This window comes from Rhodoluna sp. (assembly GCF_024641065.1).
Taxonomy (GTDB): domain Bacteria; phylum Actinomycetota; class Actinomycetes; order Actinomycetales; family Microbacteriaceae; genus Rhodoluna.
On sequence record NZ_JAHEDV010000004.1, the window covers coordinates 57108 to 110580 of the forward strand.

Consider the following 53473-nt stretch of genomic DNA (forward strand, 5'->3'; position numbering starts at 1 on the left):
GCTTCATTTGAAAAACTCGCCAGACGTTTCTTGGGCCCTGAAGTGGCTCAGGTTGAACTTTTAAAGTAACCAAAACTAAGGAGCACCATGACCGTTCGCGCCGATGGCAGAACCCCAGATCAACTGCGCAAAGTAACCATTGAGCGCGGCTGGAGCGAACATGCCGAGGGCTCAGTCTTGGTTTCTTTCGGCGGAACCAAAGTGCTTTGCACCGCGTCTTTCACCTCGGGTGTTCCGCGCTGGAAAGTAGGCAAGGGTGAAGGTTGGGTAACTGCCGAGTACGCAATGCTTCCGCGTGCAACTCACACCAGAAACGACCGAGAAGCAGTCAAGGGCAAAATCGGTGGTCGCACCCACGAGATTTCGCGTCTAATTGGCCGCAGCCTTCGCGCCATCGTTGACGTTCGCGAACTTGGCGAAAACACCATTGTTATCGACTGTGATGTTCTGCAGGCTGATGGCGGCACTCGCACCGCTGCAATTACCGGTGCTTATGTTGCATTGGCCGATGCCATCACTTGGGCACGCGAGCACAAACTCATCAGTGCCAAAGCTAAGCCGCTAACCGACAGCGTTGCCGCTATCTCGGTGGGCATTATCGACGGCGAGCCATTCCTTGACCTGGCATATACCGAGGATGTTCGCGCACACACCGACATGAATGTTGTGGTTACCGGCTCTGGCAAGTTTGTTGAGGTTCAGGGCACCGCTGAAGGTGTTCCCTTTGATCGCGATGAACTAAACGCGCTTCTTGACATTGCACTCAAGGGAACCACCGAGTTGACCCAAATCCAGTCGCAGGTTCTGGCAGAGGCCCTCAACTAATGCAGTTGGTTTTGGCGACCCACAATCAGCACAAAGTCGCTGAGGTCGGGGCTATCCTGGCCAGCTCTGTTGAAGAGCTCGAGCTTATTGGATATGACGGCCCAGAGCCAGTTGAAGACGGCACGAGTTTTCTAGAAAACGCAATGATCAAGGCTCGAGCAGCCTTCGAATTTACTGGTCAGCCATCAATCGCCGACGATTCAGGTCTGGCTGTAGAAATTCTCGGGGGAGCACCTGGAATCTTCAGTGCTCGCTGGTCGGGCACTCGTGACAACGTCACCAATCGTCAATTGGTCTTGGCCCAACTTCAAGATGTGAAGCCTGAACATCGTGCCGCTTCGTTCGTTTGCACGATCGCCTATGTTGACGCCGAGAACGAGATCAGTTTCACCGGAATCTGGCCAGGTCGCATTGCTCCAACCGAGCAAGGTGAACACGGTTTCGGTTACGACCCGATATTTATCCCAGATGGTTTTGAAGTTACAGCTGCCGAACTCGAACCAGAAGTTAAAAACTCGATGAGCCACCGAGCACTGGCATTAGAACAATTGGCCAGCTACCTGCAGGCAATTAGCTAATAATCGATTCGGCCTTGTGCTCGCGTCTTGCGCGAATTACCTCGAGTGCAATCGGAATTGTCGAAACGATGACAAAACCGATGGTGAAATACTCAACGTGCTGGGCAACAAATGGAATCTTTCCTAAGAAATAGCCAAGTAGCGTTACGCCAGTACCCCAGCCAATAACTCCAAATACGTTGTATTTCAAAAAGCGACGGTAAGGCATTTGCCCGATGCCAGCAGCTACCGGCACAAAGGTGCGCATTACTGGCACAAAATGAGCAAGGATGATTGCCCTCGCCCCATAGCGCTCAAAGAAAGAGTTGGTGCGGTCTACGTTTTTTTGGCTAAACAACTTCGACTCTTGCTTGTTGAAGATGGCAGGCCCTGCTTTTCGGCCAATAAAGTAGCCAGTTTGGTCGCCCAGCCAAGCGGCTAGCGAAATCATCGCGCATGCCAACCAAATTGGCACTGGCCAAGGGTCTCCGCCGGTCGGAAAAACCACGTCTCCGGTCGAAACCATCAAGCCGGTTACAAATAGCAGTGAATCGCCAGGCAAGAAGAAGCCGACCAGCAATCCGGTCTCGATAAACACGATCGCGCAGACGCCAATCATGGCGAACGCGCCAAACGACTGGATTAGGGTTTCAGGCTGTAGCCATTCGATTCCAAACATGTGCCCCTAGCAGGATTCGAACCTGCGCTTTCGCCTCCGGAGAGCGACGCTCTATCCCCTGAGCTATAGGGGCCAGGGTGCGTTCTAAGCCTACCTTGGCTATGCCATAGGCTTTTTGCTTGTCCGTCGCTATTTACTGGGAGTTTGCATGGCACTTCGTTTACCTGGCCAATGGGTCTGGGATTCATGGTTTGTTTTCGATGGCGAAAAGCACCACGCCTTTTACCTTCAGGCAAGTCGTGCCCTGGGCGACCAAAATCGCAGACACCGCAACGTCACTGTTGGCCACGCCATTTCTGATGACCTAACCAACTGGACTGTCGTTGCGGATGCCCTTGCTCCAAGCGAGTCACCGGCACCAGATAGCTGGACAACCTGGACCGGCTCAGTGGTCCGTGGCGATGATGGCCTCTGGTGGATGTTCTATACCGGCACCAGCCGTGAAGACGCGGGGGAGCGCCAAACCGTTTGCGCTGCAACTTCGACCGACCTAATGGTTTGGACCAAAATCGATGACCTCCCAATCGTCGCTGCCGATTCACGCTGGTACAAAACCCTCGCCGCGGGGTTCGACAACGAGCCTTTCCGCGATCCGTGGGTATTTAAACTGCCAGGCCAGGATGTATGGACCATGTTTACCACCGCTGGCTCACCGGCCGCAAATAGTCGCCGCGAAGAGGCAATCATGGGAGTGGCTAAGTCGACCGATCTCAAGAATTGGTCTTTACAGCCGCCATTAGGTGCGCCAGGCCAAGGATTCGGCGAAACCGAGGTATTCCAGTTTGAAGTGGTTGACGGCGTGCCAGTGCTGCTGTTCTGTTGCGGCCCACTGTGGCTGTCAGACGAGCGCAAAGCAAATGGCGAGATCGGCGGCGTTTATAGCCTTGCGGTTGCTCCAGACCTGAGCGATGTAGATTTCAACCGAGCTGTGTTATTCCCAGATGTGAGCTTGTATGCGTCGAGGTTAGTGCAAGACAAAAATGGCGCCTGGAACCTAATCGCGTTCCTAAATAACGTGGATGGTGAGTTCGTCGGCGAACTTTGCGACCCGATTCCAGTAACTGCCCACGCCGAGTTAGGCGTGATTCCGCGGAAGTAATAAATCCGTGTTCTAAGCGTTTACAAAACGTTATCAAAATCGGCCACTTTTTCACCCACGACCCCTTTTTAGCGCAATAGAGTCATAGAGCACATTGATTGCAACCGCTTTCAGTGTTTTTCGAAAGGACATACAAGGATGAAACTAGGAACTCGTTTCCTCGCTGTTGCAGCTGTTTCAGCTCTAGCAACTGTGTCACTAACTGGCTGTGCTGCTTCAGGCGCTCCAGAGGGTGACGGCAAAGTAACCATTTTCGGTGGCTACGGTGAAGCCGACGCAAAGGCATTCCAGGAGAGCCTGACTGAGTTCGGTGACGCTAACGGCATCGAAATCACTTTCACCTCTCTTGCATCATTCGACAAGGACATCAAGGTCAAGATCGAAGCTGGCCAGGAGCCAGACATCGCTCTATGGCCACAGCCAGGTGGTTTGAAGGACCTTGCAGCTGACAACCTAGTTCCTCTAAAGGACGTAGTTGACCTACCTGCAATCCAGAAGACTCTTGTTCCAGGTTGGGACACCCTTGCAGTTGTTGACGGCGACATCTACGGTTTGCCAGTATCAGCAAACGTAAAGTCAATGGTTTTCTACAACCCAGCAGCATTCGCAGCTAACGGTTACACCGTTCCTACCACTGCAGCTGAGCTAGAGGCACTTGAGGCCAAGATCGTCGCTGACGGTTCAGGTTACCCATGGTGTGCAGGTATCGAGTCTGGTGGCGCAACCGGTTGGGCATTCACCGACTGGATGGAGCAGTACGTTCTTGACCTTTACGGTTCAGAGAAGTACGCACAGTGGGTTTCAGGTGAGCTTGACTTCGCTTCACCAGAGATCACCGCAGCTGCTGACGTAGTTTCAAAGCGTCTTCTTGCTGAGGGCCAGGTTAACGGTGGCGGCGCTTCAATGGCTACCGACGGCTTCGGTAACACCGCTCCTCTATTCGAGACCGGTGGCAAGGCTAAGGGCCAGTGCTTCATGCTTCGCCAGGGTTCATTCATCACCGGATTCTTCCCAGAGGACATCCAGGCACAGCTAAAGGCTGAGGACTACACCAACGCTGACGCTTTCCCGCTACCTGCTCCTGCAAACGAGGGTGCTACCGCTGGCATCCTTGGTGGTGGCGACCTAGCTGCTATATTCCAGGGCCACAACGACGCTGACGTGCAGAAGGTTGCTGAGTTCATCTTCAGCGCTGACGCTGCAAACAAGCTAGTTGGCAACGGAACCATCTCTCCACACAACAACTTCGACGCAGCTCTATACCCATCAGAGCTAACCAAGAAGATTGGTGAGGCTATGGCTTCAGCTCCAGTATTCGGTTTCGACGGTTCAGACCAGATGCCTTCAGAGGTAAACGCTGAGTTCTGGCTAGCAGGCACTGACTTCGTAGCTGGTAAGGCTACTTGGGCAGAGGCTGCAGCACGCATCGACGCTAAGTACTAAAAACTGATCAAATTAGGTCTCTAGCAATAGAAACCTGATGAGAACAAAAGCTTTGGCGGGGGAGCAATCCCCCGCCAAAGTGTTTTCACCAAAACTTGTATTATCGATTCAAACAAACATCGGAGTAACACTATGAACGACATACTCTTCGGAATCGGCGCCATCATCCTTGGCATCGCTGCCAGCTGGGGCCTGTACTGGGTTCTAGACTTCTTAGTTCGCTTACTCCCGGCTAAGACCCAAGAGCGCCTTCGCGCTTTCTCGTTCTTGCTTCCAGCCCTCGTGCTGTTGATTCTTATCTCGGTTATTCCCTTCTTTCAGACAATCGTTTGGTCATTCTTTGACAAAAAGGGCAAAGAGTTCATCGGCGTAGAGAACTACGTGACTCTTTTCACCGACAACAACTTTCTAGGAATTCTCCTAAACAACTTCTTGTGGGTGGCCTTTGTGCCAGTCATCACCGTTGGTTTCGGTTTGATCGCAGCCAACCTTTCAAACAACGTCGGCCCACGACGCGAGAAGATCATGAAGTCTTTGATTTTCATGCCGATGTCGATCAGCTTCGTTTCGGCAGCAACCATCTGGGCTTACTTCTATGAGTCACCACCACCGGGGCGACCTCAAATTGGTCTGCTAAACGCAATTGTTGAAGCTTTCGGTGGCGAGGCGCAGTCTTGGCTTCTAATGGATGCCGGTCGCCTCAACAGCTTTTTCTTGATGATTGTTGTGGTCTGGCTAAACGCAGGTTTCTCGATGGTTATGCTCTCTTCAGCTATCAAGGCTGTTCCAGAAGAGACCATCGAAGCCGCTCGCATCGACGGTGCAGGGCCTTTCAAGATTTTCACCGGCGTAATCATCCCGCAGATTCGCGGAACCATCATGTCGGTATTCATCACCACCGTTATCGGTGTCATGAAGATTTTCGACATCGTCTTGGCTATGACCGGCGGTAACTTCAACACCAGCGTTCTTGGTTACGAGTACTACCGACTCTTCTTCGTTGAATCAAACATCGGTGGATCAGCTGCGGTTGTTTCTATCCTTTGTATCTTGATTGCCCCACTCATGTGGCTTCAGATTCGCACCGCTAAGTTCCAGGAGGAAATCCGATGAGCACATTCCTAAACAAACTTCGCGCAGCGAAGCTCGGATCAACCCTTACCCTGTTGGCTTTGGTCCTGGTTTGGTCAACCCCAACTGTTGGTCTGCTAATCACCTCACTCCGTGAGCGCGACGAAGCAGCAGCTTCAGGTTGGTGGACAGCCCTATTCGACCCGTTCAACCAGGTCTGGAGCTGGGAGTCTTACCAGAAGGCGATTGACGGCGGCATGCTTGAGGCATTGCTGAACACCATCGTTATTTCGGTGCCGGCAACCATCCTTCCGTTGATCATCGCCGCTAACGCAGCGTTTGCCTTTACCTTCATCGAGTTCAAGGGTCGCGAAGTAATGTTCGCCGCTCTGGTCGCTTTGATGGTTCTTCCATTGCAGTCAGCGCTTATCCCAGTTCTAAAGGGAATGGTGTGGCTTAAGAAGAACGTTGGTATCGACATCGTCGGTAACTTTGCGGCGGCCTGGATCATGCACGCGGCCTTTGCGTTACCACTGGCAATTTATATCTTGCGAAACTTCATGATGACCTTGCCAACCTCATTGATTGAGGCAGCACGCATCGACGGTGCAAGCTACTACCAGATCTTCTGGAAGCTAATCTTGCCAATGTCTATGCCATCAATCGCGTCATTCGCTATCTTCCAGTTCCTTTGGGTATGGAACGACTACTTGATTGCCTTCATCTTCGTGGGCGAGCAAAAGTCTGTTATGACCTACAAGTTGCTTCGTTTGATTGGCCAGTATGGCGACGGATGGCAGACAGTTGCTGCCGGTTCGTTCATCGCACTGATTGTTCCGCTGATGGTTTTCTTCGGCCTGCAGCGTTACTTCGTTCGTGGTCTAACCGCGGGTGCAGTGAAATAAACCCAAGTTTTATCGAGGGCGGTTGTCTGGGTCTAAAAGCCCCGGCAACCGCTTTTTCGTTATGATTTAGGGGTACGTTCAACAACGAGGCCAATCATTTGGCCTCATTTTTATAAGGATCCATTTTGACTCCAGCAGACCTTTCTGCCGCCATCGTTCGCATCCTTGCAGAATTGCAAGCTGACGGTCGACTAGGTGAGGGCGCATTGCCTGCTGAGGTAGTTGTTGAACGCCCAAAGAACCGAGACCACGGAGACTGGGCAACCAACGTTGCTATGCAGTTAGCCGGAAAATTTGGCATGAAGCCGCGAGCGTTTGCTGAACTACTCTCTACCGAGCTCTCGAAAGTTGCCGGTGTCGAAAAGGTAGACATTGCTGGGCCAGGTTTTATCAACCTCACACTTAGCGCTGCCGCCGCCGGCGAACTCGCCAAAGCCATTGTTGAAGCAGGCGATGCGTTCGGTCTCGGAACCGACCTTGCTGGCGTAAAACTAAACCTTGAGTTTGTTTCAGCCAACCCAACCGGCCCGATCCACATGGGTGGAACTCGCTGGGCCGCGGTTGGTGACTCTCTAGCGAGAATTTTTGAGGCCCAGGGAGCCGACGTTACTCGCGAGTATTACTTCAACGACCACGGTGCTCAAATCGACCGTTTTGCCAGATCTCTCTTGGCCCGCGCCAAGGGGCAAGACGCACCCGAAGACGGATACGGCGGCGCATACATCCAAGAAATTGCAGACCGGGTGCTAGCTGAAACAGCGATCGATGTCCTCAACCTCCCTGAGGCTGAAGCTCAAGAGTTTTTCCGTTCCAACGGTGTCGAGCTGATGTTCCAAGAGATTCGTGAGTCTCTTCACGACTTTGGCGTAGATTTCGATGTTTATTTTCACGAGAATTCGCTTTACGAGTCAAAGGCAGTCGAACGAGCCATCGAGAGACTTCGCGAGCTTGGCCACATCTTCGAAGCTGAGGGCGCAATCTGGTTGCGTTCAACCACCTTTGGCGATGACCGTGACCGCGTAATTATCAAGAGTGACGGCGACGCTGCCTACATCGCCGGTGACATCGCCTATTACCTCGACAAGCGTGAACGTGGTTTCGACCAGTGCATCTACATGCTTGGTGCCGACCACCACGGATACGTTCCGAGAATGCTTGCGCTTTGTGCAGCGTTTGGCGACGAGCCGGGCAAGAATCTTGAAATCTTGATTGGTCAGATGGTGAACCTGGTTCGCGACGGTGAACCTGTTCGCATGTCAAAGCGCGCCGGAACAGTTGTGACCATGGAAGACCTGGTTTCTGTTGTTGGTGTCGATGCTGCTCGCTATGCGCTTGCTCGTTCATCAATTGACTCTCAGCTGAACATCGATCTTGAGCAGCTGCAAAAGAAGACCAACGACAACCCGGTTTTCTACGTGCAGTATGCCTTTGCCCGCACCAAGCAGGTTGCCAAGAACGCAGCCAGCCTCGGTGTTGACCACAGCGAATTCGATCCAAGCTTGTTGTCGCACGAGACCGAATCAGAGCTGTTGGCAAAGCTGACCGAGTTCCCGCGAGTTATTGCACAGGCTGCCGAGTTCCGTGAGCCTCACCGCGTTGCCCGCTACATCGAAGAGGTCGCTGGTACCTATCACCGCTGGTATGACCAGTGTCGCGTGACTCCACTTTCTGGCGCAGCAGTTGAGTCGGTTCACCGCACTCGACTTTGGTTGAACGATGCCGCCGGAGTGGTCTTGAACAATGGGCTTCGCCTTTTGGGCGTAAGTGCGCCAGAAAGAATGTAACTATGGGCAATCCATTAGCGCCGACCTGGCTTGACCAACCGGCACACATCAATGCCTTGGATGCAAAGGTCTGGCCCCGCCATGCCAGTCGCAGAGCTACCGGCGAGGTTGAAATTGCTTCAGTTGGTGTGAGCGAACTTGCCACTCAATTTGGTACCCCGCTTTATGTAATCGACGAGGATGATTTCAGAGCTCGCGCCACCGCAGCCAAGCACGCTCTCGAGTCTGCTGCTAAGAAAATCGGAACCTCGGCAAAGGTTTATTACGCCAGCAAGGCGTTCCTTTCAACCGAAATTGTTGGCTGGATCAACGAGCTTGGCTTAAACATCGACGTTGCCAGCGGCGGAGAACTCGCCGCAGCTCTTGCCGGTGGAATTCCGGCCGAGCGCATTGGTCTTCACGGAAACAACAAATCTTTGCGTGAGATCGGTCGCGCAGTAACCGCAGGTGTTGGCGCAATTGTGATCGATTCAGAAATTGAGATCGAGCGAATTGCCTCTGCTGCCGGTGCTCAAGACACCATCCAAGGTGTGCGCCTGCGCGTCAACACTGGTGTGCATGCAAACACCCACGACTTTCTAGCCACTGCTCGCGAAGACCAAAAATTTGGCATCGCACTGGCTGATGTGCCGAATCTGGTTGCCAAAATTCGTTCACACTCGCACCTGAAGTTTCTTGGTTTTCACCAACATGTCGGCTCGCAAATTTTTGCGGTCGAGGGTTTCGTTGAATCAACAAAACGACTACTAGCGCTGCACGCAGAGATGCTGGCTGGGGGAGACATCCCAGAAATAAATCTAGGTGGCGGCTTCGGTGTGAACTACAAGCCGGCCGATGATGCCCCAAACATCGGCTACTTCGCAGACGCAATCAGTGCGGTAGTCGAAGAGCAATGTGCCAAACTTGGTATCTCGGTTCCAAAACTAGCTTTCGAGCCTGGTCGCTACATTGCTGGACCAGCTGGAATTACGCTTTATAACGTTGGCACAATCAAAGATGTCAAGGTCACCGACGTAGCAGCCCCGGCTGTGCGCAAGTACATTTCGGTCGATGGCGGCATGAGCGACAACGCGCGAACCGCACTTTATGAAGCCGAATATCACGTGACTTTGGCATCAAGATCTTCAACCGCAATGCCTGAGTTAGCGCGTGTGGTTGGCAAACACTGTGAGAGTGGCGATATCGTTGTACGTAACGACTATTTGCCAGCAGATATTCAGCCAAACGACTTGCTCGCTGTAGCAGTCACCGGCGCTTACTGCTACTCACTGTCGAGCAACTACAACTTCATGACCCGTCCTGCAGTTGTTGCAGTTCGAAATGGTGAAGCGCGATTGATTATCCGCGGCGAGACCGAGGCTGATCTGTTCGCAAGAGATTTGAACTACCAGGCGACCCACGCCAACAAGAATGAGAAGAGCTAAACCGTGATCGAATACCGACCATTGCGCATTGCGCTACTTGGAGCCGGCTCTGTCGGTTCTCAAGTGGCACGCCTGTTGACTGAGAATAAGGCCGAATTGGCCGCCCGTGTTGGCGCCGAGCTTGAACTTGTTGGCATCGCAGTTCGCGACCTCGACTCACCACGCAACGCTGGTGTGCCTCGCGAGCTTCTAACCACGGATGCTGAGCCTCTCATCCTTGGCGCTGACATTGTGATTGAAGTGATGGGTGGCATTGAGCCAGCCCGAAGCTACATCTTGCAGGCCCTGAACTCAGGCTCAGACGTTATTACCGCTAACAAGGCCTTGCTGGCCACTCACGGTACCGAACTCTTCGACACCGCCGAGCAGGTTGGCGCCCAGTTGTATTACGAGGCTGCGGTGGCAGGTGCGATTCCAATCATTCGGCCGCTTCGCGAGTCACTTGCTGGCGACAAAGTCACCCGAATCATGGGTATTGTCAACGGCACCACAAACTACATTCTTGACCGCATGGATTCAACCGGTGCAAGCTTTGAGACTGCACTGGCTGAAGCGCAAGCTCTGGGCTACGCAGAAGCTGACCCAACTGCCGACGTTGAAGCATTCGATGCTGCTCAGAAGGCTGCCATCCTTGCATCTCTTGCCTTTCACACCGAGGTGCCTCTTGAGAAGGTTTATCGCGAGGGCATCACCAAGATCACCCCTGAGCAAATTGTTGCTGCCAAGCGCGATGGTTATGTAATCAAGATTCTGGCAATTGCTGAACGAATCGATGACACCGAGGGTGAAGCCGGAATTGCCGTTCGCGTGCACCCGGTCTTGATCGACAGAAACCACCCGCTGGGTGCAGTTCGTGGCGCATTCAATGCAGTTTTCGTTGAGGCAGAAGCCGCCGGCGAACTTATGTTCTATGGTGCAGGAGCCGGTGGAGTTCAGACCGCTTCAGCCGTTCTCGGTGACCTAGTCTCTGCTGCAAAGCGTCACGTTGCCGGTGGCCCAGGTCTAGCCGACTCAGTTCACGCCAACCTGCCGGTTCTTCCGATTGATCGCGTACAGACTCGCTACCAAATCACCCTAGAGGTGACTGACCAGCCGGGTGTGCTTGCCAAGATCGCGAACACTTTCTCGGCCAAGCAGGTTTCAATCGAAACTGTCGAGCAGTACGTCAGCCAAATTTCAGGCAAGCGCAGCAAAACCGCTACCCTCGAGGTAGGAACGCACGCAGCTACCGATGCAGCACTTAGCTCAGTCGTCAAGGCTCTCGAGGCCAGCGATTCAGTTGAATCAATTACTTCAGTAATCCGAGTAGAAGGAATCTAATGGCCCACCAATGGCGCGGAGTTATCCGCGAATACATCGATCGCCTAGACATCTCGAGCGACAACCCGGTTATTACCCTGGGTGAGGGTGGCACTCCACTTGTTGAGGCCCCTGCTTTGGCCAAATTGGTTGGTGCCGAGCGTGTACTACTCAAGGTTGAGGGTATGAACCCGACTGGCTCTTTCAAAGACCGCGGAATGACCATGGCAGTCTCAAAGGCTGTTGGTCACGGTGCTCAGGCTGTTATTGCAGCTTCTACCGGAAACACCTCTGCTTCTGCTGCAGCTTATGCGGCAGCGGCTGGCATCAAGTCAGTTGTGCTGGTTCCAGAAGGCAAGATTTCACTAGGCAAGTTGAGCCAGGCTGTGGCTCACAAGGCTCAGATTCTTCAGGTTCAGGGCAACTTCGATGACTGCCTAGATTTGGCCCGCGATTTGGCCGAGAACTACCCGGTTCACCTGGTTAACTCAGTCAACCCAGACCGCATCGAAGGTCAGAAGACTGGCGCTTTCGAAGTTGTCGACGCACTTGGCTTCGCACCAGATTTCCACGTTCTTCCAGTTGGCAACGCGGGTAACTACTCGGCTTACTTCAAGGGCTATGTTGAAGACTTCAACGAGGGTCGCATCAAGGCTGTTCCAAAGATGTGGGGCTTCCAGGCGGAAGGCTCAGCCCCTTTCACCTTCGGCAACCCGGTCAAGAACCCAGAGACCATCGCCACCGCTATTCGCATCGGTAACCCAGCTTCATACGAGTTGGCACTGAGCGCTCGTGAATGTTCATTCGGTCAGTTCGGCTTCGCCTCGGATGCTGAAATTCTTTGGATGCACCGCTTCTTGTCGCAAGAAGTTGGCGTTTTCGTTGAGCCATCTTCTGCAACCGGTGCCGCTGGTCTGTTCAAGCACTCAAAGATGGGTGAAGTTCCTGCCGGTTCAACCGTTGTGGTCACTGTCACCGGTCACGGTCTGAAAGACCCAATGTGGGCGCTAAAGGCTGAAGACGGTTCTGACATTGAGCCAACCTCAGTTCCAAACAACGCTGCACAGGTAGCTGAACAACTTGGATTGAGCAAGAACTAAGCATGACTTCACTAATCGGCAGACGAGTTAGCGTCAAGGTCCCTGCAACCTCTGCAAACCTTGGCCCTGGTTTCGACACCCTTGGCATGGCTCTTTCTTACTACGACGAACTCGAAGTAGAAGCAGTTGCCGGCGATGGTGCGTTTGTCGAGGTTCACGGCGAGGGCGAGGGCGAAGTTCCTACCGACGCCAGCAACCTGGTGGTTCAGTCAATTGCTTTCACCTTTGAAAAGTTTGGGCAAAAGTTGCCTGGCCTTCGTCTCAAAGCTCACAACATCATTCCTCACGGTCGTGGCATGGGCTCATCGGGTGCTGCCGTGGTTTCAGGAATTGTTGCGGCCAAGGGTCTCCTCGAAGGCATCGTCGAGATCAGCGAACAAGACTTGCTCGACATCGCAACAGAACTTGAAGGCCACCCAGACAACGTCGCACCAGCATTGTTCGGTGGTCTGACCATTGCCTGGGAGGACGAGTCTGGTCCACACCACAAAAAGCTGTTCGTGCACCGCGGTGTTTCACCACTCGAACTTGTGCCAAATCACAAAATGTCAACCGCTCTAGCACGTTCGCTTCAGCCTGAATCAGTGCCGCACAATGATGCTGTTTTCAACGTCTCTCGTTCAGCTCTTTTGATCGCGGCTTTGATTCAGAGCCCTGAGCTTTTGCTAGCCGCGACTGAAGACCGACTGCACCAGGATTACCGCGCTGCCGCGATGCCTGAGACTGATGCCATCGTCAAACTAATGCGCGAACACGGCCATGCAGCTGTGGTTTCAGGCGCTGGGCCATCAGTGTTGGTATTGGCCAGCGACCCAGCCGAGCGTCTAGAAGCTGCAAAGTTGGCCGCGAAACACTACCCAGACTGGAAGTCGCTAATGTTGGCTGTCGACTTCAAAGGTGCTACTGTAGTAGTGCACTAGCAAGTAGGTTTTAGGTTTTCTAAAAACCCGCTAGTGAATCCTCGCAAATCAATGCGATTTCCGCTCAGCCAAAGCTGGGCCAAGCAGCGTGAAAAATCCCAAGACTCTTTTGGGCCAAGACAGACTTGGGCGCTGAAATCTCCGAGAAAGAGAAAATCAAAACATGGATGAAATCCAGGAAACCACTCAGCCGGTGCGCAAGAGCCGCCGCGTTGTAGCAGAGGCATCAGCTCCAGCAGCCGACAACTCAGCAACCGCTGAAGCGCCAAAGAAGACCACCCGCACACGTGCCCCAAAGGCTGCGGCTCAGTCGGGCGAGGCTAACGCCGAGTCAAAGTCTCTTGCACCTAAGGCTGCATCAAACGAAGCAGCTGCAAAGGGCGAGTCGAAGTCTTCAGAAGGTTCAGAGAACTCTTCAGGCGAGGGTCAGGAGCGCGGAGAGCGTTCAAGCAACTCACGTAACCGTAACCGTAACCGTAACCGAAACCGCAACTCGGGCGAAAACTCAAACGAGGGTTCAGACCAATCAGGCGAAGGTTCAGAGAACTCTTCACGCGATAACTCATCACGCGACAACTCGACTCGCGACAACGACTCACGCAACGAGCGTGACTTCAACGACGAGCGTCGCAACAACGGCAACTCTCGCAACTCTCGCAACCGCAACCGTAACGACCGTTACCGTGACCGTAACGACCGTCGAGGCGGCCGTGGCAACGGAGGTCTTCAAGATGAGGTCGAGACTGAAATCTCTCCAGATGACGTGCTTGTTCCAGTAGCCGGCATCCTTGACGTTCTCGACAACTACGCATTCGTTCGCACCAGCGGTTACCTGCCTGGCCCGAACGACGTTTATGTTTCACTCGGTCAGGTCAAAAAGTATGGCCTGCGCAAGGGTGACGCAGTGGTCGGCTCGATTCGCCAGCCACGCGAGGGCGAAGGTCAGGGTCGTCAGAAGTTCAACGCGATTGTTCGCATTGATTCGATCAATGGTCTAACCCAAGAGCAAGCTGCAAACCGTGTTGAGTTTGGCAAGCTAACCCCGCTTTACCCACAGACTCGTTTGCGTCTAGAGACTGAACCAAACAAGCTGAGCACCCGAATCATCGACTTGGTATCGCCAATCGGTAAGGGTCAGCGCGGTTTGATCGTGTCTCCTCCAAAGGCTGGTAAGACCCTGGTCCTCCAGGCAATTGCTAACTCAATCGCCGTAAACAACCCAGAGGTTCACCTAATGGTTGTCTTGGTTGACGAGCGTCCAGAAGAAGTTACCGACATGCAGCGCACCGTCAAGGGTGAAGTTATCGCTTCAACCTTCGACCGCCCAGCCGAAGACCACACCACCGTTGCTGAGCTTGCTATCGAGCGCGCAAAGCGTTTGGTTGAGCTTGGCCACGATGTTGTAGTGCTTCTAGACTCGATCACCCGTCTAGGCCGTGCCTACAACTTGAGCGCACCTGCTTCAGGCCGAATTCTTTCTGGTGGTGTTGATTCATCAGCACTTTACCCACCAAAGCGTTTCTTCGGTGCTGCCCGCAACATTGAAGACGGCGGCTCACTAACCATCCTTGCAACCGCTCTTGTTGAGACTGGTTCAAAGATGGACGAGGTTATCTTCGAAGAGTTCAAGGGCACCGGCAACATGGAGCTTCGTTTGTCTCGCTCACTTGCAGACAAGCGCATCTTCCCAGCAGTTGACGTCAATGCTTCTGGTACCCGCCGTGAAGAAATGCTGATGAACCCAGATGAAACCAAGATCGTCTGGAAGCTTCGTCGTGCACTTGCCGGTCTTGAGCAGCAGCAGGCTCTTGAGCTTGTCTTGAACCGCTTGAAAGAGACTTCAAGCAACGTTGAGTTCTTGATGCAGGTTCAGAAGTCAATGCCAGTTCCTGCTGGTTCTGACTCGGAGTAAGAATTGCTCGAATCAGTAAAGCCGCTGATTGCGGAACATCTTGAACTTCAGGGGCGTCTGTCAGATTCTGATTTGCACAGCAACCCTGCTCTAGCCAAGAAGCTCAACCGACGCTACGCCGAATTGAGCACAATCGTCGCTGCCCACAACCAAGTTTTGTCATTGAACGAAGACTTGGCGGCAGCTAAAGAGTTGGCTAAAGAAGATGAAATGTTTGCTGAAGAGGCTACTCTCACCGAAGAGCGCCTAGTTGCAGCCAACGAGAAGCTTCGTCGCTTACTGATTCCACGTGACCCAGATGACGGCCGCGATGTAATTATGGAAATCAAGGCCGGTGAAGGTGGCGCTGAATCAGCGTTGTTTGCAGCCGACCTACTTCGTATGTACATCCAGTACGCCAACTCAAAGGGCTGGAAAACTGAAGTTCTAGACAAGAACGAATCAGACCTTGGTGGCATCAAAGACATTCAGTTGGCAATCAAGACCAACGCCACTGACCCAGCTCAGGGTGTTTATGCTCACCTGAAGTATGAGGGCGGTGTGCACCGTGTTCAGCGTGTGCCAGCAACCGAAACTCAGGGCCGCATTCACACTTCAGCTGCGGGTGTATTGGTATTCCCAGAGGTTGACGAGCCCGAAGAAGTTGAGATTAGCCAGAACGATCTTCGCATCGACGTTTATCGCTCTTCAGGCCCTGGTGGTCAGTCAGTTAACACCACCGACTCGGCCGTGCGCATCACCCACTTGCCAACCGGCATCACAGTTGCCATGCAGAACGAAAAGTCTCAGTTGCAGAACCGTGAAGCTGCGATGCGCGTTCTTCGCGCCCGCATCCTTGCAGCTCAGCAAGAGGCAATCGAGGCCGAGCAGTCGGCCGCGCGCAAGTCTCAGGTGAAGTCAGTTGACCGTTCTGAGCGCATTCGCACTTATAACTACCCTGAAAACCGCATCGCCGACCACCGCACCGGCTACAAGGCTTATAACCTGGACGCAGTCATGGATGGAGCTCTCGAGCCAGTTATCCAGTCAGCTATCTCCATGGATGAAGAGGCACGCCTGGCGGCACTTGGTTCAGCCGAATCGAAGTAACTTTGCGCCTGCGCGATCTAGTTGAGCACGCTGCCGAGCGCTTCGAAAGCGCCGGCCTGCACTCAGCCCTGGTCGATGCTGAACTCTTGGCAGGTCACATCCTTGGATTAAACCGTGGCGAAGTTCAAGCTCAGATGCTTGTGAGCGCCAGCGTGAGTGAATCGCAAGCGCAACAAATAACCACGCTTTACGGCCGCAGAATTGCCCGAGAACCTCTGCAACACATCACTGGAACCGCCTATTTTCGCAACCTTGAACTAAGCGTTGGCAGGGGAGTGTTCATTCCTCGCCCCGAGACCGAGTTTGTTGCCCAATTAGCCATTCATGCTCTGAAAAGCGCGGAGCAAAGCGAACCAATCGCTGTCGATCTCGGAACCGGTTCGGGAGCAATTGCTCTGGCAATAGCAACCGAGGTTTCAACTGCTCGCGTGTTTGCTGTCGAAAAGTCGCCAGAAGCTCTGCCATTCACTAAGCAAAATTTCGCAAAGTATGGCGCAAATGCCACTCTGATTCAAGGCGACTTGGCTGACGCGTTTGCCGAACTAAACGGCCAGGTGTCCGTTGTGGCATCTAACCCGCCGTACATCCCGGCAGCAGCTATTCCTCGCGATGTTGAGGTTCACCTTTATGACCCAGATCTCGCGCTTTATGGCGGTGATGATGGCATGGATGTAATCCACTTGGTTTCAGCAACAGCCAAGAGATTACTAGTTGAAGGTGGAGCTTTGATTATTGAGCACGCCGACTCTCAGTCTGTTCAGGTCTGTCAACTACTATTGGCTGATGGATGGCGTGAAGTTCAGGCGCATCAAGATCTGACCGGTCGCGACCGCGCAGTCACAGCAATAAAGTAAGCCAGATTTAGGAGGGGTGTGAATTGAAACGTGTTTTTGATTGTTCAATCGATACCGAACTCTTAGCTGGCATGCGTCAGGCAAAATTGGCCCTCGGCCGAAATGAACTTGTTGTGTTACCCACCGACACCGTCTACGGAATTGGTTGCGATGCATTTTCGGCGAAGGGTGTCGAGTCGTTGCTTTCGGCGAAGGGGAGAGGCCCACAGTCGCCACCGCCAGTTTTGATTGGCAACATTCAAACTCTTCACGCTCTGGCCGAGACTGTGCCCGATGTGGCTCAGCGACTAGCCGAAGCATTTTGGCCAGGCGCTCTAACCATGATTCTGCGCTCGCAGCCCTCACTTACCTGGAACCTCGGTGAAACCAAGGGCACAGTTGCACTCCGTATGCCCGACCACAAAATTGCCCTCGCGCTTCTTGAAGAAGTTGGGCCGATGGCCGTTTCAAGCGCCAACTTAACTTCAAAACCGGCCGCTCTAAACTGCCAAGAAGCTGAAGACTATTTTGGTGACAGTGTTCAGGTTTACCTTTCAGCTGGGTCTGCTCCTAAGGCTGAGGCGTCAACAATTCTTGATTTGACCGACATCGTCGACACATATGATTCTGAGGGCCGCATTTCAACCTCAGGAAAAATCCGTGTGGTTCGCCGAGGGGCGCTTTCGCTTGATTCGATTAGTACAGTTGCCGGCGAGTTGCTCGAGGTTGAGAACTAGCAAATGCGCGCTTACCTACTAATCATGTTGGCCGCCGCTGCGGTTACTTTTGTTGGCACCTACCTAGTGCTAAAACTTGCGCACAAATACAAGATTTATCCGCAGATTCGCTCGCGAGACGTGCACACCAAACCAACTCCGCGCCTCGGTGGCGTTGCAATGTTCTTCGGCTTTGCTGCAGCGGTGCTGGTTGCCGGTTCACTCGGATGGTTTGAAAGCGTATTTGCCGAGCCAGTGCACATCTTGGCAATTTTGGCTGCTGCATTCTTGATCACGGTCATTGGCTTTCTAGACGACCTTTATGACCTTGACTGGAGCCTCAAACTTGCTGGGCAATTTGTGGTTGCCGGCATTCTGGCTTGGCAGGGTGTGCAAATTGTTTCGCTACCGGTTGCCGGCCTCACCATTGGCAGTTTTGGAATCTCTTTTGTAGTGACAGTTTTCTTGACGGTCCTAGTCATGAATGCGGTGAATTTTATTGATGGCTTGGATGGCCTCGTTGCCGGTGTAGTGCTAATCGGCACTGTGGTGTTCTTTGCCTACAGCTACCTACTTGCCAAGCAAACTTCACCTACCAACTACTTCAACCTGGCTTCGCTGATTTCAGCGATTGTTATCGGCATGTGCGTTGGCTTCTTACCTTATAACTGGCATCGGGCCAAGATTTTTATGGGCGACACCGGCGCTATGCTCCTAGGTCTTCTGATGGCAACCTCAGCCCTCACCGTTACCGGCCAGATTGATCCAACCTTGGTTAGCCGTGGCGAAATTGTTCCCGCCTTCATCCCGCTGGTTTTGCCGCTAGCTATCTTGGTTCTTCCGCTCCTTGATTTCTCATGGGCTGTACTTCGACGCCTTCGAGCCGGAAAATCTCCATTCAGCGCAGACCGGCTGCACTTGCATCACCGGCTTCAAGACTTTGGTCACTCTCACCTCGGTGCCGTTGTGGTTTTCTATGTCTGGACAGCAGTGATTTCAGGTTCTTGCCTCCTGTTCTTCTTCTTGCCGGTCTGGAACGTAGTCGGTATTTTCTCCATCGGTGTTTTGATTGCTTTGATCTACACCGTTCGCCCAGTAATCAAACGAAAGTTGTCAGTCCGTGGCTAATTCCATCGCCGAGTTGTTCAAGCAAGTCTTTATCCGTGGTTCATTGCTAGTTGCTGCGATTGCTGTCATTGGCAGCGTGGTTGGTTTTCTAGTGGCTGGGATGCCTGGCCTGGTCAGTGCATTGATCGGTGCGGGCCTTACCTTGTTGTTCGTGACTCTGACCGCGGTGAGTGTTTATGTTGGAGGCAAGCTGCCCCTAGGTGGTTTCTTCGGCGTTGTGCTTGGCGGTTGGGTCTTGAAACTGGTCGGATTCATCGTCTTGATCGGGGCTCTAAAAGGCGCTGATTTCATCAGTGGGCCAGTTCTGTTTTTCACCCTGGTGGCATCAATTCTTGGAACGCTCGCAATCGACTCGGTTTTGGTTTTGAAGGCCAGAATTCCGATCGATGCCTAGAGGCAAAAAAGTACAATAAAAAACTTTGTTAATTCAAACTAAACGGCTATTTCTGGCGGTTTTCGGCTGTTAGGATTATCAAGGAATTGGGGAGAAATCCTCAATAACCAAATCGCACTGTAAATCGCCGCAAGGCCGCAATAAAACTTGCCCCGAAACAGGAGTTCACGCTGTTCACTAACGCTATGAACCTGCTCTTTGTAGCAGCGAGCACCGACGAGTCGGGCGGTGGCTTCCACGCCCCTTCAATCATGGAGTTCTACCCAGAGATTGTTGCTTTCGAGGGCACCCCATTTGCTTTGAACCGAATCATGTTGATTCGTCTTCTTGTGCTAACTCTTCTAATCGTTGTCTTCGCACTTTGGACTTCAAAGTTCAAGCAGGCCAACAAGTCGGGCAACCACATCCCAGGTCGTTTTCAGTTGATGGGTGAAATCTCACTCAACTTCGTTCGCAAGAGCATCGCTCACGAACAGCTGGGTGAAAAAGACGGCGACCGATTCTTGCCGCTACTTGCGACCATCTTCTTCCTAACTCTTGGAATGAACATCACCGGTATCATCCCTGGTTTGAACATCGCGGGTACTTCGGTTATTGGTCTTCCAATCGTTATGGCCATCGCTGCCTACGTCGTGTTTATCTACGCAGGTGTCAAAAAGCACGGTGGTCATTTCTTCACCGCATCGCTATTCCCTGCTGGTGTTCCAAAGCCGTTCTACATCTTGGTAACCCCGATTGAGCTGCTTTCAACCTTCATCCTTCGCCCGGTCACTCTTGCTCTTCGTTTGACCATGAACATGATTGCTGGCCACTTGTTGCTAGTTCTCTGTTTCTCAGCGACTCAGTTCTTCTTCTTCGACAGCGCAGTAGCCGGCTTCATGAAGCTATTCGGTGCCGGAACCCTGTTGTTCGGTTTTGCATTCACGGTCTTCGAGATCTTGGTTGCATTCCTACAGGCTTATGTTTTTACTCTGCTGACCACGGTCTACATTCAGTTGGCCTTGGCAGACGAGCACTAATCAGATCTGACAACCGTCAGGTCTAAACCACGGAAGGGAAATACAAAGTGGACGTAACTAACATCGCAGAAATCTCAGGCAACATCGCAGTAATCGGCTATGGCCTTGCAGCAGTTGGTCCTGGTATCGGTGTAGGTCTTGTTGTTTCAAAGACCATCGAGTCAATCGCACGCCAGCCAGAGCTTGCAGCAAAGCTTCAGGTCACCATGTGGCTTGGTATCGCATTCACCGAAGCGCTAGCGCTTATCGGTCTTGCAACCCCATTCATCTTCGCTTAGTCAGTCAGGACCTAAACCATGATTTCTAGGATTCTCGCGAACACTGGAGAGGCGACCCCAAACCCGCTTCTTCCAGCGTCGTACGATCTCCTGTGGTCTTCGGTTGCCTTTTTTGTCCTACTGGCCTTCTTCTGGTTCAAGGTTCTACCGAACTTCAAGAAGACACTAGACGCTCGCACCGAGGCAATCGAAGGTCGCCTCGAAGCCGCTGAAAAGGCTCAGGCTGAGGCTGCAGCTAAAACTGCAAACATCGAAGCTGAGCAGGCAGAGGCACGTGCCGAAGCATCAAAGATTCGCGAAGAAGCACGCGCAGAGGGTGCAGCTATTTTGGCTGAACTTAAAGAGCAGGCATCTAGCGAGGCAGCTCGTTTGACCGCTACCGCAAAGGCTCAGATTGAAGCCGAGCGTCAGGCAGCCCTAATTTCACTTCGTGCAGAGGTTGGCTCACTTGCCATTGACCTTGCATCAAGCGTTGTTGGCGCAAGTCTCAAGAACGACAAGATTGCTAGCTCTGTAGTCGACCAGTTCCTGGCCGAACTAGAAGCTGGCGACAAGGCAGGCAAGAAGAAGTAATGGCGAGTTCAACCAGACAGTCACTAGCCCTAGCGAAAGAGGCATTGAGCCCACTTTTGGCTAAGGCCGACCTCAAGTTCGCAGAAGAAATCTTTGCAATCGGCGCAGCCGTTGCATCGTCTTCTCAACTGCGCAGCATCCTCTCGGACCCTTCCGCCGAGGCAAAGGCAAAGTCAGGCGCTCTACAAGCCGTATTCGGCAAGAGTGCTTCAAAGACCGCGCTTGAGTTCGCCGACTGTCTGGTTGCCCTTCGCTGGTCAACCGGTCAAGACCTCGTATCTGCTTTCGAGCAGCTCGCGGTCTTTGCCGTTGCTTCAATTGCGTCGTCAAACAAGAAGATTGCGGCTGTTGAGAGCGAACTATTCGCTTTTCAGCGGGCAGTTGACTCAGATCAGGCATTGCAGTTCGCGCTGGGCGATCGTCTGGCTACAGATGAGGCAAAGCTTTCACTAGTTGCAGCGCTAACCAAGGGCAAGGTTTCTGATGAAGCCGCTGTTCTTATTCGTCGTTCAGTAACTGGTGCACGTCGTCGTCGCGTTTCAGTGGTGCTAGAGCAGTTTGGCAAGCAGGTTTCTGCAGTTGCTGAGCGTCTAGTTGCAACCGTTACCGTCGCGTCAGCAATCAGTGACAAGCAGCTTGAGCGTCTTGAGGCGGCTCTTGCTAAGGCTTATGGCCACAGCTTGAAGCTAAACGTAGAAGTAGACCAAGACATCCTTGGTGGAATCAAAGTCCAGGTAGCTGGCGAGATCATCGACGGAAGCCTCAGCTCTCGTCTAAATGCAGCAAAACTTCAGCTGGCATAAACCAGCTGTCAAAAACTTCAGCCACTTAGGTGGCTGAGCAAACGACCAACCGGGGTTCGCCCCAGAAGTAGAGGAACGAGATGGCAGATCTGAACATCAGCCCGAACGAGATTCGCGACGCTCTAAAAGACTTCGTTAAGTCTTATGAGCCAGCCAAGGCTTCAAAGACCGAGGTAGGCCATGTAATCGATGCCGGTGACGGTATCGCTCACATTGAGGGTCTTCCAAGTGCAATGGCCAACGAGCTTCTAAAGTTCGCTGACGGCACCCTGGGCCTAGCTTTGAACCTTGACGAGCGCGAAATCGGTACCGTTGTACTCGGTAACTTCGAAGGCATCGAAGAAGGCATGGAAGTTCACCGCACCGGTGAAGTACTTTCTGTACCGGTTGGTGACAACTTCTTGGGTCGCGTTGTAGACCCACTAGGTAACCCAATCGATGGTCTTGGCGAAATCAAGGCAGAGGCACGTCGTGCGCTTGAGCTTCAGGCTCCTGGCGTTATGGCACGTAAGTCTGTTCACGAACCACTTCAGACCGGTATCAAGGCAATTGACGCAATGATCCCAGTTGGTCGTGGTCAGCGTCAGTTGATTATTGGTGACCGTCAGACTGGTAAGACCGCAATTGCGATCGACACCATCATCAACCAGAAGTCAAACTGGGACTCAGGCGATGTCAACAAGCAGGTTCGCTGCATCTATGTTGCAATCGGTCAAAAGGGTTCAACCATCGCAGGTGTGAAGGCAGCTCTTGAAGAGGCCGGCGCTATGGAGTACACCACCATCGTGGCATCACCTGCATCAGACCCAGCTGGTTTCAAGTACCTAGCTCCTTACACCGGTTCTGCCATTGGTCAGCACTGGATGTACGGCGGCAAGCACGTTCTGATCATTTTCGATGACCTGTCAAAGCAGGCCGAGGCCTACCGTGCGGTATCACTTCTTCTACGTCGTCCACCAGGCCGCGAGGCTTACCCAGGTGACGTCTTCTACCTACACTCACGTCTACTTGAGCGTTGTGCCAAGCTGAACGATGAGCTTGGTGGCGGTTCGATGACTGGTCTTCCAATCATCGAGACGAAGGCAAACGACGTTTCTGCATACATTCCGACCAACGTGATTTCGATCACCGATGGTCAGATCTTCTTGCAGTCAGACCTATTCAACTCAAACCAGCGCCCTGCTATTGACGTAGGTATCTCGGTTTCACGTGTTGGTGGTGCAGCTCAGGTTAAGGGCATCAAGAAGGTTTCAGGAACCCTGAAGCTAGAGCTTGCCCAGTACCGCTCACTTGAGGCTTTCGCAATGTTTGCATCAGACTTGGATGCAGCATCTCGTCAGCAGCTTGCTCGCGGTGCCCGCCTAATGGAGCTTCTAAAGCAGCCTCAGTACTCACCGTTCCCAGTTGAAGAGCAGACCGTGTCTGTATGGGCAGGTACCACCGGCAAGCTTGACGAGGTTCCAGTTGAAGACGTTCTACGTTTTGAGAGCGAACTTCTTGACTACCTACGTCGCAACAGCAAGGTGCTAACCACCATCCGCGAGACCAACAACCTCGAGAACGACACCGTTGCCGAGCTTGAGAAGGCAGTTACCAAGTTCAAGAAGAGCTTTGCAACTTCATCAGGTGCTCCTTTGGCATCAGCTGGCGACGCAGCAGTTCTAGACGAAGCCGAAGTCGAACAAGAAAAGATTGTGAAGCAGAAGCGCAGGTAAGCACTTCTACTAAACAAATCAATTTCGACAAGAATCTAGGAGAGACATGGGAGCGCAACTTCGGGTCTATAGGCAGAAAATCAAGTCTGCCCAGACGACCAAGAAGATCACTCGTGCCATGGAGTTGATCTCTGCATCACGCATTTACAAGGCACAACAGCGTGTAGCAGCATCAAACCCATACTCACGAGCAGTGACTCGCGCGGTTTCAGCAGTGGCAACTTATTCAAATGTTGCTCACCCGCTAACCACCGAGCCAGCCCGTATTGACCGAGCTGCGGTTGTTATCTTCACCTCTGACCGTGGTCTTGCTGGTGCGTTCTCATCAAACGTTCTAAAAGAAGCAGACCAGCTAACCAACCTGCTTCACGAGCAGGGTAAAGAAGTTGTTTACTACTTGGTTGGTCGTAAGGCTGTAGCTAACTTTGGTTTCCGTCGTCGCACCGCTGTTCAACAGTGGATCGGCGGCACCGACCTTCCTCAGGTAGAAACTGCGCATGAAATTGCCCAGGCTCTGCTCGCAGCTTTCAACACCGACTACGCAGACGGCGGTGTTGACGAGATTCACCTCGTATCAAACCGTTTTGTTTCGATGATTGCCCAGATCCCAGAAGTTGTTCGTCTGCTACCTCTTGAGGTTGTCGAAGGCACCGAAGCTCCTGAGGCAAGCGAAGTATTCCCGCTTTACGAGTTCGAGCCAGATGCAGTAAAGGTTCTTGACGCGTTGCTTCCGGTTTACATCGAAAGCCGCATCTTCAACGCAATGTTGCAGTCGGCCGCTTCTGAGCATGCAGCACGCCAGAAGGCAATGAAGTCAGCAACTGACAACGCAGACAAGCTAATCAAGAACTACACCCGTTTGAGCAACGCTGCCCGTCAGTCAGAAATTACCCAACAGATTTCAGAAATTGTTGGTGGTGCAGACGCTTTGTCTACCGCCGGCAACGAAGACTAAGAGAAAGAAAGAGACATGGCCGAGACCAAGAAGAAGGTTGCAGCAGCAGCCGGCACCGGGCGCATTGCTCGCGTAACCGGTCCAGTTGTTGACATCGAGTTCCCGCACGATGCCATCCCTGCGATCTATAACGCACTCACCACTGAGATTGACCTAGATGGCGAGAAGAGCACTCTTACTCTCGAGGTCGCACAGCACCTCGGAGATGACCTAGTTCGCGCGATTGCACTGAAGCCAACCGATGGTTTGGTTCGCGGTGGAGTTGTAAGCGACACTGGCGCTCCAATCTCAGTACCTGTTGGTGACGTCACCAAGGGTCACGTATTCAACGTGACCGGTGATGTTCTAAACGGCAAGCCAGGCGAGAAGATCGAAGTGAACGAGCGTTGGTCAATCCACCGCCAGCCACCTGCGTTCGACCAGCTTGAGTCAAAGACCAACATGTTCGAAACGGGTATCAAGGTTATTGACCTTCTAACCCCTTATGTTCAGGGTGGAAAGATTGGTCTATTCGGTGGTGCTGGTGTTGGTAAGACCGTTCTTATCCAAGAAATGATCTACCGAGTAGCCGAAAACCACGATGGTGTGTCTGTATTCGCTGGTGTTGGTGAGCGTACCCGTGAAGGTAACGACCTTATCGACGAAATGACCGAGTCAGGCGTTATCGACAAGACTGCACTGGTCTTCGGTCAGATGGATGAGCCACCTGGCACCCGTCTTCGCGTAGCTCTTTCTGCTCTAACCATGGCGGAGTACTTCCGCGATGTTCAGAAGCAGGACGTTCTTCTATTCATCGACAACATCTTCCGCTTTACTCAGGCAGGTTCTGAGGTTTCGACCCTTCTAGGTCGCATGCCTTCTGCTGTGGGTTACCAGCCGAACCTTGCCGATGAGATGGGTCTCCTACAGGAGCGCATCACCTCGACCCGTGGCCACTCGATTACCTCACTTCAGGCAATTTACGTTCCTGCTGATGACTACACCGACCCAGCCCCGGCAACTACCTTTGCCCACTTGGATGCAACCACCGAGCTTTCTCGTGACATTGCTTCGCAGGGTCTATACCCTGCGGTTGACCCACTAACCTCGACCTCTCGCATCTTGGACCCTCGCTACATCAGCAAGGACCACTACGAGACTGCAACCTTGGTTAAGTCGATCCTTCAGAAGAACAAAGAGCTTCAGGAAATCATCGCGATTCTTGGTGTTGAAGAGCTTTCTGAAGAAGACAAGATCACCGTTTCACGTGCACGTCGTATCCAGCGATTCCTATCGCAGAACACCTACATGGCTACCAAGTTCACCGGTGTTGCAGGTTCGACCGTTCCGTTGAAGGACACCATCGAGGGCTTCTCAGCTATCGCACGCGGTGACTTTGACCACGTTGGTGAGCAGGCGTTCTTCAACCTTGGTGACATCAACGATGTTCTAAAGGAATGGGACCGCATCCAGAAGGAATCTAAGTAATCATGGCGACTTTGCGCGTTGAACTAGTAGCAGCTGAACAGGCCGTTTGGTCTGGTGAAGCCAAGATGGTTGTAGCTAAGACCGTCGAAGGTGAAATTGGTTTGCTACCTGGTCACGAGCCAATGCTTGCCATCCTTGCTTCAGGTGAAGTACGCATCACTCTTGAAAGCGGAGAACAGATCAAGGCATCAGCTGAAGATGGTTTTCTGTCAGTCGAGAACAATGTTGTGTCAGTTGTGGCACGACAGGCTGCACTCATCTAAATCAAACTAAAAAGAAATCCCCCGCAAATAGCGGGGGATTTCTTTTTTAGTTCAAGTTATGGCTTGGTTTTGCCGATAGGTCGGGTTCGACGGTTAGCCGCCGGAACCCACTTCACGTCGCCACCGTGCTTTACGTTTGCGTATCGGGCCAAAACGAATAGGAGGTCGCTCAAGCGGTTTAGGTACTTAGCGGCAAGAACACTCACGCCACCATTTGAGTGGCCCTTCTTGCCCGGCTCAGTGCCGTGCGCCTCAATTGCATGCCAGGTTGCTCGCTCAGCGCGACGCACTACGGTTCTGGCAAGGTGAAGACCGGCTGCTAGTCCAGAGCCTCCAGGCAAAATAAACGAATCTAGTTTGCCCAATTCTTTGTTGTAGTGGTCGATGGCGTCTTCGAGAGCATCAATCCAAATGGCGTCTACGCGAAGTGGTTCATACTCATAGTGCTCATTTAGCGGGTTCGACAGGTCGGCACCGAGGTCAAAAAGATCATTTTGAATCTGTGACAACAAGGCAAGGGTTTCGGCATCAAACTCGTTTTGAGCCAAAGCAACGGCTACACCGATAGCCGAGTTTGCCTCGTCAACATCGGCGTAGGCTTCGATTCGAGGGTCGGTCTTGCGCGTGCGCGAAAAGTTACTAAGGCCTGTCATGCCTTCGTCGCCGGTGCGGGTATAAATTTTCGTTAGATTGACCATGCCTCAAGTTTAGGCTCACCTGAAATAGGGTTGGAACATGTTGTTCTTGCTGCCGCCTTCAGAAACCAAAGCTTTGGGTGGTGAAGTGCAAACTGATTCGGTATTCAGGTTTGCTGAGTTGAATCAAGCCCGTGAGCAAATTCGAGTGGCGCTGAACGAAGTTGAAGCTTCGATTATGGTCATGCCAGCAATCGATCGCTATACCGGAACACTCTATTCAGCGGTGCATGGCCGAGGGTTGAAGGGTACGCCTACAGCCAATAACTCCCTGAATGCCGCTGAACGATCGCGTGCCGCGGAAATGATTCTTATTCAATCGGCCAGATACGGTTTGCTTTCAGCCTCGGATGAAATTCCGGTTTACAAATTGAACCCGGCAAAGTTAGTGAACGGTCTTAATCTAAAAAAAATGTGGAACCAGGCCCACTCGGATGTGTGGTCAAACCTTGATGAACACGTAATTATTGACCTTCGCTCGAAAGCCTATGCTGACCTTGCTGAATTGCCTGAAGCCTCAAATGCGTTCTCGGTGACCGTCTTTGTTGAGAAAGAGGATGGCGCTCTAGAGCAGCTGAATCACTTCAATAAAAAGGCCAAAGGGCAACTGGTGAGAGCCGCACTAATGGCAAAGAAACCTCCGACTACAGTCAAAGAATTAGCCTCAGCAGCCAGCAAGAATGGGTTGCGACTCGAAATCAACAGACAGTCGCTAACGTTAGTCACGCGCCAAGCAACCTGACCCCACCCCCCCCTACAGGGTTGAGGTTGAATCAACAAAGTCAATTTGTTCGTGATTCAGCAGCCAGCGTTTGGTTGAAAGGCCATCGCCGCCAGAAAAGCCGGTTATCTTGCGGCTAGAACCAAGCACACGGTGGCAACCAATCAACAGTGGGAGAGGGTTTGCTCCAACCGCCCCGCCAACGGCGCGAAAAGCCTGGGGTTTTCCTATTCCGGCTGCAATCTCGGCATAGGTGGTAATTTCGCCTGGTTTGACCTTGGCAATTTCTTGCCAAACTGCCTTCTGAAAATCGGTTCCAGCAAGTTCAAATGAAAAATCTGGCGTCGCTGTATTGCCGGCAAAATAGCGGCTCAGGTACTTTTCAACTTTGGCCAGAGTTTTCGATTTACCGGTTGACTCTGATGCCTCATCGCCGGTGGCAAGAATTTGAATAGCCACCAGTTTGTCTTCGAGGGCAAACAGCTCAACGATGCCAATCGGGGTGTGCAAAGCTACACTGGCATCAAATTTTTTAGGTTTCATGTGATCAAACTAATCTTTGTAATTTCATCCAAGTTGGTTGGGTGCTAATTCTGAGGATAAGTCATTCATCGAACCGCTTGTGAATCGTTGATTAGACTCGATTTGAGGTCTAAATCTTAGGAGTAGAAGTTGTCTAACCAGCTGTTGCGCAATTTCATCAACGGAAGATTCGTTGATGGAGGTTTTGGCGAAACCAGCACGGTTATCAACCCATCCAACGAGGCTTCCTATGCCACCGCTCCGATCTCTGACGAGCATGATGTGGCAAGCGCCTACCAGGCTGCCGGCGAGGCATTTGACGGCTGGTCAAACACAACTCCAGCCGAGCGCCAGCTAGCTCTGCTGAAGATTGCCGATGCGCTGGAGGCACGCGCTGAAGAATTTGCCGATGCCGAATCTTTGAACACTGGCAAACCAAGAACTCATCTTGTTGAAACTGAGATCGCACCATCGATTGATCAGATTCGCTTTTTTGCCGGTGCCGCTAGAAACCTTGAGGGGCGTTCGGCTGGCGAATATTTGCAAAACCACACCTCGTGGATTCGCCGTGAACCTATCGGCGTTATCGGTCAAGTTACTCCTTGGAACTATCCATTGAATATGGCCGTTTGGAAGTTCGCCCCAGCCCTGGCAGCAGGCAACACACTCGTGCTTAAGCCTTCAGAAACCACACCAATCACCACTTTGATGATGGCTGAGTTGGCAGCTGAATTTCTGCCGAAAGGCGTTTTCAACGTGGTTACCGGCGACCGAAAAACCGGCAGGGCAATGATTCAAAGCGCGATTCCGCAAATGGTTTCGCTTACTGGTTCAGTTGAAGCTGGCATGGATGTTGCCGCCACCGCAGCCGTTGACCTGAAACGCGTGCACTTGGAATTAGGTGGCAAGGCTCCGGTGATTGTGTTTGCCGACGCCGATCTCGTCGCGGCAGCGCGTCAAATCGTGCAAGCCGGTTATTTCAATGCTGGGCAAGACTGCACTGCAGCCACGAGAATTTTGGTTCAGGCAGGCATCCATGATGAATTTTTGGCGGTCCTGATTGCCGAAGTGAAGTCTTCGGCAATCGTTGGGGCGCCAGATCAAGCGAATGCGCTCTTCGGCCCGGTGAATAACGCCAATCAACTTGAGCGAGTTCAGGGTTTCATTGAAAACCTTCCTAGCCATGCCGAGGTTGCAGTTGGCGGCAGTCGCGTTGGCGGCCAGGGTTATTTCTTAGAAGCCACCGTACTAACCGGCCTCAAGCAAGCAGACTCTCAAATACAAAATGAAATTTTTGGCCCTGTGATCACCGTTCAGAAATTCACAGATGATGCCGAGGCTCTAAAGCTTGCCAATGATGTTCGATATGGCCTGGCTTCGTCAGTTTGGACTCAAAACCACTCGCGGGCACTTAGATTCTCTAAGGCGCTCAATTTTGGCACCGTGTGGATCAACACCCATCTGCCAATCGTTGCCGAGATGCCTCACGGTGGCTTTGGTCACTCGGGTTACGGCAAAGACTTATCGCAGTATGGATTTGACGACTACACCCGCATCAAGCACGTGATGAGTTACATCGGCGAATAGTGCCGGTTATGCACAAATATCGAGGTAGTCGCTAATTTTCTCGGATGCCTTGGCAGCCTTGATTTATGCAAGTGCTTTGGTTTCTTCCGTCGCTAATTTTTGGTTCAATCATGGCCATCACGACCGGTTCATGGATGATGGTTGCCTTCGCTTGCAGCACTTTGGCAATCATGCCGCTACTGGCATGGCAGCGCAGCCGCAAGGCAGTTGACCTAAAGGCCGACATCGAAATTTCGGAAGACGAAATTTACATTGGCAATTATCGGCTTCCCCGATCAGGAATGCTCTGGCGTCAAGAGTGGCATGACTTGTTATTTCAGAAGATATCGGCAGAGATTACCGCCAAACACCTGCAACAGCACCTCGCGAAAGGAATGCCAGAAAGTCAAAGTCGCTCTGAAGATTTCATTTTGGGGCGCGATGAATCTGGCGTGGTTGAAATGTCGCTTTCGAATGAAAACGCACATCTTTTGATAGTCGGTGCCACCGGCAGCGGAAAAAGCCAATTGCTGATCACAATGCTGAATTCTCATTTAGCTCTCGAAGGGCCGAGCGTGGATGATTTCTTTCTACTGGATTTCAAGGGCGGAGCCACACTTCGACAGTTTGCAAATAATCCTCGGGCGCGCAAATTTGCAACCGACTTAGATGAAGTCGAGTCGAAATCAATTTGGGCTGTTATTCATCGTGAACTCAAATCGCGTGAAGAGTTATTCGCCGAACATCTGGTTAGTCGAATCGAAGATTTTGCACCGGTGGCCCTCCGGCCGAATCGGTTATTTATTGTTGTTGACGAGCTAGCGGCGGCACTTGCCTCCAATTCACTTGCGCTCGGGGCGGTAAGTGCAGTTCTGAGTCGGGGGCGCTCACTTGGCATGCACTTGATTGCTACAAGCCAGTCTTCGCAGGGTTTGCCAAGGGCCGCCCTGATTAACTTTGGTGCACGCATTTATGTTGGTGGCGTAGATCAGATTGAGGCTGCCCAACTGGGAATTCGTGCTCAAAGACACTTGAAAGCTGAATCAGCACTTTCAGCAAGTCTTCATTTGCGAGACAAGCCCGCTATCAATTTTGTTTTTGCGAATGCATCAGTTAGGCCAAATGGCGCACTGCCTAATAATTAGCGGGCAAATTCGAGGTTTCGGGAGCCAAAATTACAAAAGCATCGCTGCTTTCATTGTCAATTGGTTTGTCTGAAACTGTTGCTCGGTCAGTTGGATAGATCAAAAGTTTCACTTTGATTGGTGCATCGCCAAGGTCGATGTGCAGAAATTTCGGCTCAGGCGAATTGCAACTTTGGCTACGCTCAAAGATGGTTTTCCCCGTTGCTTGGTCTTGGGCCAAAATTGTGAATTCCTGATGACTCACGGTGCGGCAATTCCAGGTCAGTTGATATTTCAAGGTTGGGTCCGATAGCAATCCAGATACAGTCTGGTGAGTGCCTGCGGCCAAAGTTTCTTCGTCGACATCCCAGGTGCCTCGCGAAAGCTCTTGAGCTAATTCAGGAGGGTAAAAACTATTGGCTGAATTGGCTTCGTAGACCGGCGATTCATCGGAGTAGCGCTCAAGCAGGATTGGGCTGGCCATCAAAAGCAAAAGTGCAATCGATGTGGCAATCATGGTCTTGCGAGCATTCAAAAATGTTGGGTAAAGAGCCCGCCCGAAGAATGCGGTGATGCCAGCAAACGGGGCGGCAATTGCAATAACGGTGAAACCATAACTGAAGTTATTGAAGTTGGTTTGTGGCCCAGAGATGATTGACCCACCCAAAACCACGACATAACCCAGCACTGTGATTGCTCCAAAAACAATTAGGTACTTCGTGCCAGCTACCCATCGATTGTGTTCGGGCTTCACCATCCAACGTTCAACCGGATACGCGAAGAGAAAAATCGAAACGAAAATAATCGCGAGACATAAGCCGACCCAGTCGAGCCCGCGACTTAGGCCTGCTAAGGGGTGCACGTCATTTCCCTGGCTAAAGCTTGAAACCACCAAGATCGCAAATCCTGGTATGAACGCAACACAGGCAGCAACAAAGGCAGTCGCTACTCGATCAATAAACTTTGGCATACCCCTCAATTCCAAGTTGTCTTGAGCCTATCAACGAGAAAATCCCCTCATCCGCAGGGGAGAAGGGGATTTTCTAGAGATTTCGTGAAATCTAAAGTGCAGCTAGACCAGCTTCTAGTACATCCAAGGCGTCGTTTAGAAGCGCATCGGTGATTGCTAGTGGTGGCAAGAATCGGATCACGTTGTAGAAGGTACCGGCATTTAGAACCAGAACGCCATTGCTGTGACAGTGCTTTACCAACTTGTCTACGGCATCTTTGTTTGGGTTCAAAGTGCCAGGCTCGATGAACTCGATTGCCATCATTGCGCCGTGGCCACGAACATCGCCGATCACCGGGTATTTAGCCTTCATTGCCTCTAGGCGAGGGCGAAGAATGGCTTCAATCGCGTTTGCACGCTCAATAACGCCGCCGGCTTCAATCTGCTTGAGCACAGCAACGGCAGCTGCTGCCGCAACTGGGTTGCCACCGAAAGTGCCACCTAGGCCACCTGGGTGAGATGCATCCATGATTTCTGCGCGACCGGTAACTGCCGAAATTGGCATACCGCCAGCAATACCCTTTGCGATGGTGAATAGGTCTGGCTCAAAGCCTTCTTCCCATTCGCTGGCAAACCACTTGCCGGTTCGGGCAACACCTGATTGAACTTCGTCGGCAACCATAACCACGCCATTTGCTCGGGCCCATTGGCTCAGTGTGCGCAAGAAACCAGGGGCTGGGATGATGAAACCACCCTCGCCCTGAATTGGCTCAATCACGATTGCTGCAAGGTCTTCAACACCCACGCGCTTCTCAATGTATGAGATGGCGCGCTGTGCAGCTTCTTCGCCGGTCATGCCCTGAGGGTCGCGGTATGGGTAAGACATTGGAACGTGCTGAATGCTAGCCGCAGTTGGACCAAAGCCGTTACCGTACGGTGCTGACTTGAAGTTCATCGAGAAGGTCAGGTTGGTGCGACCGTGATAAGCGTGGTCGAAGACAACGATGCCGTTCTTGCGGGTAGCCTTTCGGGCGATTTTTACTGCATTTTCTACAGCTTCGGCACCTGAGTTGAACAGCACTGACTTCTTTTTGAAGTTACCTGGGGTGTGCTTGTTTAGTAGTTCACAGACTTCAACGTAGTTTTCATACGGAGTCAGAGTGAAAAGTGTGTGGGTTAGCTTGGCTACCTGGGCAGAAACTGCCGCTACAACCGCGGCGTTGGTGTGGCCAATAGTGGTTACACCAATTCCTGAACCTAGATCGATGATCTGGTTGCCATCGGCGTCAACAAGAATCGCGCCATGGGCAGATTCAATGTAGACCGGTAGTGCTGCACCAGCGCCCGCAGAAACAGCATCCATGCGGCGTGCATGCAGTGCTTGAGATTTTGGGCCTGGGATGGAAGTGACAACTTTGCGCTCTTGCGCGACGGTGAACTCGCTCATAAATAAAAGTCTAAGCCCCTTGATTTGCTTGGGGAGCCCCAAACCCAAATCTGTCAGAGATGGCAAGATAAAGACATGCGTCGCGTAATCATTCTTGGGTCTACCGGTTCAATTGGCACCCAAGCCCTAGAGGTAATTTCAGCTAATCCTGAGCGTTTCGAAGTGGTTGGACTTGCAGCCGGCTCGAATGCTGAACTAATGAATGCGCAGGCAACTCAATTTGGTGTCAAACATGCCGTACTCGGCGCCGAAGCTGCAACCCGCATGGTCGAAGACTTAGAAGCCGATGTCGTGATCAATGGCATTACCGGTTCAATTGGGCTGGCTCCGACTCTCGCAACCCTAAAATCTGGCAAGACGCTTGCACTGGCAAATAAAGAGTCGTTGATTGTCGGTGGTCGCTTGGTGACATCCGCGGCTGCACCTGGTCAGATTGTGCCAGTTGACAGTGAACACTCAGCCCTCGCGCAGTGTTTGTTAGGTGGCAGCAAGGATGAAGTTCGAAAACTGATCCTCACGGCTTCTGGTGGCCCATTTCGCGGTTGGACTCGTGAAGCACTTGATGAGGTGACTCCTGAGCAGGCACTGGCTCACCCAACCTGGGTCATGGGCAAAGTGGTTACCACGAACTCGGCGACACTGGTCAATAAAGGCCTCGAGTTGATTGAGGCGCACCTGCTTTTCGATATTCCGTTTGACCGAATTGACGTGACCGTGCACCCACAATCGGTGGTGCACTCGATGGTTGAGTTCGTCGATGGTTCAGTTCTTGCCCAGTGTTCACCTCCAGACATGCGACTGCCAATTGCCCTGGGTATGTCATGGCCTGAGCGAGTGCCAAACGTGGCAAAAGCCTGCGACTGGACACAAGCTGCGACTTGGAATTTTGAGCCCTTGAATGAGTCAGTCTTCGGAGCAGTCAAGCTTGCGCGCCAAGTTGGGCAAGCAGGGTTGACCTACCCAGCTGTCTATAACGCCGCTAACGAAGAGGCTGTTGAGGCATTCCACCAGCGTCGAATTGGTTTTAATCAGATCGTCGATTTGATTCAGCGTGTGGTTGATGCCCACGAACCTGAAAAAGAACTTTCCTTGGATGGAGTGCTCGCGGCCGAGAAGTGGGCTCGCGATCGCGCACAGGCATCCATGGTTACCGCTTGTTAGTTGTCAGCCGATTGTCAGGCACCCAAGATAGGTTTTAGTTGTGACTGACATTCTTTGGTACATCGGCGGGGTCGCTTTCATTGCACTGGGCATTGGCTTTTCTATCGGCCTGCACGAGCTCGGGCACCTTTACCCAGCTAAAAAATTTGGTGTCAAAGTTCCGCACTACGCGATTGGTTTTGGTCCAACCCTCTTCAAATTCACTCGTGGCGAAACTACATATGCCCTAAAGCTCATTCCGCTCGGTGGTTACATCACCATGCTCGGAATGTATCCACCTGAAAAAGCCGGAGCTAAGCCGAGAACCGGATTCTTCGGCCGCATGATCACTTCAGCGCGCGAGGCCCATTCTGAATTCGAAACTCCGGCAGATGTCAATCGAAAGTTTTATCAACTGCCGGTTCTAAAGCGCATGGTCATCATGTTCGGCGGCCCATTCATGAACCTGGTGCTAGGCACCGCGCTGTTAGCCGCAGTGTTCAGCGGCATCGGAGTAAATCAACCTTCGACTTTGGTTCAGCAAGTTTCTGCCTGTGTGCCGGCAACACCAACCGAAGTTTGCAATGACGCGTCGCCTGCATCTCCGGCGCTCGCCGCGGGCATCAAAGCTGGTGACCGAATCCTGTCAATTAATGGTTCAGCTGCTAAAGATCTTTATGCACAGATCCAGTCCCTGCCAGCGAATAAATCGGTTGCTGTTGAGGTTCAACGCGCCGGTGCGAAATTGACCTTGAGTGTTGCTCCCACCAGCGCACTCCGTCAGGTTATCGATGAGAGCACTGGTGCAATCAAGATTGATGCAAAGGGTGAGCCAGTGTTAGAGGCCCGAACCGTTTTCGGCGTCGTCTTTGGCAACGAACGGGTGGCACAACCAATCGGAACGGCTTTTGAGCAGGCGGGTCTCAATGTTTCGCAGGTGGCCGTAATGATTACGACTCTCCCAAATCAGCTGGCAGATGCGGCTTCGGCTACCTTCGTCGGGGGAGAGCGAAACCCAAACGGGGCAATCTCGGTGGTTGGCATTGGTCAAATAGCTGGAACTGTTGCTGCAGCAGACCAGGTTGATTTAGTCGACAAGTTATCTACGGGTTTGTTGATTCTTGCTTCACTTAACTTTGCCTTGTTTACCTTCAACATGATTCCCCTTCTGCCGCTTGATGGCGGGCACATCGCCGGTGGAGTGTACGAATCGATTAAGCGCGGAATGTTCAGACTGCGTGGCAAAAAAGACCCTGGCCCAGCAGACACAGCCCTCTTGACTCCGGCTACTTGGCTAGTTTTCATGGTTCTCTTGGGCATGAGCGCCTTGCTAATACTTGCCGACCTGATAAACCCCATCGCTCTCTAAGCCTGTTTATGATTAGAGCAAACTGAAAGCGAGTTAGCTTGTGGCTGCTGTAAACCTTGGTCTACCAAAGACTCCACCACCGACGATTGCGCCGCGTCGCAAGACCCGCCAAATCATGGTGGGCAAAGTGGCCGTTGGTGGCGATGCACCGATCTCAGTGCAGTCGATGTGCACCACTCCAACCACCGATGTGAACGCTACTCTTCAGCAAATTGCTGAACTCACTGCCTCTGGTTGTGACATTGTTCGAGTGGCTGTGCCAAGCCAAGATGATGCCGAGCGACTACCGCTGATCGCCCGCAAATCCCAAATTCCAGTAATTGCCGACATTCACTTTCAGCCAAAATACGTTTTTGCAGCAATCGACGCTGGTTGTGGAGCCGTTCGAGTCAACCCGGGAAACATTCGTCAATTTGACGACAAGGTTGGCGAGATTGCTAAGGCAGCTAAAGATGCCGGCGTGTCAATTCGAATCGGTGTTAATGCTGGTTCGCTCGACCCGAGACTGCTCGAAAAATATGGCAAAGCAACCGCCGAAGCATTGGTCGAATCGGCCATCTGGGAGGCCAGCCTTTTTGAAGAGCATGACTTTCACGATTTCAAAATCTCGGTAAAGCACAATGACCCAGTAGTCATGGTTAAAGCCTACGAGATGCTTTCAGAGCGTGGCGACTGGCCGCTACACCTAGGTGTGACCGAAGCCGGCCCTGCCTTCCAGGGAACTATCAAGTCATCGGTTGCCTTTGGAGCACTGCTGTCTAGAGGAATCGGCGACACCATCCGCGTTTCTCTTTCTGCTCCGCCGGTTGAAGAAATCAAAGTCGGATCGCAGATTCTTGAATCGCTCAACTTGCGCCCACGCAAGCTAGAGATTGTTAGCTGCCCAAGTTGCGGTCGTGCTCAGGTTGATGTCTACACCTTGGCAAATGATGTTTCAAAGGGTCTCGAAAAACTTACTGTTCCGCTTCGCGTTGCAGTTATGGGTTGTGTGGTCAATGGTCCTGGTGAAGCTCGCGAAGCAGACCTCGGAGTAGCATCTGGAAACGGCAAGGGGCAAATCTTTGTCAAGGGCGAGGTAATTAAGACTGTGCCCGAGAGCGAGATTGTTGCCACGTTGATTGAAGAAGCCAACCGTTTGGCTGCCGAGATGGACCCAACCTTGGTCGGTCGACCACAGGTTGTTGTCAAGCAAGACAACTAGAGCCTGCCAATGTAACATTGAGGGATGCCTACGCGTCTATCTCAACTTTTCCTGCGCACTTTGCGTGAAGACCCATCTGAAGCCGATGTAACTGGTCACAAGCTTTTGCTTCGTGCTGGTTACATTCGTCGCGCTGGTTCTGGTCTTTACACCTGGTTGCCGCTGGGTCTTGCTGTAAAAGCCAAGATTGAGCAGGTAGTGCGTGAAGAGATGGCTACTGCTGGTGCTCAAGAAGTATTCTTCCCAGCGCTTTTGCCACGCGAACCTTTTGAAGCCACCGGTCGCTGGACCGAATACGGCGATAACTTATTCCGCCTTCAAGACCGTAAAAAGGCTGATTACCTGCTCGCGCCTACGCATGAAGAGATGTTCACCCTGTTGGTGAAAGACCTTTACTCAAGCTACAAAGATTTGCCAGTTTGCCTTTACCAGGTTCAGAACAAATACCGCGACGAAGCCCGACCTCGTGCCGGCCTCCTTCGTGGGCGTGAATTTGTGATGAAAGATGCCTACAGCTTTGACATCGATGATGAGGGCTTGAAAAAGGCATATCAGGCACAACGTGATGCATACGAACGAATTTTCACTCGCCTAGGCGTTGAATACGTGATCGTAAAGGCTGATGCCGGTGCGATGGGTGGCTCAGCATCCGAGGAGTTCTTATCGCCTAGCCCGATCGGTGAAGATACCTTTGTTCGCTCACCTGGTGGCTACGCTGCAAACGTTGAAGCTGTTGCGACTGTGGCCCCTGAGGCAATTGAAATTGCTGGCCAACCAGACTCAGTGCAGTTAGGAACCCCGGCAGCGTCGAACATCAAGCGCGTGGTTGCTTTTGCCAACGATAACGTCAAGCGTGCCGATGGCCAAGAGTGGACGGCCGCTCACACCTTGAAAAACAACGTGATGGCCTTGGTTTCACCTGAGGGCAAGCGCGAGCTTGTGATTGTTGGTTTGCCTGGCGACCGCGAGGTTGACGCCAAGCGCGCTGAAGCTGCGTTCTCACCAAACGAGGTCGAACAGGCCACGGATGAAGACTTTGCCAAACACCCAGAACTTATCAAGGGTTACATCGGCCCAGTATCTCGCAAGGCTGACGGATCATTCGAGGTTGTTCTTGGCCTTGAAGGTAAAACCAAGATTCGCTACTTGCTTGATCCTCGTGTGGTTGAAGGAAGCGCCTGGATCTCAGGTGCCAACCAGAAAGAGCAGCACCTGTTTGACCTGGTGAAAGGTCGTGACTTTAGTGCTGATGGTGTCATCGATATTGCTGAGGTGCGCGCCGGCGACCCAGCACCTGATGGCTCGGGTCCGCTCGAGCTTGCTCGTGGCATTGAAATTGGCCACGTGTTCCAACTTGGTCGCAAGTATGCCGAGGCTCTAGACCTCAAGGTTCTCGATGAGAACGGCAAGCTCGTAACCGTAACCATGGGTTCTTATGGAATCGGTATCACCCGAATGATTGCGGTTCTGGCTGAAGCCAATAATGACGAAAAAGGCCTGATCTGGCCGGCTGCTGTTTCTCCGGCTGATATCTACGTGGTCGCTGCTGGCAAGGATGAAGCGGTTTACGAAGCCGCTGAAAAGCTAGCTGCTGAGCTTGAAGCTGCTGGCAAATCAGTGATCTTGGATGACCGTCAAAAGGTAAGCCCCGGCGTAAAGTTCGGCGACGCCGAATTGGTTGGCGTTCCTCAGATTGTGATTGTCGGCAAGGGTCTTGAAAATGGCGAGGTTGACCTATGGGATCGACGATCAGGCGAGCGTCGCCCAGTCAAGGTAGAATTGGCAGTAGCCGAACTTATCTAGTCGCCTTTTTGGCGATTTAAGTTCAAGATTTAATAACTAACTAGCGGCCGGGAGGCATCTCATGGACATTGATTTGAGAGTATTGAAAACCCTCGAGCGAGAAGCTGAGATTCCTTTCGCAGAGCTAGTTGCAATCATCGAAGCCGCAATTCTTGCCGCTTATCACAAGCATATTGGCAACAGCGATAGTGCTCGTGCCGAGCTAAATCGCACCACTGGCGCTGTGCACATTTTTGCCCCAGAGCTTGACGAAGAGGGCAACTCAACCGGCGAAATTGAAGTCACCCCTGAGAACTTTGGTCGCGTAGCGGCATATGCTGCCAAGCAGGTAATTGCCAACCGTTTGCGCGACATCAACGACGAAAACCTTCTTGGCGAATTCAAGGGCAAAGAGGGTGACATCGTTGCCGGTGTGATTCAGCAGGGTCAGAAGCCATACATGGTTTACGTCGACCTGGGTAGCATCGAAGCGATCATGCCTCCTGAAGAGCAGGTTCCAGGCGAGGACTACTCTCACGGCAAGCGCATCCGTGTTTATGTCACAGCCGTGAACAAGGGCACCCGCGGTGGGCCGATGGTTACCGTTTCGCGCACTCACCCGAGCTTGGTTCGCAAGTTGTTTGCACTCGAGGTCCCTGAAATTGCCAGCGGCGTTGTCGAAATCGTTTCGCTCGCTCGCGAAGCAGGTCACCGCACAAAGATCGCTGTTCGCGCACACGAAGCCGGCGTAAATGCCAAGGGCTCTTGCATCGGTGAGCTCGGCCAGCGTGTTCGCGCAGTTCAGGCTGAACTTAACGAAGAAAAGATCGACATCGTTGACTTCAGCGATGACTTGCCAGCTTTCGTTGCCCAAGCGTTGTCACCGGCCAAGGTAACTAGCGCATACATGCTCGACTCCGCAACCAAATCAGTTCGCGTGCTTGTTCCTGACTTTCAGCTGTCACTGGCAATCGGCAAAGAAGGCCAGAATGCCCGACTTGCAGCCAAATTGACCGGCGCCAAGATCGATATTCAGCCAGATAGCATTCTCGACGGCGAGTAGACCTAGCCTGATTGCCATGCCAGGGGTTAGAATGGAACGAACCTGCGTTGGTTGTCGTCAACGTTCTTCGCGAGTAGAGCTCATCCGAGTTGTTCAAAAAGCTAAGTTTTTAGTTTTTGATTCAACCAAGAGTTTGCCTGGCAGAGGAGCATGGCTTCACCCGGTAACGAATTGTTTAGAGTTAGCAATTTCACGAAAAGCGTTTAACCGCGCATTGAAATTGACTGAACAGATCGATACATCAGGTCTGATTTTCACTACAGAACAGGCAGAAACGATGTTGGCAAACAAATGAGTAACTCGAAATGAGTACCCAACAGCTTTAACGGCCTGCCCTGTCTAGGGAAGGCCCCAGACAGGAGAAACAAAAGTGGCGCTACCACGCGTGTACGACATTGCTAAAGAACTTGGAATCGATTCCAAGGTTGCTTTGGCCAAGCTCTCAGAACTCGGCGAGTTCGTAAAGAGCGGTTCATCAACCATCACCCCACCAGTTGCTAAAAAGCTTCGTGAGGCATTCCCAGACGCAAAGCCAAAGGCAGAAGAGCCTAAGGTTGCACCAAAGCAAGCTGGACCGGCGGCTCCTGCAGCACCAGTTGCACCTGCTTCGAGCAGTGCACCTTCACCTGCAGCAGTTGCTCCGGCCCCGGCTGCTCCGGTAGCTCCTGCAGCTCCAGTTGCTGAAGCCCCAGCGGCTCCGGCTCCGGCAGCTCCGTCGGCTCCCGCTCCCGCAGCTTCGGCTAGTCCAGCTGCCGCAACCCCATCAGCCGCAGGCATTCCTCGCCCAGGCAACAATCCTTTTGCTGCCAGTCAAGGCATGGGCATTCCTCGCCCAGTAGCCCGCCCAGGCAACAACCCATTCTCACCATCTCAGGGAATGGGCCGCCCTGGCGGTCCACGCCCAGCAGGTGGCGCTGGTCGCCCAGGTGGCCCAGCTGGTGCCCGCCCTGCTGGTGGAGCACCTCGTCCTGGTGGCGCAGCTGGTGGCCCTGGTCGCCCTGGTGGTTTCTCAGGCGCTCCTCGCCCTAACGGTGTTGGTTTCCAGCGTCCTGGTGGCGCAGCCGGAGGTGCTGCTCGTCCGGGTGGCGCACCTGGCGCAGCCGGTGGTTTCAGCCGTCCAGGCGGAGGCCCAGGCGCAGGTCGTGGCCGCGGTGTCGGTGGCGGTACCGCAGGTGCTTTCGGTAAGGGCGGTGCCCGTGGCCAGAGCAAGGCTCGCAAGTCAAAGCGCGCGAAACGCGAAGAGTTCGAACAGCGCAGCAATGCACCATCACTAGGTGGAGCGATAGTTCCACGCGGTGATGGCTCAACCGTTATTCGCATCCGTCGCGGTTCATCTATCCAAGATTTCGCAGACAAGATTGAAACCACAGCGGCACAGCTGATCACCGTTTTGTTCCACCTCGGTCAAATGGCAACTGCAACCGCATCTCTAGACGAAGAGACTTTCCAGATTCTTGGCGAGGAGCTTGGCTACAAGATTGAAGTTGTTTCTCCAGAAGACGAAGAGCGCGAGCTATTCGAAGGCTTCGGTCTCGATGTATCAACCGATTACGACGACGAAGAAGAAGATCTAGTTGCTCGTCCGCCAGTAGTAACCGTTATGGGTCACGTTGACCACGGTAAGACTCGCTTGCTTGACAGCATTAGAAACTCGAACGTCATCGCTGGCGAAGCCGGTGGAATCACCCAGCACATTGGTGCCTACCAGGTTCACGTTGAGCACGAGGGTATCGACCGCGCAATCACCTTTATCGACACCCCGGGTCACGAGGCGTTTACCGCTATGCGTGCACGTGGTGCTCAGGTGACCGACCTTGCAATCCTTGTGGTTGCAGCTGACGACGGCGTAATGCCTCAGACCATTGAAGCGTTGAACCACGCGCAGTCTGCTGGTGTTCCTATCGTTGTCGCGGTAAACAAGACCGATAAAGAATCTGCCAACCCTGCCAAGATTCGTCAGCAGCTTACTGAGTTCAACTTGGTTGCCGAAGAATACGGCGGCGACGTAATGTTCGTTGACGTCTCAGCATTGACCGGTAAGGGCATTCCTGACCTTCTAGATGCAGTGCTTCTTACTGCAGACGCTGCGCTAGATATGCGAGCAAACCCGAACAAGGATGCCCGCGGTGTTGCCATCGAAGCCAACCTTGACAAGGGTCGCGGTTCAGTTGCTACCGTTCTGATTCAGTCGGGTACCTTGCGTGTTGGTGACTCAATCGTTGCCGGTGCCGCTCACGGTCGTGTTCGTGCCATGTTCGACGAGAACGGCACCGCGGTTGAGGCTGCTGAGCCGAGCCGTCCGGTTCAGGTACTTGGTCTTCAGTCTGTTCCTCGCGCAGGTGACACATTTGTTGTTACAGACGACGAGCGTCAGGCCCGCCAAATCGCTGAAAAGCGTGAGGCTGCTGACCGCAACGCTCTATTGGCCAAGACTCGCAAGCGCATAAGCCTTGAAGACTTCACCAAGGCACTCGAAGATGGCAAGGTTGAGTCACTCAACTTGGTCATCAAGGGTGACGTATCTGGTGCCGTTGAAGCGCTTGAAGACTCGCTTCTCAAAATTGAAGTTGACGACTCAGTTCAGTTGCGCATCATCCACCGTGGTGTTGGTGCAATTACCGAGTCTGACGTCAACCTTGCAACTGTTGACAACGCAATCATCATTGGTTTCAACGTCAAGCCAGACAACAAGGCAAAAGACCGCGCAGACCGCGAGGGCGTCGACATTCGTCAGTACTCAGTTATCTATGCTGTGCTTGACGACATCGAGAAGGCTCTCAAGGGCATGCTCAAGCCAGAGTACGAAGAAGCTCAGCTTGGTACCGCAGAGGTTCGCGAATTGTTCAAGTCATCGAAGGTTGGAACCATTGCTGGTTCGATCGTTCGCTCAGGCTCGATCAAGCGCAACTCTTCGGCCCGTGTTCTTCGCGACGGCAAGGTTATCGCTGACAACCTAAAGATCGAATCGCTAAAGCGCTTCAAGGATGACGCCACCGAAGTCAAGACTGACTTTGAATGTGGTATCGGCCTTCAGGGCTTCAATGACCTCGAGCTTGAAGACATCATCGAGACCTTCGAAATGCGCGAAAAGCCACGAGTTTAGGTTCAGGTAATAGCAAATGGCAGACGCCGGACGCGCTAGAAAACTAGCCGAACGAATTAAGGTATTGGTGGCCGAAGCTCTTGAGCGCGCGGTTAAAGACCCCGATTTGGGCTTCGTCACCATCACCGATGTCAAGGTAACTCCAGACCTCCAGCACTCGACCATTTTCTTCACGGTTTATGGTTCAGCTGCTGAAAAGGCCAAGAGTGCCGAAATCATTGAGAAGAACCGCGGATTGATTCGACGCGAAGTTGGTCGAAACCTATCAATTCGCCTGGTTCCTACCATCGAGTTTGTTGCTGACGAGATTCCTGAAACAGCAGCTCACATGAATGACTTGCTAGCCGAAGCTAAAGCTCGCGACGCCCAGGTGAATGCCTTGGCAGCCGATGCTAAATGGGCCGGCGAAGCAAACCCATATAAAGAACCTCGACAGATCGAAGAAGAGGACGAAGACTAAATGTCTTCGGGCCTAATCCTGATCGACAAGCCTTCGGGCTGGACCAGTCACGATGTGGTTGCTCGCTTGCGAAAGTTAGCGGGCACCCGTCGGGTTGGTCACGCAGGAACCCTGGACCCAATGGCTACCGGCCTACTGGTGATCGGCATCAACTCTGCAACCAAACTCCTCACATTCTTAGTCGGGGAGAACAAAACCTACTTCGCCACGATTCGGCTTGGTGCAACCACAATCACCGATGACAAAGAATCTGAATTTCTTGAAATCGCCAACCCCATCAGCATTGGTAATGTTACTGACGCTGAAATCGAGCAGCAATTGGTTTCTCTCCGCGGAAGAATCAGCCAGGTACCGAGTTCGGTTAGCGCAATAAAGGTTGATGGTCAGCGCGCTTATGCCAAAGTTCGTTCCGGCGATGAAGTTAAATTGGCCGCTCGTGACATTGATATTCACAAATTTGAAATTCTCGGTGCAGTCCGACGCGTGGTCGAAGCGGGGCACAGTTTCATTGACTTTGACGCCGTAATTGACTGTTCATCAGGAACCTACATCCGTGCACTAGCCCGCGATTTAGGTGTTGCTCTCGATGTTGGTGGTCACCTAACTGCACTTCGCAGAACAAAAGTTGGCTCTTACACAATTGACCAGGCGCAAGTACTTGATGGTCTTGATTCTGAGAGCCTGAAGGTGCTCGATATCAATGCCGCTGCTGCGCAGCAGTTTGAGGTTCGCGAACTTTCAGCCCAAGACGTTGCCGATCTGAGGCACGGTAAGCGACTTCCAGCAAATGGTGAAGGAGCAAGCCCTTTTGGTGGGTTTGATGCCGATGGCAAATTGATTGCCGTGCTTACCCGGTCGGGCAAAGAAATTAAGTCTCTAGTGGTTTTTCCGGAGGGTGCAAATGGCTGAGTGGCTTTATCTGGCCCAACTTTGGGTGGCTAGCGGCGTCGGGGCCGTTTCACTGATTCTTGGCTTCGCTAAGAGAAAACCCTCAGTACTCACCATTGGCGCGATTGCGTTGGTCGAGCTGGGGCTGCTCATTCAATTGGCTTATTCAATCAGCGTGGTTTTTCTGGGGGAGAGAGCCAAAAGCGACACCGTCGAGTATTTTGCCTACCTAATCGTTGCCATGATTGTGCCGGTTGCGGCTGCACTCTGGGCTTTGGTCGAGCGTACACGTTTCTCGACAATTATTTTGGCGATCGGTGCATTCACGGTAGCTGTGATGTTGGTGCGCATGTACCAACTTTGGTTCGGCTTGAACTAGCAAATTCACTCTCCGTTTACCTAAAAAACAGGTGGCGGATACTTGCCATAGAAACAATGTCTCTATGGAATCAGAATTGGCCAATCCGAAGGCGAATCAAGCCCGTCGAAAGCTGAACGTAGGCCCTCGTTCTCGTGGTGATCGAGTTTTCTTCGGCATCACCAGCTTGGCCGCTAACTTTGCCTTCGTCCTTGTGGCGCTCATCCTTGTATTTTTGATGGTTTCTGCCTGGCCGGCGCTTCAGTCGCAGGGGCTTGCATTTATCTATGGCAGCACCTGGGTCGCCGATGAAGGCGCCGAACCGATAATGCAGCTTGGTCCGATGATCTGGGGTTCGATTCAGATTGCATTTATCGGAATCCTTTTGGGCACTCCGATGGCAGTCGCTACCGCCTACTTGATTGTTTTCATGCTTCCGAGCCGCGCGGCTAAAGTTGCGACCACCGTGGTTGACCTAATGGCTGCGTTGCCATCGGTAGTAATTGGACTATGGGGCCTGATTGTTTTCACTCCGGTTGCTGCACACTGGGCACAAATTTTGAACCAAACCCTCGGATGGTTCCCAGTATTTGCCATCGAGGGTGAGCAGCCAACCTACGTTGATTCACCTTTCATTGCCGGTTGGATCGTGGCCGTCATGATCGTGCCAATCATCACTTCGGTGACTCGAGAAATTTTCAGCCAGATGGATTCAGGTCTAATCAACGGTGCGCTGGCACTTGGTGCCGGCCGCTGGGCAGTGCTGAGTCGCGTAATTCTGCCTACATCACGCGGAGGAATCCTGGGTGGAGTTCTTCTTGGGCTGGGTCGCGCTATCGGTGAAACCGTTGCGATTCTCTATGTTTTGCAGCTTTCATTCGACATCAACTGGTACCAAATTCTTGAACCTCGCGGTGGCGCAGTAGCTTCGTTCATCCTTGCTCGCTTTGGTGAGGCCACGCCTCTTGAGTTCCAAGGTTTGATGGCTGCAGGTCTAGTCATCTTCGTTGTGACACTGATCGTCAATACCATCGCCAGCCTGATTGTTAACCGTTCAACTAGGAGAGTTAAGTGAGTCAAACCCTGTCTCGTCCTAAGGTTCAGCCTTGGTCTCAGAGTTCGGTGGCGAGTGTGCGACCGCTAATTCTTGCTTCGGTCTTGCCCGCTGTGTTCGCAGCTTTGGTAGGTCTGCTAGCCAACCTTGATTTCTCGGTGGCACTGCTAGTCATCTTTGTTCCGTTGCAGGCACTGGCTGCCGGTTTCGTCGGATTCAAAACCTATGGCAAGCGCGGCCTCAAAGACGCCGTGCTAATTTTTGTGACCATCTTCTTTTCAATGATGGTGATGGTCTTGCTCACCTCGGTTTTGGTTTCAGTGGCGGTTGCCGGCTTCAGTGCAATGAGTCCTCAGTTCTTGAGTCAGAACAACGTGTATGTTTCGCCAACCACTTCGCTGGAATATGGTGGCGTTGGTCACGCGATTCTTGGAACCTTGCTGATTGTTATTTTGACCACGATTGCCGCGGTGCCTCTAGGTATTGCAATGGCAGTGTTCTTGACTCAGTCGAATGCCAAGCACAAGGGAATTGTTCGAACTGTCACCCAGGCGCTTAGTGGATTGCCATCTGTGGTTTCTGGTTTGTTCATCCTTGCGATCATGGGTTTTGTCGGTATCGAGCGCTCGGGTCTTACCGGTGCGCTGGCCCTGTTCCCTCTGATGTTGCCGACGGTTGCCCGTGTAGCTGAAGAATCTCTACGCCTTGTTCCCTCAGACTTGCGCCTTGCAGCGCTGGCGTTGGGTGCACCAAACTACAAGGCTTTCTTCCAGGTGATTTTGCCTGCTGCCAAGAGCGGAATCATCACTGCGCTTTTGCTAGGCCTTGCTCGAATCATCGGTGAAACAGCGCCACTGATTCTGACCATCAATGCGAACAACAGCACCAACCTGAACCCATTCGCCGAGGGAATTGCAACCCTTCCGACTTACATCTATGGCTTCTTGAGCTCAGGCTACTCAACCTCTCAGGCACGAGCCTGGGGTGCGGCGCTTGTGTTGCTGCTATTGGTTGCACTACTTTTCGGTGCTGCCCGAATTATGACCCGTCAGAAGTCACTAAAGACCAAATCAACAAAGAAGGCTAAATAATGACTAATTCAACTCCTTCAGCCTCAACTCTTAGCGCCGAAGACATCAGTGTTTGGTTTGGCGAACGTCAAGTTCTAAGCAATGTGAACTTAGTCTTTCCGGCTAACCAGGTGACAGCACTGATCGGCCCTTCTGGTTGCGGAAAGTCAACCTTCTTGCGCACGTTGAACCGCATGCACGAGCTAATTCCAGGTGCTGGTCTTGCCGGCTCAGTTCTTCTAGATGGCGTAGATATTTATGCACCCGAGGTAAGCCCGGTTGATGTGCGAATCAACATCGGAATGGTTTTTCAGAAGCCAAACCCGTTCCCGACCATGTCGATTCGCGAGAACATTTTGAGTGGTCTGAAGCTAAGTGGCCGCAAAACCGCAAATGCTGATGAACTGGTTGAAACCTCACTCCGCCGTGCCTCAATCTGGAACGAAGTTAAAGATCGACTAAACGACCAGGCGCTTTCGCTATCTGGTGGGCAGCAACAGCGTCTGTGTATCGCACGCTCTCTGGCGATGGATCCAAAAGTTCTACTCATGGATGAGCCTTGTTCAGCGCTTGACCCAGGCTCAACCCGTCGAATTGAAGAGACCATCGAAGAGCTTTCAGAGTCGATGACCGTGGTCATCGTGACTCACAACATGCAGCAGGCTCAGCGAGTTTCGCACCAAACCGCTTTCTTCCTGGCAGACGAAAACACTCCGGGTGGAGTTGTTGAATTTGGATCAACCGAGCAGGTTTTCAACACCCCGGTTGACCCACGTACCAACGACTATGTGAATGGTCACTTCGGCTAAAGCTCGGTAACCAAACGTTCACTTTAACTTCGGTTGGATGCCATGAAAACACCACCTCGAGTTCTTTGAGTGAAGTTTTACTGAAACTGTCGAACACGACCAAACACTAAAGAAAGATAAAAATGCAGAAAAAGATTCTGGCATCAGTTGCCGCTCTAGCTGTTCTAGCTGGCGTTGCACTAGTTGGCCCTTCAGCCAGCGCAGTAACCGCTACCGCAATCGCTGGTAAGGGTTCATCATTCGCAAACGGTGCACTTCAGTACTGCCTATCTCACTACGACCCAACTTCAGGTGACACCGTTACCTACACCTCAACCGGTTCTGGTACCGGCCGCACCGAGTTCGCAGCCGGCAGCATTGCCTGGGCAGCAACCGACGCACCTTACTCAAGCGGCGCTCCAAGCTTCGCTTACAAGACCATCCCACTAGTTGGTGGCCCAGTTGTCTTTGCATACAACAAGAACTCAGGTCTTCCTGCTGGTCTCAAGCTTGACGCTCCGACCATCTCAAAGATCTACAAGGGAACCATCACCCGTTGGAACGACGCAGCAATCAAGGCGCTGAACCCAGGCAAGACCCTGCCATCAGCAATCATCCTTGCTTACTACCGCGCAACTGGTTCAGGCACCACCGCTAACCTAACCAAGTACCTGGCTTCAAACTCAGGTTCAGCATGGACTTCAGGTAGCAACGACCTTCGTGCAGCAGCCGGCGGTACCTTGAACGCACACGCGTACTCAAAGTCAACATCATCAGTTATTGCTGACAAGGTAGAGGCAACTAAGTACGCATTCGGTTACTTCGACCTTTCAGACGCAGCTTCAGCAAACGTATACAAGGCATCGCTGAAGAACAAGGCTGGTCAGTTCATCGCTCCAAGCGCAAGCACCGGTGCCTTGTTCCTAAACGGTCAGACCACCATCCGCGACACCACCAGCCCTATGACTGATGGAACCCTAAACATCGACTTCGCAAAGCGCATCTCAGGCGCCTACCAGCTAACCGTGGTTACCTACGGTCTTGCTCCGGTTGGCAGCACCGAGAAGAGCCGCGCGGTTGAAGGTTGGTTCAAGTACGTAGTAAACACCTGTATGCCAGCTCGCGCAGCCGGCCTTGGCTATGTGCCACTGTCAGGTGCGCTAAAGACCTCAGCTCTAGCTCAGATCAACGCGATTTACTAAACAAAACGGTTAGATCGATGGCGCGGATGTGGGCAACCACCTCCGCGCCTTTGGTCGTAATTTCAACAAACACTAACCAGTAAGAGGAAACATGTTTTCAAAGAAAATCAGAAATGGCCTAAGCGTAGTTTTGGCTGCCTCACTTGCTCTTTCTCTTACTGCTTGTGACCCTCCAATGCCGCCAGATGTTGAGGCTCAGATTCTTGAGCAGACCTACACCTGCGTTGAAGGTAACACCACTGTGTCGCTGCCAGAATCGATGACCGATCTAGGTTTTCAATGGGCAGACTCTTTGACTTTTAGCTGCGTAGACCCTGAGCCAGCCATGACTCTAGAAATGCTTGGTGAGTCAGTAGCCGCCGACATTAGCGTTAGTGCCTATGCGCTCGACACAGCGCTTTGCACACCTTTGGCCACTGTGCCGTTTGCCCTGGATGCAGGCGAATTTTCCTACCAGCTCTCAGAGGCGGGGTCACTGAACCTTTCACCAAAAACTATTGCGGCCATCTTTAAGGGTGAAATCACCAATTGGAATGATCCTAAAATTGCCGATGAAAACCCAGGATCAGTGTTTTCTGACCTACCAATCATTGTTCGAAAAGACGCTGATGAACAGGCGCTAAAGTCTGTCAACAGCTGGTTTTCACGTCTAGACGCTGCGCTCCCAGATTCGGTTTTTTCACCGACCCAGAACGTGAACCTTTCGACTTTCGTTCCTCTAGAAGAGGGCGAAATTGCCCTGGTTCAGCACAGCCTCTCGATGCAACTTGGTTTGATGTCGGCAGCAATTTATCTAGGCACCGATAAAGAGACTCAAGAACCAATTTTGGCAATCTCAGATACCTTCGGTGTTGCATCAGCTGCCACCCAGCTGGTAGCCAAAAAGCAGGGCACCACTGGCGTGACCATGGAACTTGATCCAAAGATTGAACCGGTTGCCCAGGCCGGAATGGAAGACGCTGGTGTTCCTTACCAAGCCATTTACCCGGTGAACCTGACCATTTGTGGTGAAGATTCATTGCTTCACCGAGCTGGTGCGCTGTTCTTGCTGCGACTTGATAGCCAGGGTGCACTCGCGGCTTCGGTCTATAACCCGCTGTCAGAACAGATTCGTGTTGAGTCTTTGGCAATGGTTCGAAAAGGCCTACCACTGCCTGAATTTGCAGCCGAATAAGCGCAAATTTTCGCTTAGGCTTGAGGAATGCCTTCTGCAAAAACCTCTGGTCTCGGCCGCGTCTTAATTGCTGTTTATGGCGTTTTGGCCCTTGCAGCAACCGGGCGAGCAAGTTACGAGCTCATCGCTAAGTTTGACGAGGCTCCACTGCCGTATTCGCTCTCGCTATTTTCGGCTTTGGTTTACATCCTTGCGACCATTGCATTGGCCAAACGAGGTAAAACCTGGAACCGCATTGCGCTAATTGCCGTTTCTGTTGAACTGGCCGGAGTGCTGGTCATTGGTGCCGCGAGCTTGCTTATGCCCGAAATTTTCAACTATTCAGGCAAGCAGATCAAAACCGTTTGGTCATTCTTTGGCATCGCCTATGGATTTGTTCCACTCGTACTGCCGGTTCTCGGCCTAATTTGGCTAAAGAGGCGCAAGGTATAGTGCTAAAGATTTCACAGCCAAGCGAACTGCCTCAAGATTTTGCTGAGACGGTAGTCACCATTGGTAAGTTCGATGGCATTCACCTCGGCCACCAAAAATTATTGGCATCAGTTCAAGAGGCAGCGGACGAGCAGATGCTGGCAAGCGTGGTGCTCACCTTTGACCGCCACCCTGACCAGCTGCTCGCACCTGAGCGGGCAAAGTTGCCTTTGATTGGCCCTACTCAAAAGCAGCAGCTCATCGAAGATTTTGGCACGGATGTTTTGTTGACCATGCCATTCGATCAAGAGCTTGCCTCGAAGTCGCCTGAGCAGTTTGTCAAAGATGTTCTAGTAGATGGCCTGCATGCCCAATTGGTTTTGGTGGGAGAAGACTTCAGGTTCGGCGCCAGGGGAGCGGGTGATGTTGACACGCTGAAGACTCTTGGTCAGCAATTCGGTTTCGTGGTTCGAGTGGTTTCAAGCGTTGAGATTGATGGCCAGAAAGTTTCTAGCTCGCTCACACGTGATTTGCTCGATCAAGGAGAAGTAGCCCAGGTTGCCAAATTATTGGGCAGGCCTCACACGAGCGTGGGCATCATCGAGCATGGTCTAAAAATTGGTCGAACCATCGGTTTTCCGACAGCAAACATGACTCGTGATTGCGAGGGTTATTTGCCGCTTGACGGTGTTTATGCTGGTTGGCTATGCGTAGATGGCGAGCGCTACCCAGCCGCGCACTCGGTTGGCATTAACGAAACTTTTAAGGCGGTGCCGCGATTGGTTGAGTCTCACGTTATTGATCGAACCGACCTAGACCTCTATGACAGGGTAGTCACCCTTGAATTTATTGAATTCATCAGACCAGCTGCAAAGTTTGATGGCGTTGAATCGTTGGTTGCCGAAATCAATCGCGACCTCGAAAAATGCCGTGTCATCTTGGCTATTTAGCTGAGGCTTTCACAGCGAAATCTCAGGCCTTTCTAATGATTCGCTCAAACTAGCCTGACAGGTTTATCCCATGAGTTGGTTTCTACGAAAGGAAAACCCCATGGCGAAAAACAAGGCAGAAGAGAATCTCGGCGACGAGAATTTGAACCACAACGAGGCATCGGTTGATGCTGAAACTGTTTATGAAACAGACACCCCAAAGAAGAGCAAAACCGCATGGATGCGTTCGCGCCCGGCCAAGATCACCGCAATTGCAGTCGGTGGCTCACTTGCGCTCGGAGCGGCATTCGCTGGCGGCGCACTGGCCGCCGGACCATTGCACGGTCCAGCCGGATTCGCCGGTAATTCTCAATTTGGTGACCATGACGGTGGCAATTTTGCTGACGGCCAGCGACCTCAAGGCCCTCACGAGGGTGGTCGTGGCGGCCACGGCCCAGACGGAGACAGTGACGGCGATTTCGGTGGCCAACTTGCTCCTGATGCTCCGGCACCAAGCACTTCAACCACGCCAAGCACCACGACCCCGTAACGCGAACATCCGCGTCTAAATAAATCTCGAAGCGCACTGCTTCTCTCTCGAGATACCCCGGTCAATTTCCCCTGGTTGGCCGGGGTTTCGCATTTAACCATGGCGGTTGAAAAGGTTTTGAAGTGAATAGTTAGACTTCAAACATGACTGATCTAAAACCAAAGCAAATGTCTTTTGCTGGCGCAATCAAGACCGTTTTCAGCAAGTATGCCGATTTTCGCGGCACTGCCTCAAGACCCGAATACTGGTACTTCTTCTTGTTCAGCATTCTGCTAGCGATGATTACCGGCACCATTGACTCAGTGATTTGGCCAGAAGACCAAAATGCCGAATTCATTGATTCGCTCACTGCCGCCACACCAATTGGCACTATCAGCCAGATCCTTTTGTTTCTGCCAACCCTTGCAGTGCAAATTCGACGCCTTCGCGATGCCGGTTTCTCGGCACATTTTCAGTGGCTAAACCTAGTTCCGCTAATCTTGGTGATTATCGCTATTCCAGCAGCGATCACTTCGATCACTGAGCTCTCGGCATACCCGACCGAAGAAGAATTTGCAGCGGTAATCATGCCGTTCCTGCCAGCCCTTTTGTCAATCATGATCATCTCGCTGTTCTACTTTGTCGTAACTCTTTTGCCGACCAGCGCCAAGTTTCAGAAGCCAGCAGCCGAGGCAGCGCCAATCAACACTGGCGACGCAAACTAAAAACCGCTAGGATAGACAGGTTGCCGTGTATCGGCCGCGGATAAAGAGCGCCAAAACATCGTGTTTTGTGCACCGCGCAGTTAGTAGAAGAGGACCATTCAAATGGCACTAGACGCAGCAGTGAAAACTGCAATCATCAACGAGTACGCAACTCACCCAGGCGACACTGGTTCTCCAGAGGTGCAGGTTGCAGTACTAACCAAGCGCATCAAAGACCTAACCGAGCACCTAAAAGAGCACAAGCACGACCACCACTCACGTCGTGGACTGTTGATCCTTGTTGGTCAGCGTCGTCGACTACTTGGCTACCTACAGGGTGTAGACATCGCTCGCTACCGTGCTCTAATCGAGCGCCTAGGGCTTCGTCGATAGTTCGCCTTCGGCAAACGTCGATAGTTCGTCTCCGACAAACGTCGATAGTTCGTTTTCAAAATCTGCCTCATCCACTCGGATGGGGCAGATTTGTTTAACCCGATGTACACCTTTGCGAAATTACCTTCCTAGGTAAATGTCAGGTGCTCTGGTAACCTTGTGAATAGAGCAACGTGGCAGGTTTGCTGGTCTTCGGTTGTGAATCTTGATGAAATCAAGCTTTTCTACTGCAGACCAGGGCATCCCTCCAATGTGGGCAAGTTAACTTGCCGCGATCGCTCACGCGCGCTATCCAGGTGAATAAATCATTTGTGATGCGCACAGAGGAAAAAGAGGAGGGACCATGGAAGGTCCAGAAATCAAAGCAACAGAAGCCGTTATCGACAATGGCAAGTACGGCAAGCGCGTAATTCGCTTCGAAACCGGTCGTTTGGCCCAGCAGGCACAGGGTGCAGCTGCGGTTTACATCGACGAAGAGACCATGCTGTTCTCGGCTACCACTGCAAGCAAGCAGCCAAAAGACCAGTTCGACTTCTTCCCACTAACCATCGACGTTGAAGAGCGTATGTATGCGGCTGGC

Annotated in this window: 54 protein-coding genes, 1 tRNA gene and 1 pseudogene (1 of these 56 running past the window's edge); 50 read left to right on the forward strand and 6 right to left on the reverse strand. The window is 52.4% G+C overall.

The annotated features are described in order from the left end of the window. The 3 genes in view from murI to rdgB are tightly spaced (at most 18 nt apart) and all read left to right on the forward strand, a layout consistent with a single transcriptional unit that may run on beyond the window. On the forward strand, positions 1–69 hold the final stretch of the coding sequence (gene murI / locus Q0L26_RS04200) for a glutamate racemase (protein WP_296647830.1). It extends 735 nt beyond the left edge of the window; only the last 69 of its 804 coding nucleotides appear in the window; the start codon falls outside the window, past its left edge; its stop codon occupies positions 67–69. Positions 70–87: 18 nt separating this feature from the next. Continuing rightward, complete coding sequence (gene rph, locus Q0L26_RS04205) at positions 88–825, forward strand: ribonuclease PH (protein WP_296647833.1); 738 nt, start codon at positions 88–90, stop codon at positions 823–825. After that, entirely contained in the window at positions 825–1403 is a 579-nt protein-coding gene (gene rdgB / locus Q0L26_RS04210; protein WP_296647835.1) for an RdgB/HAM1 family non-canonical purine NTP pyrophosphatase, read from the forward strand. The genes rph and rdgB overlap by 1 nt, the downstream gene beginning before the upstream one ends. Here rdgB and Q0L26_RS04215 read toward each other — a convergent pair. Both Q0L26_RS04215 and Q0L26_RS04220 read right to left on the reverse strand, forming a co-directional pair. Continuing rightward, complete coding sequence (locus Q0L26_RS04215) at positions 1396–2061, reverse strand: VTT domain-containing protein (RefSeq protein WP_296647838.1); 666 nt, start codon at positions 2059–2061, stop codon at positions 1396–1398. The genes rdgB and Q0L26_RS04215 overlap by 8 nt on opposite strands. Position 2062: 1 nt before the next feature. Beyond that, positions 2063–2134: transfer RNA gene (locus Q0L26_RS04220), tRNA-Arg, on the reverse strand. 75 nt (positions 2135–2209) lie between these two features. Between Q0L26_RS04220 and Q0L26_RS04225 the strand changes: the two genes are divergently transcribed. The 23 genes from Q0L26_RS04225 to Q0L26_RS04335 all read left to right on the forward strand — a co-directional run bounded on the left by Q0L26_RS04225 (position 2210) and on the right by Q0L26_RS04335 (position 26251). Continuing rightward, entirely contained in the window at positions 2210–3160 is a 951-nt protein-coding gene (locus tag Q0L26_RS04225) for a glycosyl hydrolase family 32 (protein ID WP_296647840.1), read from the forward strand. Positions 3161–3298: 138 nt separating this feature from the next. Then, positions 3299–4603: an ABC transporter substrate-binding protein gene (locus Q0L26_RS04230; protein ID WP_296647843.1), complete on the forward strand. Its 1305-nt coding sequence runs from the start codon at positions 3299–3301 to the stop codon at positions 4601–4603. Between the two features lie 132 nt (positions 4604–4735). Continuing rightward, on the forward strand, positions 4736–5716 hold the full coding sequence (locus Q0L26_RS04235) for a sugar ABC transporter permease (RefSeq protein WP_296647844.1): 981 nt from the start codon (positions 4736–4738) through the stop codon (positions 5714–5716). Then, the gene (locus Q0L26_RS04240) at positions 5713–6579 is read left to right on the forward strand and encodes a carbohydrate ABC transporter permease (RefSeq protein WP_296647847.1); all 867 of its coding nucleotides are present in this window, start codon (positions 5713–5715) and stop codon (positions 6577–6579) included. Before Q0L26_RS04235 ends, Q0L26_RS04240 begins: the two co-directional genes overlap by 4 nt. Positions 6580–6704: 125 nt before the next feature. Next, entirely contained in the window at positions 6705–8363 is a 1659-nt protein-coding gene (gene argS, locus Q0L26_RS04245) for an arginine--tRNA ligase (protein WP_296647851.1), read from the forward strand. Between the two features lie 2 nt (positions 8364–8365). Beyond that, complete coding sequence (gene lysA, locus Q0L26_RS04250; protein ID WP_296647852.1) at positions 8366–9787, forward strand: diaminopimelate decarboxylase; 1422 nt, start codon at positions 8366–8368, stop codon at positions 9785–9787. A 3-nt stretch (positions 9788–9790) separates the two neighbouring features. Beyond that, positions 9791–11107 carry a homoserine dehydrogenase gene (locus Q0L26_RS04255; RefSeq protein WP_296647855.1) on the forward strand — a complete coding sequence of 439 codons (1317 nt, stop codon included), beginning with the start codon at positions 9791–9793 and terminating at the stop codon, positions 11105–11107. Next, positions 11107–12186 carry a threonine synthase gene (gene thrC / locus Q0L26_RS04260; protein ID WP_296647856.1) on the forward strand — a complete coding sequence of 360 codons (1080 nt, stop codon included), beginning with the start codon at positions 11107–11109 and terminating at the stop codon, positions 12184–12186. Before Q0L26_RS04255 ends, thrC begins: the two co-directional genes overlap by 1 nt. Before the next feature lie 2 nt (positions 12187–12188). Further along, positions 12189–13106 (forward strand): homoserine kinase, encoded by a 918-nt coding sequence (gene thrB / locus Q0L26_RS04265; RefSeq protein WP_296647859.1) that lies wholly within the window; start codon positions 12189–12191, stop codon positions 13104–13106. Positions 13107–13269: 163 nt separating this feature from the next. Next, a complete protein-coding gene (rho, locus tag Q0L26_RS04270) occupies positions 13270–15018 on the forward strand; it encodes a transcription termination factor Rho (protein ID WP_296647860.1) in 1749 nt (582 codons plus the stop codon). A gap of 3 nt (positions 15019–15021) precedes the next feature. After that, a complete protein-coding gene (gene prfA, locus Q0L26_RS04275; protein WP_296647862.1) occupies positions 15022–16107 on the forward strand; it encodes a peptide chain release factor 1 in 1086 nt (361 codons plus the stop codon). Between the two features lie 2 nt (positions 16108–16109). After that, the gene (prmC, locus tag Q0L26_RS04280; RefSeq protein ID WP_296647866.1) at positions 16110–16961 is read left to right on the forward strand and encodes a peptide chain release factor N(5)-glutamine methyltransferase; all 852 of its coding nucleotides are present in this window, start codon (positions 16110–16112) and stop codon (positions 16959–16961) included. Positions 16962–16984: 23 nt separating this feature from the next. Then, positions 16985–17677 (forward strand): L-threonylcarbamoyladenylate synthase, encoded by a 693-nt coding sequence (locus tag Q0L26_RS04285; RefSeq protein ID WP_296647869.1) that lies wholly within the window; start codon positions 16985–16987, stop codon positions 17675–17677. Between the two features lie 3 nt (positions 17678–17680). Beyond that, entirely contained in the window at positions 17681–18784 is a 1104-nt protein-coding gene (locus Q0L26_RS04290) for an MraY family glycosyltransferase (RefSeq protein WP_296647871.1), read from the forward strand. Continuing rightward, positions 18777–19178, forward strand: coding sequence for a hypothetical protein (locus Q0L26_RS04295; protein WP_296647874.1), 402 nt, complete (start codon positions 18777–18779; stop codon positions 19176–19178). Before Q0L26_RS04290 ends, Q0L26_RS04295 begins: the two co-directional genes overlap by 8 nt. Before the next feature lie 185 nt (positions 19179–19363). After that, entirely contained in the window at positions 19364–20197 is an 834-nt protein-coding gene (atpB, locus tag Q0L26_RS04300) for a F0F1 ATP synthase subunit A (protein ID WP_296647876.1), read from the forward strand. Positions 20198–20244: 47 nt separating this feature from the next. After that, on the forward strand, positions 20245–20475 hold the full coding sequence (atpE, locus tag Q0L26_RS04305) for an ATP synthase F0 subunit C (protein WP_296647879.1): 231 nt from the start codon (positions 20245–20247) through the stop codon (positions 20473–20475). A gap of 18 nt (positions 20476–20493) precedes the next feature. Next, positions 20494–21048, forward strand: a complete 555-nt coding sequence (locus tag Q0L26_RS04310) for a F0F1 ATP synthase subunit B (protein WP_296647883.1) — start codon at positions 20494–20496, stop codon at positions 21046–21048. Beyond that, entirely contained in the window at positions 21048–21851 is an 804-nt protein-coding gene (locus tag Q0L26_RS04315) for a F0F1 ATP synthase subunit delta (protein ID WP_296647885.1), read from the forward strand. Before Q0L26_RS04310 ends, Q0L26_RS04315 begins: the two co-directional genes overlap by 1 nt. A gap of 80 nt (positions 21852–21931) precedes the next feature. Then, positions 21932–23566 carry a F0F1 ATP synthase subunit alpha gene (gene atpA / locus Q0L26_RS04320; RefSeq protein ID WP_296647888.1) on the forward strand — a complete coding sequence of 545 codons (1635 nt, stop codon included), beginning with the start codon at positions 21932–21934 and terminating at the stop codon, positions 23564–23566. Positions 23567–23612: 46 nt separating this feature from the next. After that, positions 23613–24521 (forward strand): F0F1 ATP synthase subunit gamma, encoded by a 909-nt coding sequence (locus Q0L26_RS04325; RefSeq protein ID WP_296647892.1) that lies wholly within the window; start codon positions 23613–23615, stop codon positions 24519–24521. Positions 24522–24536: 15 nt separating this feature from the next. Further along, positions 24537–25988, forward strand: a complete 1452-nt coding sequence (gene atpD / locus Q0L26_RS04330; protein ID WP_296647895.1) for a F0F1 ATP synthase subunit beta — start codon at positions 24537–24539, stop codon at positions 25986–25988. Between the two features lie 2 nt (positions 25989–25990). After that, entirely contained in the window at positions 25991–26251 is a 261-nt protein-coding gene (locus Q0L26_RS04335; protein ID WP_296647897.1) for a F0F1 ATP synthase subunit epsilon, read from the forward strand. A gap of 56 nt (positions 26252–26307) precedes the next feature. Here the strand turns inward: Q0L26_RS04335 and Q0L26_RS04340 are convergent, their stop codons facing one another. Further along, the gene (locus Q0L26_RS04340; protein WP_296647899.1) at positions 26308–26949 is read right to left on the reverse strand and encodes a cob(I)yrinic acid a,c-diamide adenosyltransferase; all 642 of its coding nucleotides are present in this window, start codon (positions 26947–26949) and stop codon (positions 26308–26310) included. Positions 26950–26986: 37 nt separating this feature from the next. Between Q0L26_RS04340 and yaaA the strand changes: the two genes are divergently transcribed. Then, positions 26987–27688: a peroxide stress protein YaaA gene (gene yaaA, locus Q0L26_RS04345; RefSeq protein ID WP_296647901.1), complete on the forward strand. Its 702-nt coding sequence runs from the start codon at positions 26987–26989 to the stop codon at positions 27686–27688. 12 nt (positions 27689–27700) lie between these two features. On the opposite strand, the gene Q0L26_RS04350 is transcribed toward yaaA, so the two are convergent. Next, entirely contained in the window at positions 27701–28210 is a 510-nt protein-coding gene (locus Q0L26_RS04350; protein ID WP_296647903.1) for a methylated-DNA--[protein]-cysteine S-methyltransferase, read from the reverse strand. Positions 28211–28339: 129 nt separating this feature from the next. On the opposite strand from Q0L26_RS04350, the gene Q0L26_RS04355 reads away from it, so the two are divergent. Further along, positions 28340–29776 (forward strand): gamma-aminobutyraldehyde dehydrogenase, encoded by a 1437-nt coding sequence (locus Q0L26_RS04355; RefSeq protein ID WP_296647904.1) that lies wholly within the window; start codon positions 28340–28342, stop codon positions 29774–29776. A 71-nt stretch (positions 29777–29847) separates the two neighbouring features. Beyond that, entirely contained in the window at positions 29848–30900 is a 1053-nt protein-coding gene (locus tag Q0L26_RS04360) for an FtsK/SpoIIIE domain-containing protein (RefSeq protein ID WP_296647907.1), read from the forward strand. On the opposite strand, the gene Q0L26_RS04365 is transcribed toward Q0L26_RS04360, so the two are convergent. Together Q0L26_RS04365 and gabT are read right to left on the reverse strand one after the other, a co-directional pair. After that, on the reverse strand, positions 30890–31849 hold the full coding sequence (locus tag Q0L26_RS04365) for a hypothetical protein (RefSeq protein WP_296647909.1): 960 nt from the start codon (positions 31847–31849) through the stop codon (positions 30890–30892). The genes Q0L26_RS04360 and Q0L26_RS04365 overlap by 11 nt on opposite strands. Positions 31850–31940: 91 nt before the next feature. Further along, complete coding sequence (gene gabT / locus Q0L26_RS04370; RefSeq protein WP_296647912.1) at positions 31941–33275, reverse strand: 4-aminobutyrate--2-oxoglutarate transaminase; 1335 nt, start codon at positions 33273–33275, stop codon at positions 31941–31943. Positions 33276–33350: 75 nt separating this feature from the next. Between gabT and dxr the strand changes: the two genes are divergently transcribed. From dxr to Q0L26_RS04475, 21 genes and pseudogenes are all read left to right on the forward strand, one after another. Next, positions 33351–34436: a 1-deoxy-D-xylulose-5-phosphate reductoisomerase gene (gene dxr / locus Q0L26_RS04375; protein ID WP_296647915.1), complete on the forward strand. Its 1086-nt coding sequence runs from the start codon at positions 33351–33353 to the stop codon at positions 34434–34436. 40 nt (positions 34437–34476) lie between these two features. Then, positions 34477–35784, forward strand: a complete 1308-nt coding sequence (locus Q0L26_RS04380) for a site-2 protease family protein (protein ID WP_296647917.1) — start codon at positions 34477–34479, stop codon at positions 35782–35784. 40 nt (positions 35785–35824) lie between these two features. After that, on the forward strand, positions 35825–36985 hold the full coding sequence (gene ispG, locus Q0L26_RS04385; protein WP_296647920.1) for a flavodoxin-dependent (E)-4-hydroxy-3-methylbut-2-enyl-diphosphate synthase: 1161 nt from the start codon (positions 35825–35827) through the stop codon (positions 36983–36985). Between the two features lie 24 nt (positions 36986–37009). Continuing rightward, positions 37010–38788: a proline--tRNA ligase gene (locus Q0L26_RS04390; protein WP_296647923.1), complete on the forward strand. Its 1779-nt coding sequence runs from the start codon at positions 37010–37012 to the stop codon at positions 38786–38788. 61 nt (positions 38789–38849) lie between these two features. Continuing rightward, positions 38850–39830 carry a transcription termination factor NusA gene (gene nusA / locus Q0L26_RS04395; protein WP_296647924.1) on the forward strand — a complete coding sequence of 327 codons (981 nt, stop codon included), beginning with the start codon at positions 38850–38852 and terminating at the stop codon, positions 39828–39830. A 31-nt stretch (positions 39831–39861) separates the two neighbouring features. After that, positions 39862–40125 carry a YlxR family protein gene (locus Q0L26_RS04400; protein ID WP_296647965.1) on the forward strand — a complete coding sequence of 88 codons (264 nt, stop codon included), beginning with the start codon at positions 39862–39864 and terminating at the stop codon, positions 40123–40125. Positions 40126–40200: 75 nt separating this feature from the next. Beyond that, on the forward strand, positions 40201–42933 hold the full coding sequence (gene infB / locus Q0L26_RS04405) for a translation initiation factor IF-2 (RefSeq protein WP_296647927.1): 2733 nt from the start codon (positions 40201–40203) through the stop codon (positions 42931–42933). A gap of 16 nt (positions 42934–42949) precedes the next feature. Beyond that, positions 42950–43393 (forward strand): 30S ribosome-binding factor RbfA, encoded by a 444-nt coding sequence (rbfA, locus tag Q0L26_RS04410; protein ID WP_296647931.1) that lies wholly within the window; start codon positions 42950–42952, stop codon positions 43391–43393. Then, positions 43394–44302 carry a tRNA pseudouridine(55) synthase TruB gene (gene truB / locus Q0L26_RS04415; RefSeq protein WP_296647933.1) on the forward strand — a complete coding sequence of 303 codons (909 nt, stop codon included), beginning with the start codon at positions 43394–43396 and terminating at the stop codon, positions 44300–44302. It abuts the gene before it with no gap. Next, the gene (locus Q0L26_RS04420; protein ID WP_296647937.1) at positions 44295–44660 is read left to right on the forward strand and encodes a hypothetical protein; all 366 of its coding nucleotides are present in this window, start codon (positions 44295–44297) and stop codon (positions 44658–44660) included. The genes truB and Q0L26_RS04420 overlap by 8 nt, the downstream gene beginning before the upstream one ends. Before the next feature lie 64 nt (positions 44661–44724). Continuing rightward, positions 44725–45714 carry a phosphate ABC transporter permease subunit PstC gene (gene pstC / locus Q0L26_RS04425; RefSeq protein WP_296647939.1) on the forward strand — a complete coding sequence of 330 codons (990 nt, stop codon included), beginning with the start codon at positions 44725–44727 and terminating at the stop codon, positions 45712–45714. Continuing rightward, positions 45711–46784, forward strand: coding sequence for a phosphate ABC transporter permease PstA (pstA, locus tag Q0L26_RS04430; RefSeq protein WP_296647941.1), 1074 nt, complete (start codon positions 45711–45713; stop codon positions 46782–46784). The genes pstC and pstA overlap by 4 nt, the downstream gene beginning before the upstream one ends. Next, positions 46784–47572 (forward strand): phosphate ABC transporter ATP-binding protein PstB, encoded by a 789-nt coding sequence (pstB, locus tag Q0L26_RS04435; RefSeq protein WP_296647944.1) that lies wholly within the window; start codon positions 46784–46786, stop codon positions 47570–47572. The genes pstA and pstB overlap by 1 nt, the downstream gene beginning before the upstream one ends. Positions 47573–47694: 122 nt before the next feature. After that, complete coding sequence (locus Q0L26_RS04440) at positions 47695–48753, forward strand: substrate-binding domain-containing protein (RefSeq protein WP_296647946.1); 1059 nt, start codon at positions 47695–47697, stop codon at positions 48751–48753. A 91-nt stretch (positions 48754–48844) separates the two neighbouring features. After that, on the forward strand, positions 48845–49927 hold the full coding sequence (locus Q0L26_RS04445; RefSeq protein WP_296647949.1) for a substrate-binding domain-containing protein: 1083 nt from the start codon (positions 48845–48847) through the stop codon (positions 49925–49927). Between the two features lie 27 nt (positions 49928–49954). After that, entirely contained in the window at positions 49955–50359 is a 405-nt protein-coding gene (locus Q0L26_RS04450; RefSeq protein WP_296647951.1) for a hypothetical protein, read from the forward strand. Then, positions 50359–51288 (forward strand): bifunctional riboflavin kinase/FAD synthetase, encoded by a 930-nt coding sequence (locus Q0L26_RS04455; RefSeq protein WP_296647953.1) that lies wholly within the window; start codon positions 50359–50361, stop codon positions 51286–51288. Before Q0L26_RS04450 ends, Q0L26_RS04455 begins: the two co-directional genes overlap by 1 nt. Before the next feature lie 100 nt (positions 51289–51388). After that, a complete protein-coding gene (locus tag Q0L26_RS04460) occupies positions 51389–51817 on the forward strand; it encodes a hypothetical protein (protein ID WP_296647956.1) in 429 nt (142 codons plus the stop codon). Between the two features lie 143 nt (positions 51818–51960). Continuing rightward, positions 51961–52521, forward strand: coding sequence for a DUF805 domain-containing protein (locus Q0L26_RS04465; protein WP_296647958.1), 561 nt, complete (start codon positions 51961–51963; stop codon positions 52519–52521). 102 nt (positions 52522–52623) lie between these two features. Beyond that, positions 52624–52893, forward strand: coding sequence for a 30S ribosomal protein S15 (rpsO, locus tag Q0L26_RS04470; RefSeq protein WP_138275176.1), 270 nt, complete (start codon positions 52624–52626; stop codon positions 52891–52893). Between the two features lie 343 nt (positions 52894–53236). After that, positions 53237–53473: pseudogene (locus Q0L26_RS04475) on the forward strand (polyribonucleotide nucleotidyltransferase); the annotation flags it as partial.

Bases quoted from the DNA above. Each gene is read 5' to 3' on its own strand.
- thrB (WP_296647859.1), top strand. From the start codon at position 12,189: ATGACTTCACTAATCGGCAGACGAGTTAGCGTCAAGGTCCCTGCAACC.
- Q0L26_RS04365 (WP_296647909.1), bottom strand. From the start codon at position 31,849: ATGCCAAAGTTTATTGATCGAGTAGCGACTGCCTTTGTTGCTGCCTGT.
- Q0L26_RS04240 (WP_296647847.1), top strand. From the start codon at position 5,713: ATGAGCACATTCCTAAACAAACTTCGCGCAGCGAAGCTCGGATCAACC.
- Q0L26_RS04390 (WP_296647923.1), top strand. From the start codon at position 37,010: ATGCCTACGCGTCTATCTCAACTTTTCCTGCGCACTTTGCGTGAAGAC.
- Q0L26_RS04450 (WP_296647951.1), top strand. From the start codon at position 49,955: ATGCCTTCTGCAAAAACCTCTGGTCTCGGCCGCGTCTTAATTGCTGTT.
- Q0L26_RS04350 (WP_296647903.1), bottom strand. From the start codon at position 28,210: ATGAAACCTAAAAAATTTGATGCCAGTGTAGCTTTGCACACCCCGATT.
- gabT (WP_296647912.1), bottom strand. From the start codon at position 33,275: ATGAGCGAGTTCACCGTCGCGCAAGAGCGCAAAGTTGTCACTTCCATC.
- Q0L26_RS04310 (WP_296647883.1), top strand. From the start codon at position 20,494: ATGATTTCTAGGATTCTCGCGAACACTGGAGAGGCGACCCCAAACCCG.
- rph (WP_296647833.1), top strand. From the start codon at position 88: ATGACCGTTCGCGCCGATGGCAGAACCCCAGATCAACTGCGCAAAGTA.
- Q0L26_RS04340 (WP_296647899.1), bottom strand. From the start codon at position 26,949: ATGGTCAATCTAACGAAAATTTATACCCGCACCGGCGACGAAGGCATG.
- rpsO (WP_138275176.1), top strand. From the start codon at position 52,624: ATGGCACTAGACGCAGCAGTGAAAACTGCAATCATCAACGAGTACGCA.
- dxr (WP_296647915.1), top strand. From the start codon at position 33,351: ATGCGTCGCGTAATCATTCTTGGGTCTACCGGTTCAATTGGCACCCAA.
- Q0L26_RS04225 (WP_296647840.1), top strand. From the start codon at position 2,210: ATGGCACTTCGTTTACCTGGCCAATGGGTCTGGGATTCATGGTTTGTT.
- Q0L26_RS04440 (WP_296647946.1), top strand. From the start codon at position 47,695: ATGCAGAAAAAGATTCTGGCATCAGTTGCCGCTCTAGCTGTTCTAGCT.
- truB (WP_296647933.1), top strand. From the start codon at position 43,394: ATGTCTTCGGGCCTAATCCTGATCGACAAGCCTTCGGGCTGGACCAGT.
- atpA (WP_296647888.1), top strand. From the start codon at position 21,932: ATGGCAGATCTGAACATCAGCCCGAACGAGATTCGCGACGCTCTAAAA.
- Q0L26_RS04325 (WP_296647892.1), top strand. From the start codon at position 23,613: ATGGGAGCGCAACTTCGGGTCTATAGGCAGAAAATCAAGTCTGCCCAG.
- Q0L26_RS04460 (WP_296647956.1), top strand. From the start codon at position 51,389: ATGGCGAAAAACAAGGCAGAAGAGAATCTCGGCGACGAGAATTTGAAC.
- rbfA (WP_296647931.1), top strand. From the start codon at position 42,950: ATGGCAGACGCCGGACGCGCTAGAAAACTAGCCGAACGAATTAAGGTA.
- lysA (WP_296647852.1), top strand. From the start codon at position 8,366: ATGGGCAATCCATTAGCGCCGACCTGGCTTGACCAACCGGCACACATC.
- rho (WP_296647860.1), top strand. From the start codon at position 13,270: ATGGATGAAATCCAGGAAACCACTCAGCCGGTGCGCAAGAGCCGCCGC.
- atpB (WP_296647876.1), top strand. From the start codon at position 19,364: ATGAACCTGCTCTTTGTAGCAGCGAGCACCGACGAGTCGGGCGGTGGC.
- Q0L26_RS04445 (WP_296647949.1), top strand. From the start codon at position 48,845: ATGTTTTCAAAGAAAATCAGAAATGGCCTAAGCGTAGTTTTGGCTGCC.
- pstB (WP_296647944.1), top strand. From the start codon at position 46,784: ATGACTAATTCAACTCCTTCAGCCTCAACTCTTAGCGCCGAAGACATC.
- atpD (WP_296647895.1), top strand. From the start codon at position 24,537: ATGGCCGAGACCAAGAAGAAGGTTGCAGCAGCAGCCGGCACCGGGCGC.
- Q0L26_RS04420 (WP_296647937.1), top strand. From the start codon at position 44,295: ATGGCTGAGTGGCTTTATCTGGCCCAACTTTGGGTGGCTAGCGGCGTC.
- Q0L26_RS04400 (WP_296647965.1), top strand. From the start codon at position 39,862: ATGGAACGAACCTGCGTTGGTTGTCGTCAACGTTCTTCGCGAGTAGAG.
- Q0L26_RS04315 (WP_296647885.1), top strand. From the start codon at position 21,048: ATGGCGAGTTCAACCAGACAGTCACTAGCCCTAGCGAAAGAGGCATTG.
- Q0L26_RS04465 (WP_296647958.1), top strand. From the start codon at position 51,961: ATGACTGATCTAAAACCAAAGCAAATGTCTTTTGCTGGCGCAATCAAG.
- rdgB (WP_296647835.1), top strand. From the start codon at position 825: ATGCAGTTGGTTTTGGCGACCCACAATCAGCACAAAGTCGCTGAGGTC.
- Q0L26_RS04290 (WP_296647871.1), top strand. From the start codon at position 17,681: ATGCGCGCTTACCTACTAATCATGTTGGCCGCCGCTGCGGTTACTTTT.
- Q0L26_RS04230 (WP_296647843.1), top strand. From the start codon at position 3,299: ATGAAACTAGGAACTCGTTTCCTCGCTGTTGCAGCTGTTTCAGCTCTA.
- thrC (WP_296647856.1), top strand. From the start codon at position 11,107: ATGGCCCACCAATGGCGCGGAGTTATCCGCGAATACATCGATCGCCTA.
- pstC (WP_296647939.1), top strand. From the start codon at position 44,725: ATGGAATCAGAATTGGCCAATCCGAAGGCGAATCAAGCCCGTCGAAAG.
- Q0L26_RS04335 (WP_296647897.1), top strand. From the start codon at position 25,991: ATGGCGACTTTGCGCGTTGAACTAGTAGCAGCTGAACAGGCCGTTTGG.
- nusA (WP_296647924.1), top strand. From the start codon at position 38,850: ATGGACATTGATTTGAGAGTATTGAAAACCCTCGAGCGAGAAGCTGAG.
- Q0L26_RS04215 (WP_296647838.1), bottom strand. From the start codon at position 2,061: ATGTTTGGAATCGAATGGCTACAGCCTGAAACCCTAATCCAGTCGTTT.
- yaaA (WP_296647901.1), top strand. From the start codon at position 26,987: ATGTTGTTCTTGCTGCCGCCTTCAGAAACCAAAGCTTTGGGTGGTGAA.
- Q0L26_RS04235 (WP_296647844.1), top strand. From the start codon at position 4,736: ATGAACGACATACTCTTCGGAATCGGCGCCATCATCCTTGGCATCGCT.